At 69.9% G+C, this 57,671-nt stretch carries 28 protein-coding genes and 1 pseudogene (1 of these 29 only partly in view); 17 read left to right on the top strand and 12 right to left on the bottom strand.

Annotated elements, in window-relative coordinates; genetic code table 11:
• The 3 genes from HV824_RS00850 to HV824_RS00840 form a co-directional block, all read right to left on the bottom strand.
• On the bottom strand, positions 1-866 hold the beginning of the coding sequence (locus HV824_RS00850) for a hypothetical protein (protein WP_176422443.1). It extends 2,827 nt beyond the left edge of the window; 866 of the gene's 3,693 nt are visible here — the first part of the coding sequence; it begins with the start codon at positions 864-866; its stop codon lies off the left edge, out of view.
• Positions 867-1,001: 135 nt separating this feature from the next.
• Positions 1,002-2,516, bottom strand: a complete 1,515-nt coding sequence (locus tag HV824_RS00845; RefSeq protein WP_176415098.1) for an amino acid adenylation domain-containing protein — start codon at positions 2,514-2,516, stop codon at positions 1,002-1,004.
• The gene (locus HV824_RS00840) at positions 2,513-3,652 is read right to left on the bottom strand and encodes an acyl-CoA dehydrogenase family protein (RefSeq protein ID WP_176422442.1); all 1,140 of its coding nucleotides are present in this window, start codon (positions 3,650-3,652) and stop codon (positions 2,513-2,515) included. Before HV824_RS00840 ends, HV824_RS00845 begins: the two co-directional genes overlap by 4 nt.
• 566 nt (positions 3,653-4,218) lie before the next feature.
• Here HV824_RS00840 and HV824_RS00835 point away from each other — a divergent pair.
• The 12 genes from HV824_RS00835 (at position 4,219) to HV824_RS00780 (ending at position 47,338) form a co-directional block, all read left to right on the top strand.
• Positions 4,219-5,604 (top strand): alkaline phosphatase family protein, encoded by a 1,386-nt coding sequence (locus HV824_RS00835; protein WP_176415096.1) that lies wholly within the window; start codon positions 4,219-4,221, stop codon positions 5,602-5,604.
• A 52-nt stretch (positions 5,605-5,656) separates the two neighbouring features.
• Positions 5,657-8,200 (top strand): NAD(P)/FAD-dependent oxidoreductase, encoded by a 2,544-nt coding sequence (locus HV824_RS00830; RefSeq protein ID WP_176422441.1) that lies wholly within the window; start codon positions 5,657-5,659, stop codon positions 8,198-8,200.
• Between the two features lie 78 nt (positions 8,201-8,278).
• Entirely contained in the window at positions 8,279-10,489 is a 2,211-nt protein-coding gene (locus HV824_RS00825; RefSeq protein ID WP_176422440.1) for a beta-ketoacyl synthase N-terminal-like domain-containing protein, read from the top strand.
• Positions 10,489-14,709 (top strand): SDR family NAD(P)-dependent oxidoreductase, encoded by a 4,221-nt coding sequence (locus tag HV824_RS00820; RefSeq protein WP_176422439.1) that lies wholly within the window; start codon positions 10,489-10,491, stop codon positions 14,707-14,709. The genes HV824_RS00825 and HV824_RS00820 overlap by 1 nt, the downstream gene beginning before the upstream one ends.
• Complete coding sequence (locus HV824_RS00815) at positions 14,706-23,624, top strand: non-ribosomal peptide synthetase/type I polyketide synthase (RefSeq protein ID WP_176422438.1); 8,919 nt, start codon at positions 14,706-14,708, stop codon at positions 23,622-23,624. Before HV824_RS00820 ends, HV824_RS00815 begins: the two co-directional genes overlap by 4 nt.
• A gap of 10 nt (positions 23,625-23,634) precedes the next feature.
• A complete protein-coding gene (locus HV824_RS00810; RefSeq protein ID WP_176422437.1) occupies positions 23,635-29,196 on the top strand; it encodes a type I polyketide synthase in 5,562 nt (1,853 codons plus the stop codon).
• A 7-nt stretch (positions 29,197-29,203) separates the two neighbouring features.
• Positions 29,204-34,705, top strand: a complete 5,502-nt coding sequence (locus HV824_RS00805) for a type I polyketide synthase (protein WP_176422436.1) — start codon at positions 29,204-29,206, stop codon at positions 34,703-34,705.
• Complete coding sequence (locus HV824_RS00800; protein WP_176422435.1) at positions 34,702-39,009, top strand: non-ribosomal peptide synthetase; 4,308 nt, start codon at positions 34,702-34,704, stop codon at positions 39,007-39,009. Before HV824_RS00805 ends, HV824_RS00800 begins: the two co-directional genes overlap by 4 nt.
• Complete coding sequence (locus tag HV824_RS00795; RefSeq protein WP_176415089.1) at positions 39,009-40,088, top strand: patatin-like phospholipase family protein; 1,080 nt, start codon at positions 39,009-39,011, stop codon at positions 40,086-40,088. Before HV824_RS00800 ends, HV824_RS00795 begins: the two co-directional genes overlap by 1 nt.
• Positions 40,089-40,106: 18 nt before the next feature.
• Positions 40,107-41,270, top strand: coding sequence for an ArsA family ATPase (locus HV824_RS00790; RefSeq protein WP_176422434.1), 1,164 nt, complete (start codon positions 40,107-40,109; stop codon positions 41,268-41,270).
• Positions 41,270-41,734: a hypothetical protein gene (locus tag HV824_RS00785; RefSeq protein WP_255207640.1), complete on the top strand. Its 465-nt coding sequence runs from the start codon at positions 41,270-41,272 to the stop codon at positions 41,732-41,734. The genes HV824_RS00790 and HV824_RS00785 overlap by 1 nt, the downstream gene beginning before the upstream one ends.
• Before the next feature lie 75 nt (positions 41,735-41,809).
• A complete protein-coding gene (locus HV824_RS00780; protein ID WP_255207639.1) occupies positions 41,810-47,338 on the top strand; it encodes a type I polyketide synthase in 5,529 nt (1,842 codons plus the stop codon).
• A gap of 4 nt (positions 47,339-47,342) precedes the next feature.
• Here HV824_RS00780 and HV824_RS00775 read toward each other — a convergent pair whose 3' ends face one another.
• The 4 genes and pseudogenes from HV824_RS00775 to HV824_RS38025 all read right to left on the bottom strand — a co-directional run.
• On the bottom strand, positions 47,343-47,603 hold the full coding sequence (locus tag HV824_RS00775) for an acyl carrier protein (protein ID WP_176415085.1): 261 nt from the start codon (positions 47,601-47,603) through the stop codon (positions 47,343-47,345).
• Positions 47,600-48,388, bottom strand: coding sequence for a thioesterase II family protein (locus HV824_RS00770; protein ID WP_176415084.1), 789 nt, complete (start codon positions 48,386-48,388; stop codon positions 47,600-47,602). The genes HV824_RS00775 and HV824_RS00770 overlap by 4 nt, the downstream gene beginning before the upstream one ends.
• 30 nt (positions 48,389-48,418) lie before the next feature.
• A complete protein-coding gene (locus HV824_RS00765) occupies positions 48,419-49,819 on the bottom strand; it encodes a hypothetical protein (protein WP_255207638.1) in 1,401 nt (466 codons plus the stop codon).
• A gap of 114 nt (positions 49,820-49,933) precedes the next feature.
• Positions 49,934-50,068 (bottom strand): annotated as a pseudogene (locus HV824_RS38025) (cupin); the annotation flags it as partial.
• Between the two features lie 226 nt (positions 50,069-50,294).
• Between HV824_RS38025 and HV824_RS00760 the strand changes: the two are divergent.
• The 5 genes from HV824_RS00760 to HV824_RS00740 all read left to right on the top strand — a co-directional run bounded on the left by HV824_RS00760 (position 50,295) and on the right by HV824_RS00740 (position 52,469).
• The gene (locus HV824_RS00760) at positions 50,295-50,513 is read left to right on the top strand and encodes a hypothetical protein (RefSeq protein ID WP_176415083.1); all 219 of its coding nucleotides are present in this window, start codon (positions 50,295-50,297) and stop codon (positions 50,511-50,513) included.
• Between the two features lie 31 nt (positions 50,514-50,544).
• The gene (locus HV824_RS00755; RefSeq protein WP_176415082.1) at positions 50,545-50,865 is read left to right on the top strand and encodes a hypothetical protein; all 321 of its coding nucleotides are present in this window, start codon (positions 50,545-50,547) and stop codon (positions 50,863-50,865) included.
• 163 nt (positions 50,866-51,028) lie between these two features.
• Positions 51,029-51,535: a DUF3291 domain-containing protein gene (locus tag HV824_RS00750; protein ID WP_176415081.1), complete on the top strand. Its 507-nt coding sequence runs from the start codon at positions 51,029-51,031 to the stop codon at positions 51,533-51,535.
• A 33-nt stretch (positions 51,536-51,568) separates the two neighbouring features.
• Positions 51,569-51,991, top strand: a complete 423-nt coding sequence (locus HV824_RS00745; protein WP_176422431.1) for a DUF4440 domain-containing protein — start codon at positions 51,569-51,571, stop codon at positions 51,989-51,991.
• 34 nt (positions 51,992-52,025) lie between these two features.
• Positions 52,026-52,469, top strand: coding sequence for a hypothetical protein (locus tag HV824_RS00740; RefSeq protein WP_176415079.1), 444 nt, complete (start codon positions 52,026-52,028; stop codon positions 52,467-52,469).
• Between the two features lie 15 nt (positions 52,470-52,484).
• Here HV824_RS00740 and HV824_RS00735 read toward each other — a convergent pair whose 3' ends face one another.
• From HV824_RS00735 to HV824_RS00715, 5 genes are all read right to left on the bottom strand, one after another.
• Positions 52,485-54,023, bottom strand: a complete 1,539-nt coding sequence (locus HV824_RS00735) for an aminotransferase class V-fold PLP-dependent enzyme (protein WP_176422430.1) — start codon at positions 54,021-54,023, stop codon at positions 52,485-52,487.
• The gene (locus HV824_RS00730; RefSeq protein WP_176422429.1) at positions 54,016-54,906 is read right to left on the bottom strand and encodes an MBL fold metallo-hydrolase; all 891 of its coding nucleotides are present in this window, start codon (positions 54,904-54,906) and stop codon (positions 54,016-54,018) included. Before HV824_RS00730 ends, HV824_RS00735 begins: the two co-directional genes overlap by 8 nt.
• A gap of 4 nt (positions 54,907-54,910) precedes the next feature.
• Complete coding sequence (locus tag HV824_RS00725) at positions 54,911-55,987, bottom strand: fatty acid desaturase (RefSeq protein ID WP_176415076.1); 1,077 nt, start codon at positions 55,985-55,987, stop codon at positions 54,911-54,913.
• Positions 55,988-56,019: 32 nt separating this feature from the next.
• Positions 56,020-56,238 carry a 4-oxalocrotonate tautomerase family protein gene (locus tag HV824_RS00720; protein ID WP_140792773.1) on the bottom strand — a complete coding sequence of 73 codons (219 nt, stop codon included), beginning with the start codon at positions 56,236-56,238 and terminating at the stop codon, positions 56,020-56,022.
• Between the two features lie 99 nt (positions 56,239-56,337).
• Entirely contained in the window at positions 56,338-57,375 is a 1,038-nt protein-coding gene (locus tag HV824_RS00715; protein WP_176415075.1) for an iron-containing redox enzyme family protein, read from the bottom strand.
• Positions 57,376-57,671 lie beyond the last annotated feature (296 nt).

Raw genomic sequence — 57,671 nt, 5'->3', positions numbered from 1 at the left:
ACCGCGCCATGAAGCAGCGAGCGGAGCGAGAAGCGTGGGTCGAAGGTCTGCTGGGTGACATCGAGGTCCACCCGCGCGCGAGCGGCCGACGCGCCAGCCTCCATCGAAAGGGCGAACGCCAGCTCCGCGAAGGCCGGGGGTGTTGCGGAGCCTTCGTGGCGCAGCTCCAGCGGCAGCGGGGCACCCGCCTGCCCCAGGTTCGCGAAGACCTTCCATTCCCCGTCGTGTTGCTTCGCTTCGACCCGCGCCGCCAGCCCACGCAGGGACCACCGCTCGGCGACTTCGCCTCGCTGGACGCGGACGTAGCTCAGCGACACGCCCGACACGTCGACGTGTCCGACGGGAGGCGGCGCTCTCAGGAGGTCCGCGAGCTGCTGGGAGGCACCCACCGGCGGCGCTTCAACGGGCGGCGGCGCTGGGGCTTCAGGCTCCGTCAGCTTCGAGAGGGAGGTGGCGCCTGAATCGTCAGCGACCAGGGCGAGCGCCACGTCCCGCACCACCACCCGCTCAATCCGGATGGGGCCCGTCACCAGCGCACCGGGCGACCAGTGCGCCTCCAAGGTGCCGACGCGCAGCAGCTCGGGCGCGGCGCCGTGGAATGGAGCGGGTGTCCGTACTACCAGGCCTTCCAGCTTCAACCCCGAGAGCAGCTCGACCTGGGCGACCTGGTAGTCCACCTGGAGCCCGGTGGCCGCCTCCACCTCGGAGACAAGGGGCTGCTTCAGCCACGGGCTGTCGAGGTTGCGCGACACCACCACGGCAGCGACCAGCGCCAGCGCCGGGAGCACGACCAGGATCGTAAAAACCACGCCCGCGATGATGCGGGCCCACCGCCGGCGAGGCCGTTCAGCTGTGGTGGAATCCATGGGGCTCGGTTGACGCGAGCGGCCATCATGGTCGGGGGCCTGAACGAAGTCGAGGAGACGTTGCGGGCAGGCGCGGGGCGGTTGCTCGGAGGGTATGAGGACGGCCGCCAGGCTCCCTGGCGGCCGGTGACCAGCTCATGGCTCCTGCGTCAGCTCCCGCAGCGCGCGCCGGTTGAGCTTGCCGTTCGGAGTCCGGGGCAGCTCGGGCAGGACGCGGACCTCGTCCACAATCATGTAGCGAGGCAGCCGCTCCGCGCAGTGCTTCTTCACCTTGAGCAGGGAAGGGGGCTTGCTGGCGCCACTGACCACGAAGGCCACCAGCCGCGCTTCCAGGCCGGAGCCGGTGGCAATCACGCCTGCCTCGCGGATGTCCGGGTGTGTGAGCAGGGCCGCTTCGATTTCGCCCGCTTCGATGCGGCGCCCGCGCACCTTCAGCATGTTGTCGCGTCTGCCCAGGTATTCGAAAGTGCCGTCCGGCAGCTCGCGGCAGCGGTCCCCCGTGGCATACGGCCCGCTCCCGTGGCGAGGCTGGCCCCAGTAGCCCAGCATCACCGTGGGGCCTTCCACCATCAGCTCGCCCACGCCGTCGCCTTCCTCCCGTGCTTCCTCCGAGTCTGGCGGCGGCCGGGCCAGCCACACGCGGTTGCCACAGCTCGCGCGGCCGATGGGCACCGGCTCGGTGCGGTGAGGTGAGACCTCCGTCACCTCATGGAAGGTGCAGACGTTGGTCTCCGTGGGGCCATAGAGGTTGAAGAACCTCGCGTGCCCCAGGTGCTCCCGGAGCGGGCGCAGGTGCCGGATGGGGAAGGGCTCGCCCGCGAAGAGCACGGCGCGGAAGGGCAGCGGGCCATGCTTCAGCAGCCCCCCTTCCTGCATCATCAGCATCAGCGCCGAAGGCACCGAGTACCAGCAGGTGAACCGCTCGCGGAGGACCAGCTCCACCAGCTTCTCCGGCGCGAAGGCCAGCGCCTCCGGGATGAGCGTGACGGACGCGCCGCCCCTGAAGGCCGCGTACAGGTCCAGCACCGAGAGGTCGAAGAAGAACGGCGCGTGGTTGCTGAAGCGGTCCTCCGGCGTGGTGCCGAGCAGCTCGTGGCACCACTCGATGAAGGCCATCGCGTTCCGCTGGCTGATGCACACGCCCTTGGGCGCTCCCGTGGAGCCCGACGTGTAGAGGATGTACGCCAGGTCGTCGTCACCCGCGCCGTGCGGCGGCAGCGGCGCCGAGGAGAAGCCGCTCAGCCGGTTCCAGCAGATCTCCGGCCCCTTGTCGTCCACCAGCAGGTAGCGCATCCGGCTCACGCCCGCGTTGTGGAGCTCGGCCGCGCGCGTGGTGGTGGTCACCATCACGTCGATGCCGCAGTCGTCGAGGATGAGCCGCGTCCGCACCGCCGGGTTCAGCGGATCCATGGGGACGTAGGCGGCGCCCAGCCGGGCAATGCCCTGCATCGCGGCGACGGCGCGCACGGACTTCTCCGTCCACAGCCCCACGCGGTCTCCCCGCCTCACGCCCAGCTCCTGGAGCGCGCGGGCGACGCGGTTGGCGTGCGCGTCCAGCTGGCCGTAGGTGAGGGTCCCGTCGGGACCCTTGATGGCGATGGACTCGGGAGCCTTCGCCGCTGCACGGATGACGATTTGGTCGAGTGTCATAGGCCGAGCTGGTTGGCGATGATGTCGCGTTGAATTTCGGAGGTGCCGGAGAAGATGGCGCTGGGAATGGCGTCACGCAGCACGCGCTCGATGCCCGTTTCGGTCACGTAGCCCATGCCGCCGTGAACCTGGATGGCGTCCAGGCCGCTCTGGATGGCGGCCTCGCTGATGGCCAGCTTCGCCAGGGACACCTCCATGACGGCGTCCTGGCCCTGGTCCATCTTCCAGCAGGCCTGGTACAGCAGCAGGCGGGACGCCTCCAGCCGCTGCTTCATGTCCGCCAGCTTGTGGGAGATGGCCTGGTTCTTCCCCAGGGCCTTCTTGAACTGCTTGCGAGTCCGGGCGAAGTCCGCCGTCTGTTCGAGCACCCGCTCCATCACGCCCACGTAGGCGGCGAAGAGGCACGCGCGCTCCCACTGCATGGAGCGCTTGAACATCGCCGCGCCCTGTCCTTCCGCGCCCAGTCGCGCGGACTCCGGAACACGGCACCCCTCTAGATAGATGGGGGCGATGGGTGACGTGGACAGCCCCATCTTCTCGAACGCGCGCCCCACGGAGAGCCCCGGTGTGTCCTTCTCCACGAGGAACGCGCTCAGCCCCATGTACCCATGGGCCGGCTGGGTGGCGGCGTAGACGAGGAAGACGTCCGCGGAGGGGCCGTTGGTGACGTAGCTCTTGCCACCATCGAGCACGTAGCCGTCGCCGTCCCGCACCGCGCGCGTCTTCAGGGCGAACACGTCCGAGCCCGCCTCCGGTTCGGAGATGGCATTGGCGCCCACCCACTCCCCCGAGCACAGGCGGGGCAGGTACCGGGACTTCTGCGCGTCATCCCCGCTCTCCAGGATGGGCATCACGCAGGCGAAGAGGTGCGCACCCACGGAGAACACCAGCCCGGTGTCCACGCAGCCGCGCCCCAGCGCCTCCATCACCCGCGCCGTGGTCAGCGTGTCCAGCCCCAGTCCGCCATGGGCCGAGGGCACCGGGAGCCCCAGGAAACCGAACTCACCACAGCGCTGCCACAGCTCGCGCGGCAGCGCCTCCTTGCTGGGCTTCGCGGGCTCGGGCAACTGCGCTCGCGCGAAGGCGAGGGCACGGTCATAGAGCTCCACCTGCTCGTGAGTCCAACTGAAGTCCATGTTTTCCTGTCGTTCCAACGGGTGACAGCAACGCGGGAGCGCGCTTCGAAAGCCTCGCGCTCGTACTGCGTGGCTCTCGGATTGGGAGGGTGAGACGTATGAGGAGTCAGGTGAAGTCTCGCGTGTGTGGGAACGAGCCGTCAAGAACCTCCGGGATGGTTGTCAGCAAGTGAGTCTTTTGCGGCGATGCTGGATGGGATTGGAGCGCGAGGGGGGCCCAATTCCTATCTGGCGGGTCTGGTCCGGGGTGTACTCAGTGAGTTACAAATGGTCCGGGGGGCGGTGCTCCGCCGTCGCGGAAAATCGGGCCCCAGCGCCCATCCGCGCGCCCCTGATCCACCCCTCCAGACCCTGTATTCTGTTTCGCTTCACTACCCATTGCACTGGGTGCGGTGTCACTCATTCCCGCCGTGGGCGCTCGCGTCAGGGGGTTTCAGCCTATGGCCGCGGTAAAATTCTACAGGCGGCTGGCCTGGCCGAAGTGACTGAGCGCTCGACTCAGACCAGGGTATGGGACAACCTGGTCGGTGATTGACTGGTTTGCCCGTGGGCAGTTTGCTTCGGGCATGGAACGTTGCGTCGTTTTGGATTTGCCTGGATTGAGCGCGAGGTATGTCGGCCCCTCGACGCCAAACATGCAGGCCTTCGTGGAGCGGGGGCGCATGGTGCCGCTCCAGCCCGTCCTGCCGGCGCTGAACTGCACCATGCAGGCGACGTTCCTGACCGGAAGATACCCCAGCGAGCACGGAATCGTCGGGGATGGGTGGCTCCACCGGGAGCTGGGAGAGGTCCGCTTCTGGCCCCAGTCGGACGGGCTCGTGCAGGCGCCGCAGCTCTGGGATGCCGCGCGCGAGCTCGACCCCAGCTTCACCTGCGCCCGCGTGTGCTGGTTCATGAACATGTATTCGAAGGCGGACTACGCCATCACGCCGCAGCCGTCCTTCACCGCGGACGGGCGGGTGGTGCCAGACGTGTTCACGGAGCCGCTCCACCTGCGCGATCCGCTCGTCAAGGCGCTGGGGAACTTCCCCGCGTATGACTACTGGGGGCCCCGCTACAGCATCCGCTCCTCGGAGTGGATCGCCGACGTCGCCATGTGGCTGGAGCGGCGGCACAGCCCCACGCTCTCGCTCGTCTTCCTGCCGCACCTGGACTACACGCCGCACACGTTCGGGCCGGACGCGAAGGAGATCCACAAGAGCCTCCGGGAGATCGACGACGTCGTCGGGAAGCTGATCGGCTTCTACGAGTCGCGCGGCGTGCGCGTCATCATCCTCTCGGAGTTCGGCGCGGTCCCCGTGTCCCGGGCCGTCCACCTGAACCGCCTCTTCCGCCGCCGTGGGTGGCTGGCGATTCGGGAGGAGGGCGGCCGTGACGTCGTCTATCCCAGCGGCAGCGAGGCGTTCGCCGTCGCGGACATGCAGATCGCGCACGTCTACGTCCGAAACCCGGCGCTGCTGGATGAGGTCAAGGCCCTGGTCGAGGCGGAGCCTGGGGTGGCCCAGGTGCTGGATGCCGAGGGCAAGCGCGCCCACCACCTGGACCACCCCCGCTCAGGCGAGCTGGTGGCCCTGGCCGAACCGGATGCCTGGTTCACGTATTTCTACTGGCTGGACGATGCGCGCGCGCCGGACTACGCGCGCACCGTCGATATCTACCGCAAGCCGGGCTACGACCCGCTGGAGATGTTCGTGGACCCGAAGCTGGGTCTGCGAATGCTGGAGCTGGGGGGCAGTGTCGTGAAGGAGAAGCTGGGCATGCGAGCGCGACTGGAGGTCGTCTCGATGGATGGCTCCCTCCTCAAGGGGGCGCATGGCCTGCCCACCGGCCCGGAGAACGGGCCGGTGCTGATGACACGACAAGCAGAGCTGATCGAGGCAGAGACACTCCACGCCACGCAAGTCCACGACCTCATCCTGGCGCACCTGACCGGACAGCAGGCGGCGGCCTGAGGGCCTTCCGCGAGCAACCCGAGCGTTGACGCTGCAAGAGGCGGGACACGACATGAATAAACTTCCAGGGAGCGCCATTGTCATTGGCGCCAGCATGGGTGGGCTCAGCGCCGCGCGCGTGCTGGCGGACCACTTCGAGCGCGTCACCGTCATTGAACGGGACGTGCTCCAGGACGGCCCGCGGCAGGGGGCGCCCCAGGCCCATCACATCCACGTCCTGCTGCGAAAGGGCGTGGACCTGCTGGAGCAGTACTTCCCTGGCCTCGTCGAGCAGATGAAGGCGGACGGCATCGAGCCCTTCGACTTCACCCAGGACCTGCGGTGGCTGCAGTTCGGTGACTGGATGCCGCGCGACCGCAGCGGCATCGTCCTGTACCCGCAGACGCGCTTCTCCCTGGAGCGCTACCTGAGGGAGCGGCTTCGCGCCTATCCCAACGTGGAGATTTTGGAGTCGACCGCCGTGCGGGCGCTGCTGGCCACGCCGGATGGGCGGCGGATCCTCGGTGTCCAGACGCAGGACCGTCACGGGGACGGCGGCGCGGTGACGAACCGGCTCGCCAACATCGTCGTCGACGCGAGCGGGCGCGGTTCGCAGCTGGGCAAGTGGTTGTCGGAGTGGGGGTTCAGCCCGCCAGAGGAGAGCCGGCTGCCCATCAACCTCTGCTACGCGTCGCGCCTCTTCGAACAGCCGGAGACGGCCAGGGACTGGCGGGGGCTGTGGATCACCCCGCTGCCGCCCGACGCGCCGCGCGGTGGCGCGATGCAGGGTGTGGAAGGCAAGCGCTGGATTGTGTCCTTGTTCGGCTACGAAGGACACCACCCGCCCCGCGACGAGGACGGGTTCCTGGAGTTCGCCCGGGGCCTCCGCGAGCCGGACATCTACGAAGCCATCAAGGACGCGCAGCCCGTCTCGGACGTCCAGGTGTACCGGGTGCCGGACGTGAAGTGGCGCCACTTCGAGCGCGTCCGGGACTTCCCCGCGGGGCTGCTCGTCCTGGGGGACGCGTGGTGCTACTTCGACCCCGTCTTCGGCCAGGGCATGTCGGTGGCGATGCTGGAGGCGAACCTCCTCAACGAGGCGCTGCACCAGCTCGACAGCCTGGAGGCTGTGAGCCAGGCCTGGACGGCGTCCTACCTGCGCAAGGGCGCGCAGTGGCTCCAGGGGCTCTGGTTCTTCGTGACGGCGGAGGCCATGCGGCATCCCCACGTCCCCGGCGAGCGGACGCGGCTCATCAAGCTGGCCCAGTGGTACGTGGAGGAGCTCTACGCGCTGAACCACGAGCATCCGGAGATCTACAAGGAGTTCCTCAAGCTGATGCACGTCCAGGCGGGGCCGGAGTTCCTCCTGCGCCCGGACATCGCCATGCGGCTCGCGCAGCGCGCCTGGCGGAAGCAGTCCGCGGAGGGCCCGGGCAACGGGGCGCTGTGGCCCGCCAGCCGGGTGGCGCTGGGGGCGCGCTACGTAGGGCGGGTGATGGCCAACCTGGTGGCGCCTGGCATGGTGGGCCCGCGGGATCGCATCTGCCACTTCGACACGGAGAGGCTGGGGAAGCTGGACAAGACGTTGGGGTGGTTCGTCCGCGATGCCCTGCGTGCCCAGGGGTTGCTGAGCGAGGCCGCCGAGGCGCGGCGGTTCCTGGAGTACTGGCTCCCGGTGCAGGGCCTGGGCGTCGCGAAGAGGGCGTTGATTGAGTTCTCCTACAACGTGGACGAGCCCGGCCTGGGCTTCATGCTCTACAGCGACAACGGGACGGTCACGCGGGCCTTCCGGGAGTACATGCGTCAGCTCGGCATCTCCAACGAGGGCGTCGAGCGGTCCGTGGCCATCTGCGAGACGTTCCGCTCATCGGACCTGGGCCTGGTGCGCGCGGAGTTCAAGCCCGGAGGCCCCACCCGGTATTCCATTGCCGCCAGCTGGCACTTCGACCCCATGCGCGGGCACACCGGCTTCGATGAGGCGATGAGCCGCCTGCCGGAGCGCTTCCGGGCAGGGCCCTTCACGGAGCGAGTGAAGGGCCACGCCTCCTCGCTGCGGACCGAGTACTACCCGCTGTTCCTGGGACTGAGCTTCCTGGAGGACGGGACGCTCGAATCCAAGATGTACCTGGTGCGCTTCGACCACAAGCAGCCCCCGTTCCAGCCCGGCTCGGAGCTGTGGCGCTTCCTCCAGGACATGGGCGTGTCCGCCCCGGAGCTGGAGCGGGTCCGCCAGCTCAACGCGCTGCTCTGGGAGAACTCCGCGGACAAGATGACCCAGGTCGCCATCGAGACCTCCGAGTCCCAAGCCCAGCCCAAGCGCGTCAACCTCATCTACAGCGGGATCCAGACCTCCGCGGTCCTGGAAGCCATCTCCCGGTTCGGGTATCCAGAGTCCTCGAAGCAATCTGTCCGGGACTTCGAGCGGATGCTGCAGACCGACCGCGCGAAGTTCGTCGCGGTGCGGGTGGGCCCCGAAGGACTGAGCCCACGCCTCAAGCTGTACAAGCACGCCCTCTTTGATTTCGGCGATCTGTCCGTGGTGGAGGACGGAGGCCTGGGGCCGCGTGATGCCACGCCGGCCGCGGTAAAAGACGTTCCGGATGTATGTCTTTATTGATTCTTGTTGGTTGAGAATGAAGTTCAAACAGGTGATGAGTCTGAGCGGCTTTCAGGCCGCCAGCGGAGCCGTGCCCTGATGTGGTGTGAACCCATTGCTGTGATTGGACTGGGGCTGCGTCTCCCCATGTCGGACTGCCCACGTACGCTCTGGAAAATGCTATGTGATGGGATTGATGCAACGCGAGACATCCCGTCCGGGCGCTGGCCTTCGGCCTCGCTCTTCGACGCGGCACCTGATCGCCCCGGGACGATTCGCAACCGCAAGGCCGGGCTGATTGAAGGTGTGGAGCTGGCCGACCCCGCGGCGTTCCGGCTGTCGAAGCGGGAGTTGCGGCAGATGGACCCGCAGCACCGGCTCCTCTTCGAGTGTGCATGGCATGCGCTGGAGGACGCGGGCCTGCCCTTCGACGCCGTGCGAGGGAGCCGCACGGGCGTCTTCATGGGCGTCAACTTCAGCGACTTCCAGCGGATGCTGGCGCGGGACTGGGCCGCGCTGGATGGCTACTCCGTCCTGGGGACGACGGCGTCCTTCGCGGCCAACCGGCTCTCCTACGCGTTTGATTTCCGAGGGCCCAGCACCGTGTCGAGCGTGGGGTGCGCCTCCTCGACGGTGGCTCTTCACGAGGCCTGCCGCAGCTTGATGCTGGGCGAGGTGGAGATGGCCCTGGCCGGGGGCGTCGAGCTGATGCTGTCGCCGGACAGCAGCATCATGCTGTCCCAGGCCGGCGTGTTCTCCGAGCGGGGGCAGTGCCGGACCCTGGATGCCCAGGCGGACGGCTACGTGCGCGGGGAGGGCGCTGGCGTCGTCGTCCTCAAGCCCCTGTCCAAGGTCGACCCCAGTGACCGCGTGTACGCGGTGATTCGGGGCAGCGCCGTCAACCACAACGGCCGGAACGAGTGGATCATGGCGCCCAGCGCCTCGGCGCAGGCGGACGTCATCCGGCAGGCGTGTGCGCAGGGCGGGGTGGCTCCGGCGAGCATCGACTACATCGAGCTGCACGGCTCGGCGTTCCTCAAGGGTGACGCGGCCGAGGCGGAGGCCATCGGCGAGGCGCTCGGGCCGCGGCGACCGGCGCCTTGCAGGCTCGGCGCCATCAGCAACAACGTGGGTTACCTGGGCGCCGCGGCGGGCATCGCGCAGTTCATCAAGGTGTGTCTGTCACTGCACCACCGCACCTTGGCGCCGACGATTCACGTGGATGCGCCCAACCCGCTGGTGGCGTTCGACGCGCTCGGGCTGAGCATCCAGACGGAGCTGGAGCCCTGGGCCGCGCGGGAGCCTGGCGTGCCTCCGCGGGCGGGCATTGTGTCCACCTCCCTGGGTGGTGCCAACGGCTTCGTGGTCCTGGAGGCCGCTCCGGCGGCGGTGCTGGAGCGGACGCCCGCGCCGGTCCATTTCCTGGCGCTCTCGGCGCTGTCTCAGGATGCGCTCCGTCAGCGGGCGCTCCAGCTTCGGGGCTTCCTCGTCGCGACGCCGGACTCGGTGGCGACGCTGGAGGACATCTGCTTCACCGCCGCGCTCAAGCGTCAGCACCACCGTCACCGGGCCGCGGTCATCGCGGGAGACCGGGCTGGGCTCGTGGCGCTCCTGGATTCGCTGGCGGCGTCGAGCGGGACGACGCTGCTGGCGCAGGAGGGCATGCCGCTGGAGCAGGTGGAGGCCGGGCGCGTCTTCGTCGCGGACGGGGTCGTGCCGACCGAGGCGTTTTTGGTGCGTGCGGGCCGCTGCGTGAGCCTGCCGGTCTACCCCTTCCAGCGGCAGCGCCTGTGGCCCGAGTGGCTTTCGCCCGATGAAGTCTGCCGCTCACCCAAGGACGCGCGTCCGGAGGCCTCCTCGTTGCTTCAGGCCGCCGCCGTAGCCGCGGGAGATGCTTCCCGCGTGCCCGACGTGCGGGGAGAGGCCCAGATGCGGGCGTTCCTGCGTGGGCACCTCGCGGACGTGTTGGAGGTCGAGCCCGAGACGCTCGACGTGCAAGGGCGGACCTTCTTCGAGCTGGGCCTGAACTCCATTGGGGCCACGTTGCTGAAGGAGCGCATCTCGCGGGCGCTCGAGCTCCCGCTGGCGACGACGCTCTTCTTCGAGCTGCCTCGGTTGGAGCCACTGGCGAAGCGGCTGGTGTCCCTGCTGGAGGCGGGGCGTGGCCGCCTGCCGTCGGACTCGGGCGACGTGAGCACGCCCGAGCAGGAGGAGCAGGGATTGATGGAGCGCATCGCCGGGCTGTCCGAGGACGAAGCGCGCGAGCAGATCGCCCGGACGCTGGCGGAACTCAGCCTCGAGGTCGCGTGATGAACCGGAAGGACGGATTCATGGCGGAGCTTTCGCCGCTTCAGCAGGCGCTGCTGACCATCGAGAAGCTGCAGAAGAAGCTGGCCGCGGCCTCGAATGGTGATCGGGAGCCGATTGCCATCATCGGCATGGCCTGCCGCTTTCCGGGGGGCGCCACCAGCCCCGCGAGGTTCCGCGACCTGCTGTGGGGGGCAGGGGAGGCGCTGACGGAAATTCCCAGCGACCGGCGCGCGCTCCAGGGGAAGCTGTCCATGCGCCGCGCGGCCTTCGTCGACGAGGTGGACCGATTCGACGCGGACTTCTTCCACATCTCCCGGCGTGAAGCCGAGGGCATGGACCCGCAGCAGCGCTTCTTCCTGGAGGTGAGCTGGGAGGCCCTGGAGGACGCGGGCCTTCCTCCGCACCAGCTCCTGGGGACGCGGACCGGTGTCTTCGCGGGCGTCCACGCGAAGGACTATGCGTTCGTCACGGAGGGCGGGCTGGAGAAGGTGAGCGCCCACTACTCCACGGGTGTGGACGCCAGCTATGTGGCCGGCCGGCTGTCGTATCTCCTCGGGCTCGAAGGGCCGAGCATGGCGGTGGACACCGCGTGCTCGTCCTCGCTGTCCGCGGTTCACCTGGCGTGTCAGAGCCTGCGGACGGAGGAGTCGACGCTCGCCATCGCCGGAGGCGTGAAGCTCATCCTTGCGCCGCAGCTCAGCGTGTTCCTGTCCAAGGCGGGAGCCCTGTCCCCCGGCGGCCACTGCCGCACGTTCGACCGGGACGCGGACGGGATGGTGCAGGGGGAAGGCTGTGGCGTGGTCATCCTGAAGCGGCTGCGGGACGCCGTTCGGGATGGCGACCGCATCCTGGCGACCTTGCGCGGCACGGGCATGAACCACGACGGCGCGAGCGGTGGCCTCACGGTGCCGAACGTCGGAGCGCAGGAGGCGCTGTACCGGCGCGTGTTGCAGCGCGCGGGCATCGAGCCCGGGCAGGTGGACTACCTGGAGGCGCACGGGACGGGGACGCGGCTGGGAGACCCCATCGAACTGGACGGCGTGTCGCGCGTCTACGGCGCAGCGCGGCCCGCGGAGCGCCCGCTGTGGATTGGCTCCGTCAAGCCGAACATCGGGCACACGGAGGCCGCGGCCGGCATCGCGGGGCTCATCAAGGCCGTCCTGGTGCTCCAGACGGGCGAGGTGCCTCCCTCCATCAACTTCGAACATCCGACACCGGAGTTCACGTGGGAGGGCTCGGGGCTCGCGGTGCCTCGGGCGCGCACGCCCCTGGCGGCGAAGGACGGCCCGCATCGCGTCGCCGTGAGCTCGTTCGGGATGAGCGGTGTGAATGCGCATGCGCTCGTCGAGGCATACGCGGAGGCCCCCCATGCCGCCGTGGAGGCCGGGCCGTATGTGCTGCCCCTCTCCGCGCGCTCGGAGCCGGCGTTGCGCGCGCTGGCGGCGTCATGGCTCAAGTACGTGTCAGAGGCTGGAACTGGGACGCGCCTCCAGGATGCGTGCTTCACGGCGGGCGCCGGACGCTCGCACCATGCGCACCGTGCGGTGCTCGTGGCCAGGACGCCCGAGGCGCTTCGCGCGGGCCTTCACGCTGTCGCGGAGGGGCGCGATGCGCCGGGCGTCACCCACGGCTCCCGTGAGGGCGAGCACGTCTTCCTCTTCGGTGGCGCGGAGCCCGAGGCTGGCCGGCTGCTGCGTGACCTGCTGGGCCGGGACGTCTTCCGAGTCCACGCGGAGAGAGTGGATGCGGTCCTCAGGCAGGTCGCGGGCTGGTCCGTCATCGAGCAGCCGGGCGAAGGACACCAGGTGGCCGTGCTCCTCGTGCTCCAGCTCGCGTTGGCGGAGCTCTGGCGCTCGTGCGGGCTGACGCCCGCTGTTGTTTCGGGTTCCGGCGTGGGCGCGCTCTCCGCGGGGGTGGTCGCGGGAGCACTCACCGTGGAAGACGCCGTGCGGCTCGCCTTGCAGCTTGCTCCGGCGCAGCCCGTGCGTCCTCAACCCGTGAAGTCCCCGTTCTTCTCCACCGTCGATGGCACCTGGGTCGAAGCGGGCGCCACGGTGCCGGCCGCGTACTGGGAGAGACAGCGCACCGCCGTGAGCGACCTGACGTCGTCCGTGGCGGAGCTGTGCGCGCGGAACGCGTCGGCTCTCATCCTGGTCTCTTGTGACGCCTCCGTGGGAGTGGCGTTGGAGGCCGCTGCACGAAGCCGTGGAAGCAACGCCGTCATCCTGCGCGCGAGCATGCCCGGTGATGACGCCTGGACGGGTGTCCTGGGAGTCATCGCGGGTGGGTACTCCTCCGGAAGCCCGATTCGCTTCGAGGGGCTCTACACCGGGGCGCGCAAGACGGTGGTTCCGACGTACCCGTGGCAGCGTGAGCGCTACTGGTGGGACGGAGAGGTGGCTCCCGCGCCGAGCAGCGTGCGGACGGTCCGGGATGTCTCCCCTCGGGACCTCTACTGCGAGCTCGCGTGGCATGCGCGCGCGGTGGCGCAGGGGCCCGTGGACGCGGAGGGACGCTGGCTCATCGTGAGCGCGCAGACGGCTGCCGCGGAGTCGCTGCGGCAGGCCCTGTCCTCCGCCGGAGGCACGGTGCGCGTGGCCAGCGTGGGCTCCGAGCAGGCGCCGGTGCTGCGGGAGTGGCTGTCAGGGAGTCCGGCGCCTCGAGGCATCGTCTACCTGGCGGGCTCGGAGCACCCTGAGTCACTGGAAGGGCTGCACACCACGGTCCAGCGTGAGGTCCACGCGGCGGCGTCGCTCGTGCAGACCCTGGCGCGGCAGGCGGTGCCCGCGCTGCCTCGGCTGTTCCTGGTCACCCAGGGCGCGCAAGTCGCTGGCGAAGCGGCTGGACCCACGGCGATTGCTGGCGCGCCACTGTGGGGCCTGGGGCGCGTCGTCGCCTACGAGCACCCGGAGCTTGCCTGCAAGCGCATCGACGTCGAACCCGCGGCCTTCGGCGCGCTGGTGACGGAGCTGGCGCGCAAGGCGCCTGCTGCTGCTGACGATGACGAGGTCGTGCTGCGCGGCGAGCGGCGGCTGGTGCCCTCGCTCACGCAGGCGCAAACGATTCCGGAAGGCGTGGGCGCGTTTCGTCCCCGGGGAGACCGCACGTATCTGATTACGGGTGGGCTTGGTGGCATCGGGCTGCGGCTCGCCTCCTGGTTGGTGGAGCGCGGCGCGCGGCACCTTGCCCTGTGTGGACGAAAGGGCGAGACCGATGAAGCTCGGCAGGCCCTGGCGCCGCTGCGCGCCGTGGGCGCGAGGGTGGAGACCTTCCGCGTCGATGTGAGCCGCCCGGAGGCGGTGGCGGAGCTCTTGGCTGCCGTCCGCGGAGGCGGGGCGCCGCTGGGGGGCATCTTCCACAGCGCGGGCGTGCTGGCGGACAGCTCGTTGTTGCAGTGGGAGCCCCAGGACTTCGAGACGGTCATGGGCCCCAAGGTCGACGGTGCCTGGAACCTCCATGCGCTGGCCACCGACTCCACCCTCGAGCACTTCGTCCTGTTCTCCTCGACGGCGTCGCTGATCGGCTCGCCGGGGCAGGCCAGCTACGCCGCGGCCAACGCGTTCCTCGACGCGCTGGCGCACCTGCGTCGCGCACGGGGGCTGCCGGCCATCAGCCTGAACTGGGGAAGCTGGGGCGAGGTCGGCATGGCCGTCGCGGATGCGCGGCGTGGGGAGCGGCTGGCGGAGCGCGGCATGTCGCCCATGTCCGTGGAGGAGGCCCTGGCGGCCATGGCGTGCGTGCTCGCGGAGAACCGCGTCACCCGGGGCATCGCGCGCTTCGATGTGGCGCGCTGGACCGCCAGCCATCCTTCCATCGTGGCTTCGTCGTTGTTCCGGCCCGCGACTGTCTCCGATGACGTACCTGACGTCGCGGAGGCGCCTCGCAAGCTGCGCGAGGTGTTGCTCGCGCTGGAAGGCTCCGCGCGCCGTGGCGTCCTGGAGGCGCGGCTCAGGGAGATGGTCAGCGAGGTCGGGAAGATTCCGACGGCGAAGCTCTCGTCCACGGACTCGTTCGACGCGCTGGGGTTCGACTCCATCATGGCGCTCGAGCTGCGGGACATGGTGCTGGGCGAGCTCGACGTGAGCATGCCGCTCAAGAGTTTCGTCGATGAACATTCCATCGAGCAGGTGACGGCTGAGCTTCTTGAGAAGCTCGCCGTGGCCAGTGTGCTCGGCGCTGCCTCCTCGGAGCGCAATGACTCGAAGCGGGTCCTGCTATGACATTGAATGAGCTTCTTCAGGCCCTGGCTGGGCACGGCATCAAGCTGTCGGTGGAGGGGGACCGCCTGGCGGTGGACTCGCCCACGGGCGAGATTCCGGGAGCGCTGCGCGAGCAGCTCGTGGCGAACAAGGCGGCGCTGCTGACCCTGCTGTCAGAGCAGCGCGTTCCCCAGGCGGAGACCCTGCCGCAGATCACGCCCCGGCCCGAGGCGCGGCACGAGCCGTTCCCGATGACGGAGATTCAGCAGGCCTACAGCGTGGGCCGGCAGGCCGAGCTCGAGATGAACGCGGCGATGCACGCGTACAACGAGATTGACTGCCACGCGCTCGACCTGGCTCGCTTCGAGGACGCCTGGAACCTGCTCATCGCGCGCCACGAGATGCTCCGGGTGGTGGCGCTCCCGGGCTTCCAGCAGCGCATCCTCCCTGAGGTGCCGCGCTACGTCCTCCCCGTGGAGGACCTGCGCGGTCGCGAACAGGAGGAGACTGAGGCTCGCTTCCAGGCCATCCGCGCGCGGCTGTCGCAGCAGGTGCTGGCGCTCGACCAGTGGCCGTTGTTCGAGCTCCGCGTGTGCCAGCTCGACGGGGGGCGTTCGCGCCTCTTCATGAGCATCGATGGGACCTTCATCGACGGCTACAGCTTCCAGATTCTCTACCGGGAGCTCGTTCACCTCTACAAACACCTGGGTGGGGCGCCCGCGCTCCCCGCGCTGGACCTGTCCTTCCGGGACTACGCGCTGGCGGTGCAGCATGCGCGCGGTGCCCGCTACGCGCGCTCGCTCGAATACTGGCGCTCTCGCCTCCCGAGTCTCCCGCCCGCGCCGGACCTTCCGCTCGACAAGGACCCGGGTTCGCTCCGGCGTCCTCGCTTCGGGCGCGTGTTCGAGCGGCTGGGACCGGAGGTCTGGCAGCCGCTCAAGCAGCGAGCCCGCGCGCGCAAGCTGACGGAGCCGGAGCTGCTGCTGGCGGCGTACGCGGAGGTCATGGCGCGCTGGAGCCGCAGCCCACGCTTCACGCTCAACGTCCCGCACTTCAACCGGCTGCCCCTCCATCCCCAGGTCAACGAGATCGCTGGCACCTTCGCCAGCTTCACGTTGATTGAAGTGGACCACCGGCCGGAGCGGACCTTCACGGAGCGGGCCCTGGCCATCCGGGATCAGCTCTTCCTGGCGCTGGAGCACCGTGAGGTCAGCGGCGTGGAGCTGCTGCGCGAGCTGTTCCGGGCCCAGGGGCGCATCGCGGGCGCCATCATGCCCGTGGTGATGACGAGCTTCGCGTCTCACTCCAAGAGCAAGGACTCGCACTGGGTCGACTTCCTGGCGGAGGAGTTCGGCGAGCTCATCGAGGCGCTGACGCAGACGCCCCAGGTGTGGATTGACCTGCAGATTGTCTACCAGCGGGGCGGCGTCTTCCTGAACTGGGACGTGGCGGAGGAGCTGTTCCCGCCCGGCATGATTGAAGACATGTTCTCCAGCTTCTGCGCGCTGCTGCGGCGCCTGGCGGAGGACGACGCGGCGTGGGACCAGCAGGGGCTGGACACCCGTCCCGCCCGGCAGGTGGAGCTGCTGGCTCGCGTCAACGATACGGCGCGCCCGCGGAGCGGGGAGCTGCTCCACACCGGCTTCTATCGCCACGCCGCCGCGCGCCCGGATGCCCTGGCGCTGGCCTCGTCGAGCGTCAGCCTGAGTTATGGCGAGCTGGCTCGGCGCTCCAGCCGGCTCGGGCATGCGCTGCGCGAACATGGCGCCGCGCCTGGCCGCATCGTCGCGATCGTGATGGAGAAGGGGTGGGAGCAGGTCGTGGCCGCGCTGGGCGTCCTCAGCTCGGGCGCGGCGTACCTGCCCATCGACGCGGGGCTGCCGCACGAGCGGCGCGTCTTCATGATGCGCAACGGCGGGGCCGAGCTGGCGGTGACGCAGCCGAAGTTCACCCAGGAGCCCTGGCCTGAAGGGGTGCGGGTGCTCGCCGTCACGCCGGACGCCTTCAGCGAGTACAGCGAGGCGCCGCTGGCGCCCGTGCAGAAGCCCGAGGACCTGGCGCACATCCTCTACACCTCCGGCTCCACGGGGCAGCCCAACGGGGCCATGCTCACCCACGCGGGGATGGTCAACGGCGTGGAGTGGACGAACCGGAAGTTCGGCGTCGGGCCGGATGACCGCGTCATCGCGCTCAGCGCGCTCCACCACGACTTCTCCGTCTACGACGTCTTCGGCACCTTGAGCGCGGGCGCGGCCCTGGTCATGCCGGACGCCTCGTCGCGCAGGGACCCCTCCCACTGGGCCGAGCTGATGTCCCGTCATGGCGTCTCCATCTGGAGCACCGTGCCGGCGATGATGGAGATGCTGCTGACGTACCTTGAAGGCAGCAACGCCCGGCTGACCTGTCCGCTGCGCCTGGTGATGCTCGGCGGCGACTGGCTCCCGGTAACCATGCCCTCGCGGCTGCGGGCGAAGTTCGGTGACGTGAAGCTGATGAGCGTCGGCGGGCCGACGGAGACGTCCCTGTGGAACATCTCCCACCCGGTCGTCGAAGCCGACGAGCGGCGCCGCAGCATCCCGTATGGAAAGCCCATCTCGAACACGAAGTACTACGTGCTGGACGAGCACCTGGACGAGCGCCCCATCTGGGTGCCCGGCGAGCTGTGCTGCGCGGGCGTGGGCGTGGCGCTGGGCTACGTGGGCGCGGGGGCGGGCTCGAAGAAGTTCACCGTGCATCCGCGGACGGGCGAGCGCCTCTACCGCACCGGCGACCTCGGGCGGTACCTGCCGGATGGCACCATCGAGTTCCTCGGCCGCGTCGACTTCCAGCTCTCCATCCGTGGACAGCGCATCGAGCCAGGTGAGATCGAGGCGGCGCTGCTCCAGGAGCCGAGCGTCAGCGCGGCGGTGGTGGGGGCCGTCGGCGAGCACCACGAGAAGCGGCTGGTCGCCTACGTCGTCCCCTCGGACACGAAGCGGGGCGTGGACACCCGGCACGTCCGCGAGTTCCTGTCGCGCAAGCTGCCCGAGCACCTGGTCCCAGCGACCTACGTCGTGCTGGAGGCGCTGCCGCTGACCCGCAACGCCAAGGTGGACCGCAAGGCGCTGCCGCACCCGGACTCCGTCGCGCGGCCCACGCAGCCCGAGGCGAGCAAGGCCGCCGCGGTCCGTCCCAGTCGCGAGGCTCAGGCGCTGCAGCAGTCCATCGCGAAGGCCGTGGCGGAGGTGCTGGGGGTTCCAGAGGTCCACCCGGACCGGAACTTCTTCGAGCTGGGCGCCAACTCGGTGCACCTCATCAAGCTCCACCTCGAGCTCAAGGAGAAGCTGGGGCTCGAGGTTCCCGTCACCGAAATGTTCGGCAGGCCCACCGTCAAGGTGCTCGCGGCCCGGCTCGCGGCGGCGGGAGGCGAGGCGAAGCCCGAGGTGGCGCTCGCGCCGCGCGAAGCGCCGCCACGGACGCAGGATGCGCGGGACATCGCCATCATCGGCTTGAGCTGCCGCTTCCCCGGGGCGTCGACGCCCGAGCAGTTCTGGCAGAACCTGATGCAGGGCGTGGAGTCGGTGGGCACCTTCACCGATGACGAGCTGCTGGCCGCGGGCGTCAGCCCGGAGGCGTTCCGGAACCCCGGGTACGTCCGCGCGTCGGCGGTGATGGAGGGCTTCGACACCTTCGACGCGGAGTTCTTCTCGCTGACGCCTCGCGAGGCGCGCGCGTTGGATCCTCAGCAGCGGGTGTTCCTGGAGTGCGCCTGGGAGGCGCTGGAGCACGCGGGCTACCCGCCGTCGGAGCGCGACGGGCTCGTGGGCGTGTATGCCGGGAAGAGCGTCAGCCACTATCGCTATCCCTACCCGGACCTGACGCGGCCCATTGGCTTCTTCCAGGACTTGATGGCGCAGGACAAGGACTTCCTGGCCACGCAGGTGTCCTACAAGCTGGACCTGCGCGGGCCCAGCATCAACGTCCAGACGGCGTGCTCCACGTCCCTGGTCGCGGTGTCCGCGGCGTGCGCGGCGCTGAATGAGGGCAGCTGCGACCTGGCGCTCGCGGGCGGCGTGGCCATCAAGGTCCCCCACCGCGTGGGCTACCTGTACGAGGAAGGCAGCGTCTTCTCGCGCGACGGCCACTGTCGTCCCTTCGACGCCGGGGCCAACGGGACCATCCCGGGGAGCGGCGCCGGCATCGTGGTCCTCAAGCGCCTGAGCCAGGCGCTGGCGGATGGGGACCGGGTGCTCGCCGTCATCAAGGGCTCCGCCATCAACAACGACGGGCACCGCAAGGTCGGCTTCATGGCCCCCGGCGTGGAGGGCCAGACGGACGTGGTGCGCCGCGCGCATCAGCACGCGAAGGTGGACCCGCGGACCATCTCCTATGTCGAAGCCCATGGCACCGGGACGTCCATTGGCGACCCCATTGAAGTCTCCGCGCTGACGGAGGCGTTTGGGGGACAGGTCCAGGCGCAGTCGTGCGGCCTGGGCTCGGTGAAGGGCAACATCGGCCACCTCGACAGCGCGGCGGGCATCGCGGGGCTCATCAAGGTCGTGCTGGCGCTTCAGCACCGCACGTTGCCGCCCACGCTCCACTACCAGTCGCCCAACCCGCGGCTGGAGCTCCACAAGACGCCCTTCTACGTGGTGGACAAGGCCCGGCCGTGGACCGCGGCGCAGGGAGTCCTGCGCGCGGGACTCAGCTCCTTCGGCATCGGCGGCACCAACGCCCACCTGGTCCTCGAAGAGGCGCCACCGCAGGCGACGCCAGCGCAGGACGCGCAGCGGCTGGACCGCTCGCGGCACCTCCTGGCGCTGTCCGCGCGGAGCCCGGAGGCGCTGCGGGAGCTCGCGGGCCGCTACCGGGCGGTGCTCGAGGCGCCGGGCGCGTCGCTCGCGGACGTGTGCTTCTCCGCGAACACCGGCCGTGCCGCCTTCGACCACCGGCTCGCGGTAGTGGGGGCGGACGCCGCGCAGGTGGCCGCCATCCTGGGCGCGGCGGAGCGGAAGGAAGAGCACCCGGGGGTCGTGCAGGGCGAGGCCGACGCGAAGCAGGCGGTGAAGATCGCGTTCCTGTTCTCCGGTCAGGGCTCGCAGTACGTCGGCGCCGCGCGTGAGCTGTACCAGACGCACCCGGGCTTCCGCCGGCGCATCGACTCGTTCGACGAGCTGCTCCGCGAGTACTGGGACCGCTCCCTGCTCTCCGTCCTCTACGCGGAGCCGGGGACGCCATCGCCTATCGACGAGCTCGACTACGCCCAGCCCGTGGTCTTCGTGCTGGAGTACGCGCTGGCCGAGCTGTGGATGTCGTGGGGCATCCAGCCGGACGTGTTGCTGGGACACAGCACGGGCGAGCTGGCCGCGGCCTGCATCGCGGGCGTGTTCAGCGTCGAGGATGGCCTGAAGCTGGCCGTCCACCGCGGCCGGTTGATTCAGCAGCTTCCGGAGGGCAGCAACATCGCGGTCGCCGCCGCGGAGCCGGAGCTGCGCCAGTTCCTCGCGGAGGGCGGTTGGGCCAGCTCCATCGCCGCCGTCAACGGGCCGGACAACGTCGTCATCTCCGGCATCCCCGCGGAGATTGTGGAGATTGGCCGGGCGCTGGACGCGAAGGGCTACAAGGTCAAGCGGCTGAACATCCCACGCGCGGCGCACTCGGTGATGATGGAGGCCATCCTCCCGGAGTTCCGGGCCGTCGCCGCGACGCTGCGCTACTCGCCGCCGTCCATTCCCATGGTCTCCGGGATGACGGGCGAGCTCATCACCGACAATCTCTGCACACCGGACTACTGGTGCAGCCAGCTTCGCAACCCGGTGCAGTTCGGCCGGGGCGTGGAGGCGCTGTACCGCGACGGCATGCGCGTCTTCGTCGAGGTCGGCCCGAAGGCGACCCTGCTCGGCATGGCGGCGCGCTCGGTGCCCGAGGGCGCGGGGACCTGGCTGCCAAGCCTGCGCGCCGATGACGGGGGCTGTCGGCAGATGCTGGAGAGCCTGGCGGCGCTGTACGTGCGCGGCGCTCCGGTGGACTGGGCGGCGGTGGATGCCGGCTATCCACGGCGGAAGGTGGAAGTCCCGACGTATGCCTTCCAGCGTCAGCGCTACTGGGAGGAGGGCGCGGGCCTCCAGCGGCCCCATGGGCGCAGCGTGTCCCGCGCAGAGCACCCGCTGATTGGCGAGCGCGTGCCCCTGGCCGTCCTGGAGTCCGGTGAGCTGTTGTTCGAGGCCACGCTGGGGCCTGCCTCGCAGGCGTTCCTGGGCCAGCACCGCGTCTTCGGAACGCCCACGCTGCCCGCGACGGGCTACGTCGAGATGGCGCTGGCCGCCGGGGCCCGGTTGTTGGGCACGACCGCGCTGGAGCTGACGGACCTGGCCATCCTCAACGCGATGACCTTCCCGAAGGACGCCGAGCGGAAGGTGCAGTGCGCCGTGCGCCGCGACGGAGAAGGCAGGGCCGCTGTTCGCATCTTCAGCCGGACCGGTGAGGGCTCGGAGCGCGCGTGGAGCCTCCATGCGACGGGCACGCTCGCGGTGCTGGGGGATGGCGCACCGACCCCCGAGGCGCACGACCTCGACAGCGTGTTGAGGGACTTGCAGACCCCGCTTCCCGTCGAGGACTACTACCAGCGGGCACGGAGCGCGGGCGTCGACTTCGGGCCGGAGTTCCAGGGCATCACGGAGCTGCGCCGGGAAGGCGAGCAGGTCCTGGCGCGCATCGAGCGCCCCGCGGGCCTTGGGAGCGGCGGTGGCTACCTCGCGCATCCCGCGCTGATGGATGCCTGCCTCCAGGTGGTGGGCGGCGCCTATCCGGACATGGATGGCACCGAGCTGTACGTGCCGGTGCACATCGAGCGGCTTCAGGTCCTGGGCAGCATCGAGGACGGCGTGTGGAGCCATGCCGTGGTGCGGCCGGTGGATGAGGCGGGGAAGCGGCTGCGTGCGGACGTCCGCATCTTCGGAAGAGATGGCGCGCTGCGCGCCTGGGTGCGCGGCCTGGAGCTCCAGCGCACGAGCCAGGAGGCGCTGCGCGCCGCGCTCTCCACCTCGCTGGATGAGTGGCTCTACGAGCGGAAGTGGGAGCCCCTCGCCTTGGACGGGACTCGTCCGGAGACGTGGGTGCCCGCGAGTGGCGCGTGCCTGATTCTCTCGGAGCGCGACGGGGCGGGGCAGCAGCTCGCACAGACGCTGGCGCGCGATGGGCGCTCCTGCTTCGTCGCCATCCGTGGCACGGAGCCGCGCCGGATTGACGAGACCACCTTCGAGGTCCCTGATGCGCCCGACGCGCTCGTGGAGGCCTTGCGAGCGCTGCCGCTTCCGGCGTCCCTGTCGGACGTCATCCTGTTGTGGGGCGCCAACAGCGCGGAGGCGGAGTCGCTGGATGCGGCGGCGCTGGGGCAGGCCGCTCGCGTGACGGGGGGGGGCGCGCTGGGGCTGCTCCAGTTCCTGCTGGACCGCGGGTACTCCGGCACGGTGTGGCTGGTGTCCCATGGCGCGCAGCCCGTGAATCCGGGCGTCCCGTTGCCTGGGCTCGCGCAGTCGTTGCTGTGGGGCATGGCGCGGCCTCTGGCCATCGAGGCGTCGGAGTTGGATTGCCGGTGTGTCGACCTCGATGCCCACGGCGAACCGAGCGCACAGGTGGAGTTGCTCGCGCGGGAGCTCCGCCACCGCGCGGAGGTGGCGGAGGACCAGGTGGCCTACCGCGATGGCCGCTACGTCGCGCGACTCCGGAGGGTCGAGTCACGGAAGCTGGTCGAGGCGTCCGCGGAGCGCGTCGAGGCCTTCCGGGCGGACCGCAGCTATCTGGTGGCGGGCGGGCTCGGACGCCTGGGGCTGCTGACGGCGGAGCTGCTGGCGAGCCGGGGGGCACGCAACCTGGTGCTGACGGGCCGGAGCGCCCCGGGGCCACAAGTCACGGAGCGTCTGGAGCACCTGCGCCAGCAGGGTGTCCGTGTCGAGCACCGGCAGGTCGACATCGCGGAGGCGGAGCCGCTGGCCGCGCTGCTGGACGAGGTGGCGCGGGACATGGCCCCGCTGGGCGGCGTGTTCCACTCGGCTGGGGTGCTGGATGACGGCGTGCTGCGGCAGCAGCGGTGGGAGCGCTTCGAGACCGTGCTGCGACCGAAGCTGCGCGGTGCCTGGAACCTGCATCGCCTGACGGCGGGCCTGCCGTTGGACTTCTTCGTGCTGTTCTCCTCCGTCGCGTCGCTCGTCGGCTCGGCGGGACAGGCGAACCACTGCGCGGCGAACGCGTTCGAGGACGCGCTGGCGCACCACCGCCGTGCCCTGGGCTTGCCTGCCCTGAGCATCAACTGGGGCATCTGGGCCGGTGACGCGGGCGCCCAGGTGTCGGTGAGCGAGGAGGCCCGGACGCCTGGCCTCGGCGTCATTCCGAAGGCGCAGGGCCTGCGCGCGCTGGAGCTGCTCCTCACGTCGCGCGTCCCCCAGGTGGGCGTGGCCGCCATCGACTGGGCTGTCTTCGGAAGCGGCCGGTCCACGCCCTACGTCGCGGAGTTGCGCGAGCAGGCAGGGGGCGCGCGGCCGGTGGAGCGCGCGTCGTTCCTGGACACGCTCACGGCGGCGCCCATCGAGAAGCGCCGGCAGTTGTTGATGGACTACGTGCGCGAGCAAGTGGCGTGGATGCGAGGCGTGGGCTCCAGCGAGTCCATCGACCCGGCGCGGGGGTTCCACGAGCTGGGCATCGACTCGCTGGCGGCGCTCCAGCTCAAGAACCGGCTTCAGGGCGGGCTCGGCGTGTCGCTGCCGGCGACGCTCGTCTTCAACTACCCGACGGCGGAGAAGCTCGCGACGCAGCTCATGGACGCGTTCATCCCCCTGGAGTTCACGGAGGAAGCGCGCGTCACGTCGAAGTCAGACGCCCCGGTCGAGAGCCCACTGGAAGGGCTTGCTGAAGCGAACCTCGCGCACCTGCTCTCCGAGCAGCTGTCGAAGATGAACTAGGGACGGAACGATGTCAGCGCAAGGAAGCGACACGAGCTACGGCGAGCTGATGAAGCGCGCGCTCCTGAAGTTGCAGGAGACGCAGTCGAAGCTCGATGCCCATGAGCAGGAGAAGCACGGGGCCATCGCCATTGTCGGCATCGGCTGCCGGTTCCCGGGGGGCGTCACCAGCCCTTCCGAATACTGGCGCCTGCTCTCCGAAGGCGTGGACACCGTCACCGAGATTCCGACCGACCGGTGGAACGCGGACAGCTTCTTCCACGCGGACCCGGACCATCCCGGTGGCATCTACACGCGCCACGGGAGCTTCCTGCGGGACATCGACCAGTTCGAGCCGCGCTTCTTCGGCATCTCCCCGCGTGAGGCGGCGCGGATGGACCCGCAGCACCGGCTGTTGCTGGAGGTCGCGTGGGAGGCCGTGGAGCGCGCCGGCCGGAATCCAACGAGCCTGAGCGGGACGCGGACCGGCGTGTTCGTCGGGATGATGGGGCAGGACTACACGCAGATTGCCACCCAGTCCCCGGAGCTCATCGACGCCCACACCGGCGCGGGGAATGGCGCGAGCGTCGCCGCGGGACGCCTGTCGTATTCCTTCGGACTCGAAGGGCCCAGCCTCACCGTCGACACCGCGTGCTCCTCGTCGTTGGTCGCGGTGCACCTGGCCATCCGCAGCCTGCGTCAGCGGGAGAGCGACTTCGCGCTAGCGGGCGGGGTGAACCTGGTCCTCTCCCCCGTCGCGACGCTGATTGAGTCGCGCACGCACATGCTGTCGCCGGATGGCCGGTGCAAGACGTTTGATGTCTCGGCGAACGGCATCGGGCGAGGAGAGGGCTGTGGGCTCGTCTTCCTGCGGCGCTTGTCGGACGCGCTCGCGGACGGGGACCCCATCGTCGCGGTGCTTCGCGGCTCGGCGGTGAACCAGGATGGCCGCACCAGCGGGCTCACGGTGCCCAACGGGCTCGCCCAGCAGCGCGTCATCCGGGAGGCCCTGCGGGACGGACAGGTGGAGCCCGCGAAGGTGGGCTACGTCGAGGCCCATGGGACGGGGACGTCGCTGGGTGACCCCATCGAGCTGGAGGCGCTCGCGTCCGTCTACTGCGCCAGGACGGGGCGGCAGCAGCCGCTGATGGCCGGCTCGGTGAAGACGAACATGGGGCACCTGGAAGGTGCGTCCGGCATCGCGGGGTTGATCAAATCCGCGCTGTGCCTGGCGAACGAGGAGGTCCCGCCGCACCTCCACCTGCGCACGCCCACGCCGCATGTGGACTGGAAGCAGCTGTCCATCGAAGTGCCGACCGAGCGCCGCCAGTGGCAGGGGGCGGACTCGCGCTTCGCGGCGGTGAGCTCGTTTGGCTTCTCGGGGACGAACGCGCACGTCGTCCTGGAGTCCGCGCCTCGGCCGAAGGCTCAGGCCCGGGAGGTGGAGCGCCCGCGTCACGTCCTGGCGCTCTCCGCGCGCTCGCACGCCAGCCTTCGCAGGCTGGCCGGGTCCATCGCGGAGGAGCTGTCACTGCGTCCCGCGGAGGGGATGGCGGATGTCTGCCACACGGCGAACATTGGCCGCGGCGCCATGGAAGAGCGCGCGGCCTTCACGGCCTCGACCGCCGAGGAGCTGACGGAGTCGCTGCGAGCGTTCAGCCGCGGAGCGCCCACCGCCCCCGGAGCCTGCGTGGAGGGCCGCCGCGACGGCGAGGCACCGCGCGTCGCGTTCCTCTTCACGGGCCAGGGCTCCCAGTACGCGGGCATGGGGCGGGAGCTGTTCGACACGCAGCCCGAGTTCCGCCGGGAGCTCCTGCGCTTCGAGGGCATCCTGAAGCCGCACCTGGAGCGGCCGCTCACCGAGGTGCTCTTCCAGGACACGGAAGGAGCGCTGGACGAGACGCGCTACACCCAGCCCGCGTTGGTGGCGCTGGAGCTGGCGTTGGCGCACCTGCTGCGCGCGTGGGGCCTGCGCGCCGACGCGGTCCTGGGCCACAGCGTGGGCGAGTACGCGGCGGCCATGTTCGCGGGCGTCCTGGAGCCCGAGGTCGGCTTGCCCCTGGTGGCCGAGCGCGCGCGGCTGATGCAGGCGCTGCCCGAGCGCGGCGCGATGCTGGCCGTGTTCGCCGAGCCAGCGCGCGTGCTGCCGCTCATCGCCGGGCACCCCCGGGTGACGGTGGCGGCCATCAATGGGCCGCGGAACACCGTCATCTCAGGGGACAGCACGGCCATCGGCGCCGTGGTCCAGGCGCTCGGAGAGGCGGGCATCGAGAGCCGGCGACTGAAGGTGTCACACGCGTTCCACTCTCCGCTGATGCAGCCGATGCTGGCGGAGTTCGAGCGGGCCGCGAGCCGCGCCTCCTTCCAGAAGCCGCGCCTCCCCCTCATCTCGAACCTGGACGGACGCGAGGCAGGCGAGGCCATCACCCAGCCGGCCTACTGGTCCCGGCATGTCCTCCAGCCCGTGCGCTTCGAGGAGGGCATCCGGACGCTCCTCCAGCGCGGGGTGCGGGTGTTCCTGGAGGTGGGGCCCAAGCCTTCGCTGTCCAACCTCGCGCGAGACGTGGTGGCGGGTGAAGAGGCGCTGTGGCTGGAGACGCTTCACCCACGCCGCTCCGACTGGGTCGGCCTGCTCCGGGCGCTGTCGGAGCTGTATGTGCGCGGCGCCAGGCCGGACTGGGAGCGCTTCGATGCGGGCTATGGGCGGACCCGCCGGGCGTTGCCGACCTATCCCTTCGAGCGTCAGCGCTACTGGCTGGATGTGCCCGCGCCGTGGACGCGCACGTCGCGCCGCGCGGCGACTCACCCGCTGCTGGGAGCGCGTCTGGAGTCCGCCGCCTTGAAGGAGGGGACGACCGTCTTCTCCAATGAGCTGTCGGCGGGAACCGTGCCTTTCGTGGCGGACCATCGGGTGTACGGCAAGGCGGTGGTGCCCGCCGCGGCCTACGTGGAGATGGTGGCCTCGGCGGCGGCGCAGGTGCTCGGAACGGAGTCGTTGAGGCTGGAGGACATCTCCCTGCTTCAACCGCTGGTGCTCCCCGAACAGCAGGCGCGGGTGGTCCAGACGTTGCTGGAGGACCAGGGCGAGGCGGGCCTTGCGTGCAAGGTGGTGAGCCGGGGGGACGAGCGCTCGGAGGAGGGCGGCGGCGGCGCGCGCGCGGCCTGGGTCACCCACGTGACGTGCCGGGTGTCGGCGCTGCGCGCCGTGGCCCCATCGGTGGAGCGGGAGGCGTGGGGCCGCGACTGCTCGACGCCTGTCTCCATCGATGAGCTCTCCGCCGTCTTCACGCACCACGGGCTCGACTATGGGCCGTCCCTGCGCGTGCTGACGTCGCTGCATCGGGGGACTGGGGCCGCGCTGTCGTTGGGCCAGGTGGAGGACCGGAGCGGGCACTACCGCGTCCACCCGGCGCTGTTCGACGGCTGCTTGCGCACGGCGGCGGCGGTGTCGCGGCTCACGGCGGAAGACGCGCTGCACCTCCCGGTGGCCTTGCAGACGCTCGACCTGTACCGGTCACTTCCGGAGCGGGTCTGGACGTACGCGACGCAGCCTCCCCGGGAGGGCCAGGAGGGCTTCTCCGCGACGGACCTGACCCTGTGTGACGACGATGGCGCGGTGGTGGCGGTCGTATCGGGGTTCTCGGTGCGCAAGGCCGAGCGCGACGTGTTGCTGCGCGGGCTCGACAACGACTTCCAGGACTGGCTGTACCGCCTCGACTGGGTGCCGCGTGACGTCACGGAGGAAGGCCGCTCCGCGAATCAACATTGGGCCGTCTTCACCAGCGAGGACGACTTCGCCTCGGAGCTGGTGCAGGTGCTTTCGCAGCGGGGCGAGCGCTGCACGCTGGTTCGCAAGGGGGCGTCGTTCAGCAGCACGCCAGAGGGCTTCCGCATCAACCCCGCCGACCCGGAGGACCACGCACGGCTGGTCCAGGCGTGGGCGGCTCAACCTCCCACGGGGCTGCTGTATCTGTGGGGGCTCGACGCGGGGACCCAGGCGGGTGACGCAGGCGCCTGGCTCGACGCGGCTCAGGCGTCGGGGTGCCTGGGCGCGCTGCGGCTGACGCAGGCCCTGGCGCATGCTCAGGGAGCGCCGCCCCGGCTGGTGCTGGTGACGCGGGGCACGCAAGGCCTGCCCACCGACACGCACGGGTCGCGCGTCGCGCAGGCGCCGCTGTGGGGCTTCGGACAGGCCGTGGCCACGGAGTTGCCCGAGCTGCGGTGCCTCCGCATCGACCTGCCCCCGGAGCCCCGGTCCGAAGACCTGGGCACGTTCGTGCGGGCGCTCGCGCTGCCCGATGAGGAGTCCGGCGCGGCCATTCGTGGCGGCGGTCTCTACATCCCCCGGCTCGAGCGGGCCCGCTCGCGGACGGTCGCGGCGAAGAAGGTGTCCATCCTCGCGGAGGCCACCTACCTCGTCGCGGGAGGCCTGGGTGGACTCGGCCTGCGTGCCGCCACCTGGCTGGCGGCGCAGGGCGCGCGGCACCTGGTCCTGATGGGGCGCAGCGCGCCGTCTCCTGAGTCCGGCGCCCAGCTCGATGCGCTCGAGGCCCAGGGCGTGAAGGTGCGGGTCGCGCGGGTGGACATCGCGTCTCACGACGCCATGGCGGGCCTCTTCGCGAGCCTGCGCGGAGCTCCGCCGGTGCGCGGCATCATCCATTCGGCGGGCGTCCTCCGCGACGGAACGCTCGCGAATCAGACGTCCGAGCAGTTCCGGGAGGTGCTGGCCCCCAAGCTTCAGGGGGCGTGGAACCTCCATGCGCTCAGCCAGGGCATGGCGCTGGACTTCTTCGTCTGCTTCTCGTCGGCCGCCTCGCTCATCGGCTCACCGGGGCAGTCGAACTACGTCGCCGCGAATGCCTTCCTCGATGCGCTGGTCCATCTGCGCCGCGCGGAGGGGCTGCCCGCGCTGACGCTCAACTGGGGCTCGTGGGCGGAGACGGGCATGGCGGCGCGGCTGGAGCGGGCGGCCTCCACGCGGCCGGGGGCGCAGGGCTTCGGCGCCATTCCCGTCCAGCAGGGCTTCAGCGTGCTGGAGCGGCTCATGGGGACCACACAGGTTCAATGGGGCGTCTTCCCCGTGGACTGGACGCGGCTGGCGGAGCAGTTGCCAGGGCTCGCGCGGCAGGCGCTCGTCCAGGGCTTGCTGGGGAGCGAGCCACAGCGGGTGCAAGCGCCGGCCTTCCGCGCGCAGCTGGACGCGGCGCCGACGAATCGCAAGCTGGAGCTGCTGCGTCAGCACGTCGCGGGGCAGGTGTCCGCGACGCTGGGCATGCCGGCGTCGGAGCGGCTGTCTGGCAACGAGCGCCTGTTCGAGCTGGGCGTCGACTCGCTGCTGGCCATCGAAATCAAGAACCGGCTCGCGAGCAGCCTCGGGCGAGGCCTGCGTTCGACGCTGATTTTCGACTTCCCCACCGTGAACGGGCTCGTCGCGCATCTGACCGAGGAGCTGGGGCTGGGGACCGAAGTTCAGAAGAAGCAGGAAGCATCGCGGGAGGCGCAGGGCGCGCTCTCCGCGGAGATTCAAGGGCTGTCGGAGCAGGAGCTGACGTCCCTCATCGACCAGGAGCTGGAGAGCGCGCTCACCAGATGAGACCCTGATGGCGAAACTATCCTCACGCATTTCTGAATTGCCTGTCGTCAAGCTCGCGTACCTCGCGAGCCAGCTGCGCTCGAAGAAGGAGCTGCTGGCGGCCGAGCCCATCGCGGTGGTGGGCATGTCCTGTCGCTTCCCCGGCGGAGGTGACCTGCCAGAGACGTTCTGGGAGCTGCTCGCCGCGGGCCGCGACGCGACCCGGGACGTGCCGGCCTCGCGCTGGGACGTCGACGCGTTCTACGACCCCACGCCCGGTGTCCCGGGGAAGATGTACACGCGCCGAGGCGCCTTCATCGACGGCGTCGACCTGTTCGACCCTGGCTTCTTCGGCATCACGCCGCGTGACGCCAAGGGCATGGACCCGCAGCAGCGCATGCTGCTGGAGGAGTGCTGGCGAGCCCTGGAGCGCGCCGGCATTCCGCCCGCTGGCCTCACCGGGAGCCGCACCGGCGTCTTCCTGGGGCTGATGCACAACGACTACAACCTGCTGGGCATCGCCGAAGATCTGGAGTTCCACTCGGCGTCGCTCAACTACCCGTCCGTCGCCGCGGGACGCATCTCTCACACGCTGGGCCTCCAGGGGCCCGCGGTCTCCGTGGACACGGCGTGCTCGTCGTCCGCCGTCGCCATCCACCTGGCCTGTCAGAGCCTCCGCAACGACGAGAGCGACCTCGCGCTCGCCGCGGGCGCGAACCTGAACCTCTCCCCCGTCACGGTGATGGTGGAGTGCCAGAACCGCATGCTGGCGGCGGACGGCCGCTGCAAGACGTTCGACGCCTCCGCGGACGGCTTCGGGCGCGGCGAGGGCTGCGGCGTCGTCGTGCTCAAGCGCCTGTCGGACGCGCTGGCCCAGGGGGATGCCATCCTCGGCGTCATCCGGGGCTCGGCGGTCACCCATGACGGCCGCAGCAGCGGGCTGATGGTGCCGAACGGGCGCTCGCAGGAGCGCGTCATCCGGGCGGCGCTGGACAGCTGTGGCGTGGAGCCGGAGCAGGTGGGCTACATCGAGGCCCACGGCACGGGGACGCTGCTCGGAGACCCCATCGAGATGGAGGCGCTGCGGTCCGTCTTCGGGCGCAAGGGCGATCGCGGTGAGCCGCTGTACGTCGGCTCGGTGAAGACGAACATCGGGCACCTGGAGGCCGCCGCCGGTATCGCGGGGCTCATCAAGGTCCTGCTCGCGCTGCAGAACGAGGCCATCCCCGCGCACCTGAACTTCGAGCGGCCCAATCCCAACATCCGCTGGGACGACCTGCCCGTCACCATCCCCACGGCCACCCAGCCCTGGCTGCGCGGTGACAAGCGCCGCATCGCCGGGGTCAGCAGCTTCGGCTTCAGCGGCACCAACGTGCACATGGTGGTGGAGGAGGCCCCCGTGCTGGCGCGCCCCCGCGTGGAGGCGGAGCGCCCGGCCCATGTCCTGACGCTGTCGGCGAAGAGTGAAGCCGCGCTCGAAGCGCTCATGGCAGCGCAGGAGCGCGCCTTGCCGGAGGACCCGGCGGTGCTGGGAGACTGGTGCTACACGGCGAACACGGGCCGCTCTCAGTTCGAGCACCGCGCCGCCGTCTCGGGCGCCACCGCCGCGGAGCTGCGCGCGAACCTGACGCGGCTGCGCGAAGAGAAGCTGCGCCCGGAACGCGAACCCCTCCGCGGAACGGAGAGCCCCCGGCCCGTCTTCCTCTTCACGGGGCAGGGCGCGCTTCGTCCTGGAGTGGGTCGGGAGCTCTTCGAGACACAGCCGGTGTTCCGCGCCGCGGTGGAGCGGTGCTCGAAGGCGCTGGAGGGCCTGCTCGATTGCAGCCTCGAAGCGCTCCTCTTCGGTGAGTCTTCCGCGACGTTCCTGGAGGACACGCGCCATGCGCAGCCCGCGCTGGTGGCCTTGGAGTATGCGCTGGCGGAGCTGTGGGGGGCCTGGGGCGTCACGCCCGCGGCGCTCATCGGGCACAGCCTGGGAGAATATGCCGCGGCTGCCGTCGCGGGGGTGTTCAGCATCGAGGAGGCGCTGCGCCTGGTCGTGACGCGCGCGCGGCTCATTGGCGAGCAGCTGGGCGCCGGGGCGATGCTGGCGGTCTCCGCTTCACTCGATACGGTGAACCGGGCCATTGCGCCGCACGCCGACACGGTTTCCCTGGCGGCGGTCAACGGCCCCGATGACGTGGTCATCTCCGGGATACCCGACGCCATCACCGAGGTGGAGCGGGCCCTGACGAGCCAGGGCGTCCAGACGAAGCGCCTGCGGATGTCCTACGCGTTCCACTCCACGCAGATGGAGCCCGTGCTGAAGCCGTTCGCGGAGGCCTTCCGAGGGCTCACGCTTTCGGCACCGCGCATCCCGCTGGTGTCCACGCTGGAGGGCCGGCGTGTCGGCGACGAAATCACCCGGCCAGACTACTGGTGCCGTCAAATCCGAGAGCCCGTCGCCTTCGCCAAGGCGCTGGAGGCGTCGCGCGCGGAGGGGCACCGGACCTATCTGGAGCTGGGGCCCGCGCCCATCCTGGCTGGCATTGGCCGCAGGACCTTCCAGTCGGAGGCGCTGTGCTGGCTTCCCAGCCTGCGTCCGTCCACTGGAGAGACGGCGCAGCTGCTCTCCAGCGTGGCGGAGCTGTACATGCGCGGCTTCGACGTGGATTGGGCCGCGTTCGATGCGCCTTTCGAGCGGCGCCCGCGCTGCTTGCCGACGCAGCCCTTCCAGCGTGAGCGCTACTGGCTGGATTCGCGAAGCCCCGAGCATCGCCGCGGCGATGCGGCGCGTGACGACGCCGCGCGAGGCGAGGCGCACGCCCTGCCGGGGACACCGCTGTCGCTCGCGGGCGCCAGGGAGTCACGGTTCGAGGCCCGGCTGAGCAGGCACGAGCCCGCCTTCATCGAGGAGCATCGTGTGCTGGGCAACCCGGTGCTGCCGGCCGCCTGCTACGTCGAGATGGCGCTCGGCGCCGCGCACCACGCGACCTCGGGCGGGAAGCCCCTGGAGCTCACGGCCATCGAGCTGGAGCGGGCGTTGGTCTTCGCGGAGGGGCAGGCACAAAACGTCCAGACGGTCCTGACGCCCGAGGAGCAGGGCTCCCGCTTCGAAATCTACGGGCAGGGGACGGGGACGGCGGACCGGAGCTGGGCCCGGCTGGCGCAAGGTCGCATCACCGAAGGCCGCGCGCACCCGGAGAACGTGGCCCTGGAGTCGGGCCTGTTGCCGGCGTTCTCGCAACAGGGCTCCGTCAGCGCGCACTACGACATGATGGCGCGCGGCGGGCTGGAGTATGGCCCCTCGTTCCGAGGCATTGATGCGCTGCGGTTCGGTGGGGAGGGGTGCCTCGCTCACGTGCGTCTGCCCGATGCGCTCGTCCTCGGCCTGGGGGACTACTGGCTGCATCCGTTGCTGCTCGACGCGTGCTTCCAGACGGCGGCGGCGGCGTTCACGGACGGCGGCGCGCAGGTGGCGGGCGACGGGCAGGGGCGCATTCCGGTCGCCATCGAGCGGCTGCGCTGGTTCAAGCGACCCGGGAGCAGCATCTGGGTGCATGCCCGAACCGGGGCGCGCACCTCGCTCGCGGATGGACTGGTGAGCGCCGACCTCCGCATCCTGGACGAAGACGGCGCCGTCGTCGCCGAGGTGGAGGGCCTGCTGCTGAAGCAGGTCGACCGCCGCGCGTTCCAGGCCGCCTTCTCGGGCGCGATGCAGGAGCTCCTCTTCGAGCTGGCGTGGCGGGAGCAGTCCATGCCCACCGCGCGTGACCAGGTGGCTTCACAAGCCGGGGCCTGGCTGTTGCTGGTGGACTCGGACCGCGTCGCGGACGAAGTCAGGGCGTTGGCGCGGCAACGTGGCTGGACCTGCGTGGTGGCCACGCCCGGTGCGTCCTACGAGCGCATCGACGCGACCCACCATCAGCTCAACCCGCATGACGCGGCCGGCTTTGACCGGCTGCTCCAGGACGTCTCCGCCACGGGCTCGGCTCCGGCGGCGGTGGCCTACCTGTGGGGGCTCGGTGATGGTTCTCCCGAAGCCCTCTCCGGCGCGGTGACGTCGAGCACCGTGGGCGCGCTTCACCTCGTGAAAGCGATGGCGCGTGCCAACTGGGCGCAGCCGCCCGCTCTGTGGATGGTGACGGAGCGCGCGGTGGCCGCCACGCCCACGGACGCGGTGGAGGGCTTTGCGCAGGCCTCGCTCTGGGGCTTTGGCCGCGCGGTGGCCATCGAGCACACGGAGCTCGCGTGCCGCATGGTGGACCTGGAGCCGGGCTCCGAGTCGCTGGAGCGGCTGTTCCACCTCATGGCGCAGCCGCCGCAGGAGAACGTCATGGCTCTGCGCGGCGGCCGGCTCCTGGGCGCGCGCCTCGTGCGCCCTGGCAAGCCACCTGAGCGCGCTGCGCCCGTGCGAATCCGCCCGGATGGCGTCTACCTCGTCACGGGAGGCCTGGGGGCGCTGGGGCTCGCGACGGCGGAGTGGCTGGTGGGCGCGGGGGCGCGGCATCTGCTGCTGGTGGGACGGAGCGAGCCCTCGGACGCGGCGAACGCTCGGCTCGCGGCGCTGACCGCGCGGGGCGTCAACGTCACCGTCGCGCGCGCCGATGTCTCACGTCAGGAGGACGTGTTGCGACTGGTGGCGGGCGCGTCCGAGCGGGGCCAACCCCTGCGAGGCATCATCCACACGGCGGGCGTGCTGGAGGACGGCGTCATCCTGCACCAGGAGGCGGAGCGCTTCTCGCGCGTGTTCGCGCCCAAGGTGCAGGGCGCGTTGAACCTGCACCGCGCCACGGCCGGGATGCCGCTGGACCTCTTCGTCATGTACTCGTCCGCGGCCTCGCTGGTGGGCGTGGCGGGACAGTCCAACTACGTGGCGGCGAACAGTGTCCTCGATGCACTGGCGCACCACCGCTGCCGCCAGGGACTGCCAGCCCTCAGCGTCAACTGGGGAAGGTGGGCGGGCGCGGGCATGGCCGCCAGGAGCGCGGACCGGCCGGAGACGTCGGATGCCACCAGCCTCTCTCCCGAATTGGCGCTGCAGGTCTTCGAACAGCTCCTGGAGCAGGGGGCCGTGCAGGTGGGCGTGGTGCCCTTCAGCGTCTCCTCGCTGGAGGCGGGGCCTTCGCCCGGCCATGGCCCCTTGTTCTCCGAGCTGATGCTCCGTGAGCAGGCCCGGTCCGCCGGGGCATCGCGGATGCATGAGCTGATGGAAGAGCTGAAGCGGGCGGACGCAGAGCGCCGGCGCGCGTTGCTGACGCGTTACGTGCAGAGCCGACTGGGGCCCTTGCTGGGCTTCGCTCCGGACCACGAGGTCCTCCAGAAGAAGATCTCCTTGAACGAGATGGGGCTCGATTCGCTGCGCGCGGTCGAGCTGAAGAACCGCATCGGCCGCGAGCTGGGGGTGGACCTGCTCATGGCGCGGTTCATCGACGGCACGACGCTCGACGGGATTGTGGATGCGCTGAGCACCCAGCTCGAGCTCAAGGAGCTGCTCGCGCGTGCGCCCGCGGCGGAAGCCACGGCCGACATCGAGGAGTTGACGGTATGAACCTGGGGGAACTGCTCGCGGAGCTGAATCGGCGGGGCCTGGAAGTCCGGGTGGAAGGCGACGCGCTGAGGCTTCGTGGCCCGAAGGGCGCCGCCAGCCCGGAGCTTCGTCAGGCACTGGCGGAGCACAAGCCCGAGCTGCTCGAGCTCCTGCGTGCCCATGACGAGGGCCAGGAGGAGGCGCCCATCGTCCCGGTTCAACGCACCGGGCCCGCGCCGCTCTCCTATGGGCAGACGCGGCTGTGGTTCCTCGACCGCCTGGAGCCCGGGAGCACCGCCTACAACCTGATGTTGGCGCTGCAGGTCGACGGTCACCTCGACGTGGCCATCGTGAAGCGCTGCTTCACCGAGGTCATCCGTCGCCACGAGGTGCTGCGCACGCGTTATGCCGAGCACGCGGGCGTCCCGGTCCAGATTGTCGACCCGGAGCCCCGGTTCGACTTCCGCGTGCTCGACGAGCGCGAGGTGCTGGCCTCCGAGCCCGCGGGCGTGGAGGCCTTCCTCCAGCGTGAGGGCAAGCGGCCCTTCGACCTGGCCACGGGCCCCGTGATGCGAGTGCTCGTGATTGAGCGGGGCGTCCAGGGGCAGTACCTCCAGCTCTGCCTGCACCACATCGCGGCGGACGTGTGGGCGCAGGCCATCCTCGTCCGCGACATCGTGACGTTGTACGGCGCCTTCGCCAGCGGCCAGCCCTCACCGTTGCCGCCCCTGACGCTCCAGTACTCCGACTTCGCCGTCTGGCAGCGGGAGTACCTCCAGGGCGAGGTTCGCCAGAAGCTGGTGGACTACTGGCGCAAGAAGCTGGAGGGGGCGCCGCCGCTGCTCGAGCTGCCCACGGACCATCCGCGCCCCAAGGTGCAGTCGAACCGGGGCGGCGAGGTCCGCTTTGAAGTGGGGCCCTCGCTCACCGCCGCCCTGAAGGCGCGGAGCCACGTGGCCCGCACCACGCCCTTCGTGGGGATGCTGAGCGCGTTCTTCGTGCTCCTGCACCGCCTCACGGGGCGCGAGGACCTCGTCCTCGGCGCGAACTCCATCAACCGGACGCGCACGGAGCTGGAGCCGCTGGTGGGCTTCTTCGTGGACAACCTGGTGATGCGGGTGGACCTCGGCGGCGGCCCGGGGTTCGCCACGGTGCTGGAGCGCGTGCGTGAGACGGTGCTCGGGGCCTTCGCGCACCAGGACCTGCCCTTTGACCTGCTCGTGGAGGAGCTGAGGCCCGCGCGCAGCCTGGGCTTCAACCCGCTGTTCCAGGTGGTGTTCGCCTGGGTCCGCGCTTCCGGTGAGGCCCAGGACGAGACGGGCATCCGGATGCGGCCGCTCGAGTTCGAGGCGGAGGCGTCGCGCTTCGACCTCAACCTCTTCGTGGATGACCACGGCGACCGGCTGTCGGCGCGGATGGTGTTCAACCGCGACCTCTTCGAGCAGGGCACCGTCCAGCACTACGTGGACTGCTTCCAGGTGCTGCTCGAAGGGCTCGTGGCCGAGCCGCAGCGGCCGGTGGGCGAGCTGCCCGTGCTCCCCGCGGACGTCCGCGAGCGCGTGCTCCGGCAGTGGAACGACACAGGGACGCCGGAGGCGGAGGGCGCGTGCCTCCACGCGCTCATCGAAGCCCAGGCGCTGCGCGCGCCGGACGCGGTGGCCGTCGTCGTGGACGACTGGGAGCTGACCTACGGCGAGCTCGACCAGCTCAGCGACCGGGTCGCCGCGGCGCTCCAGGATTTGGACGTGGGGCCGGAGGTGGTGGTCGGCGTCCACCTGGACCGCTCGCCGGAGCTCATCGTGAGCCTGCTGGGGGTGATGAAGTCAGGGGGCGCGTTCCTCGCGCTCGACGCGGACGAGCCCGCGGACCGGCTCCGTCACATCGTCGCGGATGCCCGGCCCCGGGTGGTGATTTCCTCCGCGAAGCTGTCCGAGCGCCTGTGGGGCATGGGGGGCTTCGTCACGCTCCACGTGGACGAAGACTACCGGGACATGCCCGCCGCGCCGGGTCAGCAGCTCCGCCGCGACGTGCTCCCCGACCAGCTCGCCTACATCCTCTACACGTCGGGTTCGACGGGCCGGCCCAAGGGCACGGAGGTGACGCACCGGAGCATCGTCAACTACCTGCGCTGGAGCGTGGACGCCTACCGGCTCCGCGAAGGGACGGGGAGCCCGGTGATTGGCTCCGTCAGCTTCGACGGCACGCTGACGAGCCTCTTCGCGCCGCTGCTCGCGGGCCGCGCGCTGTTCCTCGTGCCGCGCGGTCACGAAATCGACCTGCTGACGTCCCGGGACTACCCCGAGCAGGGCTTCAGCTTCATCAAGATGACGCCGTCGCACCTGCGGGCCTTCAACGGCCTGGGGCGCACGCGCGAGGTGCTCGGCCGCACCCAGGCGGTGGTGCTGGGCGGGGAAGGGCTGCACGGCGTGGACCTGGCCGCGTGGCGCGAGCAGGGCCTCCCCACGCGCGTCATCAACGAGTACGGCCCCACCGAGGCCGCGGTGGCGTGCTGCTTCGAGACGCTGCTGCCGGAGGGCGCGCCGCCGCCGGAGCGGGTGCCCATTGGCCGGCCCATTCCGCACATGCGGTTGTACATCCTGGACCGGTACCTCCAGCCGGTGCCCGTCGGCGTCCCCGGCGAGCTGTACATCGGCGGCGTCGGACTGGCCCGAGGCTACCTGCGCCGGCCGGACCTGACGGCGGAGCGCTTCGTCCCCAACCCCTTCGACAGCGGCGCCGGGGGCTCGCGGCTCTATCGCACGGGGGACCACGCCCGGTACCTCTCCGACGGACGCATCGAATACCTGGGCCGCCAGGACGACCAGCTCAAGATTCGAGGTCACCGCGTCGAGTCGGGAGAGGTGGAGGCCGCGCTGGGTCGTCATCCCGACGTCGTCCAGGCCGCGGTGCTCCTGCAGCGTCCGCCAGGCGGGGCGCCGCGCCTGGTGGCCTATGTGCAGCCCCAGTCGATGGAGAACGAGGACTTGCGGGCCGAGCTGCGCAAGTCCCTGCGTGAGGTGCTGCCCGAATACATGATGCCGGAGGTCATCGCCGTCCTCCCCGAGCTGCCGCTGACGCCCAGCGGGAAGATTGACCGCAAGGCGCTGCCGCCCGTGGTGTCGGAGGCCCCCGTGGCCAGCGCGCTGGCCCGCACGGAGGCGCGGACCGAGACGGAACGGCAGCTCCAGGCGCTGTTCGGCGAGCTGCTGGGGCTGCGCACCGTGGCGCCCACCGACAGCTTCTTCGAGCTGGGAGGCCACTCGCTCCTCGCCGTCACGCTCATCTCGCGCATCTCCGCGAAGCTGGGCATCGAGGTGCCCCTCAACGAGGTGTTCGACCGGCCCACCGTGGAGGCCCTGGCGCACTGGGTGGACGAACACGCCAGCAAGGTCACCGCGCTGATTCGCCAGCTGCCCGCCTGTGTGATGGCGCTGAAGCCCCTGGGGCACAAGCCGCCGTTGTTCCTCGCCCCGCCGTCCGCTGGCAGCCCGGCCGTCTACGTCACCCTGGCTCGCCACCTGGACGCGGAGCAGCCCGTGTTCGGCTTCCAGATGCCTGGCGTCATGGACGACCAGCTGCCACCGGAGACCATCGAGGACACGGCCGCGCTGTATGTGGCGGCCCTGCGGCAGGTCCAACCGCGTGGGCCGTACCGCATCGCGGGCTGGTCCTACGGGGGGCTCGTCGTCTGTGAGATGGCGCGGCAGCTCGAAGCGTTTGGGGAACAGGTGGCGCTGCTCGGCTTGATTGACGGCGCGGCGCTGGACCGGCTGGCCGCGCACGACGGTACCCCGCATGAGCTCCCCGCGGGCTCCCAGCTCATCAAGGTGCTGGGGGAGGCCCAGATGCCGCGGGACTACGCCAGCCTGAGATTGATAGGCGAATGGATGGGCATCAGCCTCCCCGAGGCCTGGGCAGACCTGCTTCGTCGGGATACAGATGGGCAGTATTCATACCTGTGGCGTTTCTTGCGAGACAGCACGCTGACGGCCCGGAATTTCCTGGCAACACGCCGCTCCGAGCAACTCTATACGTTCTCTTCGTACGGTGGCTCCGCCACACTCTTCAGGACGGGTCCGGTGACCATTGGCGGCGACCCGCTCGTCGACAGTGTGCGCAGGTTCGCGCTTGCGGGGACGGAAGTGATACCGGTTCCAGGCAATCACATGACGCTCATCATGGATGAGCGGAACGTGGTCGTGCTTGCAAATGAAATACAGAAATGTCTGGATAGGGTTTTGACGCTCCCGCCAATCGCAGAAGTGTCTCGGGCGGAGATGCCAGCAACGGGGCTGGCTGCGCAGCTCCCCATGGAGGTCATGTGATGCCGCACCGAGTCCTTGCAATGGATGGTACGTCTATTTCCGGTGGTGAGGGGTATGTCACCGCGGGCTTGCTCAAGTCGTTGAAGGAGACGCTGACCAGCCGCGGAGGCGGGCAGAGCCTGCTGAACGACGTGGAGCTGTTCTCCGGCACGTCCGCGGGGTCCTTCAACGCCGCGTTCTTCGCCACCTACGAGAACCCCGATGACGCCTTCCCCAAGATCCTCGATTTCTGGGGTGAGGTCGTCCAGATGAACCGCAAGGCGGTGTCGCTGGGGCGGACCGCCATGGCGCTGACGGGCAACGCCGCGCTGCTCGACTCCAGCTACATGCGCGACTTCTTCTGCAGCTACTTCGGCGCCACGCTGCGCCTGGGAGACCTGAAGCGGAAGGTGGCGCTGCCGTCCTTCCAGCTCGACGGCCACCGCAAGTCGCTGCGGACGTGGAAGGCCAAGGTCTTCCACAACACCGGTCCGGACAACGACACCGACCACAACGAGCTGGTGGTGGACGTGCTGATGCGCAGCGGTTCGCCTCCGCTCTCCTATCCCGTCTACCAGGGCATCCGGGAGCAGGGCAGCGGCTACGTTGACGGCGGCATCTTCGCCAACAACCCGTCGCTGGTGGCGCTGGCGCAGATCATCAACAACATCACCCGCAAGAGCCGCGCGGAGAAGGTGGAGACGCTGGAGACGGAGCCGCCCGACCTGACGAACATCCTGCTGATGTCGGTGGGCAACGGCTGCATGTCCTCGTACCTCACGCCGCACTTCTGTCAGGGCGTGGCCAACTGGGGCTTCTCCAAGTGGCTGCTGGACTTCCACGACCCCATGGTGCTCGTGAAGATGATGCTGGAGGCCGGCTCGGACGCGGCGGACTACCAGTGCCGCATGATTCTGCGGAAGAAGTACTTCCGGCTGAATCCGGTGGTGGACCAGACGCTCTCCGCGGCGAACCTCAAGCAGGTGGAGTCCACCGTCCAGAGCCTGCTGAGCACCCAGTCCACCGTCTCGCAGCTCAACCGTGCGCAGACGTGGATCGGGAAGTCGGGCTGGGTGTCGGACGCGGCGAAGGCGGCCTAGCGCGAGAGGTGGATTGAGATGGCCAGGATCATTCTTGTCTCCGGTACCGGCGGCTCCGGGAAGACCACGGTGGCGGCGGCGACGGCGCTCGCGGCTTCCCGCCGGGGGCTCCGGACCCTCGTGCTTTCGTTCGACCAGTCCTGCGGCCTCAGCGCCGCCATGGGCGTCGAGCGTCCGCTCTTCTCAGGGCCCCGGGGCGTGCCCGTGGGCGTCAACGACCACCTGTCCTTCCACGAGGTGGACGTTGGAGAAGAGCTCCGCCGGGGATGGAACGAGGGCCAGGGCGGACTGGCCGCGCTCGTGGATGGCGGGCTGGAGCGCGTGAACGCGGGGGAGGTGGCGATGACGGCCGAGGCGGCCCACGTCGTCATGCTCCTCCGGCTGGGCGAGTCCCTCCGCGAGCAGCAGCACGACCTCGTCATCGTGGATTGCCCGTCCACCAGCGCGGCCCTCCAGTTGCTCAACACCGTGCCGGCGATGAGCTGGTACGCGCGCAAGCAGCAGGCGCCCGCGCAGCCGGGGCGCAGGGCACGCCTGCTGGCGGCGAGCCTCCACGGCGCGGACGCGAGCCTGGAGGTTCGCGACCGGCTGAACGCCGTGGACGCGCTGCTGCACGACCCGGAGGTGACGACCCTCCGGCTGGTGACCACCGCGGACACGGTGTCCGGGCAACAGACGCAGCGGGCGTACACGTACTTCAGCCTGCTCGGCCTGGCGGTGGACTGCGTCGTCATCAACCGGCTCGCACCGGAAGCCGCCGACGCCGGCTCCGACCGGGTGAAGGCGCAGCAGGCACAACTGGAGAAGCTCCAGGGCGCCTTTTCGTCGCTGCTGATGCTGAAGGTCCCGCACCAGGCCACGGAGGTGGTGGGGGAGAAGCCGCTGGAGGTCTTCGCGGAGCAGCTCTACCAGGGAGAGGACCCCGTCCGTCTCACGGCCCCGACGCCTGCCCTGGGCATCCGCAAGGACGCGGTGGATGCGTATTCGTTGGAGGTGCGGCTCCCCTTCGTGGCGAAGAGCGATGTCGAGCTCTCCCGCCGCGGCGCGGAGTTCGTCATCCAGGTCGGGGCCGTCCGGCGCAACGTCGTGTTGCCTCGGATGAGTGCACTCCTCCCGACGTCGGGCGCCCGCATGGAGGGTGACCGGCTCATCGTGAGTTTCCAAAAAGAAAGAGGTGTTTGATGTCCACGCAAGACGATCGTTATCCGCAGGGTTCCTTTGGCGCTTCGCCGGAGTACGGCGCTCGGTTCGCCGAGCTCACCAACGCCCTGATTCCGGGCGGGCGAGGCCTGGTGCAGCAGCTCTTCCGCGCGAAGCAGGAGGCGCTCAAGGGCGTCGCGCACATCCTCGAAGCGCAGATTCATGAGCTGCAGCACATCGACGCCGCCATCGAGGACCGGGCGAAGCAGGCGCACACGGCTCCGGCGGCGGGCCAGCCGCACCGGTCCGGGGTGTCGTTTGGCGACGTGCTCCAGAAGGCGGGGGACCTGATCCTCGCGAAGCGGCCGAAGGGGGCGCCGGCTTCCGAGGCGTGCGCGCGGCCCAGTGACCGCCGTGCACCTCCGGCGAGCGTCACGAGCGAGGCTGCGACGGGCACCGCGTCCAGCCCCGCGCCGGAACCGCTGGAGAAGATTTCCATCAGCTAGTCGCAGCGAAAGGGGTGGGCAGTGTCGGATGAATCCATTCGAGTGAGGATGTCCAACGAGGAGAATGCTCTCTCGATGGAGTCGATGACGCCCTTGCAACGGGCGGCATTGGCCATCAAGACCCTCCGGGCGCGCGTGGATGGATTGGAGCGCGCGCGCTCGGAGCCCATCGCCGTCATCGGCATGGGGTGCAGGTTCCCCGGTGGCGCGAACGACCCGCGCGCCTACTGGGAGCTGCTGCGCGGCGGCGTCGACGCAGTGAGCACCGTCCCGCCGGACCGCTGGGACGTGGACGCGTACTACGCGGCGGACCCGGATGCGGGCTGGAAGATGGTGGTCCGCGAGGGAGGGTTCCTCAACCAGCCCATCGCCGGCTTCGACAGCGAGTTCTTCGGCCTGTCGCCGCGCGAGGCGAACTACGTCGACCCGCAGCAGCGCTTGATGCTGGAGGTGTCGTGGGAGGCCCTGGAGGACGCCGGCATCGCCCCGGGCTCGCTGGTGGGCAGCGACACGGGCGTCTATGTCGGCTTCCTGAGCAGTGACTACGGGCGCGTTCCCTTCAACGCGGTGCAGACGCGGGACCTGCCGTACATGGGGACCGGGAACGAGCTGAGCTTCTCCGCGGGTCGTGTGTCCTACGTGCTGGGCCTCCAGGGCCCGTCCATGGTGATCGCGACCGCGTGCTCGTCGGCGCTCGTCTCCGCCCACCTGGCCTGCCAGGCGCTGCGGCAGGGGGAGTGCTCGCTGGCGCTCGCGGGCGGAGTGAATGTGATTCTCCGGCCGGACAACAACATCGTCCTGTCGAAGATGCGGGCGCTGGCGCCGGATGGGCGCTCGAAGACGTTTGATGCGTCCGCCAATGGCTACGGACGCGGCGAGGGCTGCGGCGTCCTGGTGCTCAAGCGGCTCTCGGATGCGCAGCGGGACAAGGACCGCATCCTCGCCGTCATCCGTGGCTCCGCGGTGAATCATGACGGGCTCAGCGGCGGCCTGACGGTCCCCAACGGGCCCGCGCAGGAGAAGCTGCTGCGCAAGGCGCTGGAGTCCGCGAGCCTGGCCCCAGCGGACGTGAACTACATCGAGGCCCATGGCACGGGGACGCCGCTGGGTGACCCGATTGAGCTGCGGGCGCTGGACGCGGTGCTCCGGCACGGGCGCGGCGCGGACGCACCGTTGCTCGTCGGCTCCGCGAAGACGAACCTCGGGCACCTGGAGTCCGCCGCCGGCGCCGCGGGGATGATCAAGGTCGTGCTGTCGCTGGGGCAGGACGAGATTCCCCCGCACCTGCACTTCCGCACGCCCAACCCGGCCGTGGACTGGCAGCAGTTGCAGATCGCCATCCCCACGCAGGTGACGCCGTGGCCCAAGGGCGACAAGCCCCGCGTGGCCGGGGTCAGCGGCTTCGGGCTCAGCGGCGTCAACGCGCATGTCCTCATCGAAGAAGCTCCGCAAGCGCCCGCGCGGACGCCGGAGGCGACGCCGCGGCCGATGCACGTCCTGACGCTGTCCGCGCGCAACCCCCAGGCGCTGAACGAGCTGGCGCGGCGCCATGCGCAGGCGCTCGGCGGCCCGGGGCTCGCGTCACAGTCACTGGAGGACATCTGCTTCACCGCGAACACGGGGCGGGACGCGTTCCGGCACCGGCTCGCGGTGCTGGGGAGCTCACAGGAGGCCATGCAGGCGCAGTTGACGTCCTTCCTGGCCGGGCAGGCGTCATCGTCGGTGCTGCGCGGGAAGGCGGATGGGGAGCCTCGGCTGGCCTTCCTGTTCACCGGGCAGGGCGCGCAGTGGCTGGGCATGGGAGAGGAGCTCTTCCGCACCGAGCCCACCTTCCGCGAGGCGCTCCTGCGCTGTGACACCGTGCTGAAGCCGTTGATGGGGCAGTCGCTCATCGACCTGCTGCATCCCTCCGAGCGCGACGCGCAGGCGCGAGCCCGGCTGGACGAGACGGGCTTCACCCAGCCCGCGCTGTTCGCGCTGGAGTACGCCCTGGCGCAGGTGTGGATGCAGTGGGGCCTTCGCCCGGACTTCGTGATGGGGCACTCCGTGGGTGAGTTCGTGGCGGCCTGCGTGGCCGGCGTCTTCACCCTGGAAGAAGGACTGGAACTCATCGCCACGCGCGCCCGGCTGATGCAGTCCCTGCCCGCGGGCGGGGCGATGGCCGCCGTGTCCGCGGAGGCCGCGGAGGTGGAGGCGCTGCTCTCCCGGTATGACGGGCAGGTGTCCATCGCGGCGCTCAACGGTCCTCGCAACGTGGTGATTTCGGGGCGCGAGGCCGCCGTCAACGACTGCGTGGCCGAGCTGACGCGGAAGGGCAAGCGCGGCACGATGCTGCGCGTCTCGCACGCGTTCCACTCCGCGTTGATGGACCCCATCCTCGACGCGTTCTCCGTGGCGGTGGCGAAGGTGAAGCTCCAGCCTCCCGTCATCCCGCTGATTTCGAACCTGAGCGGGCGCGAGGCGGGGAAGGAACTCCTGACGCCCCGGTACTGGGTGCGGCATCTTCGTGAGCCGGTGATGTTCGCCCGGGGCATGCAGACGCTGGAGCAGGCTGGCGTGAAGGCCTTCCTGGAGGTCGGCCCGAAGCCCACCCTGGTGACCATGGGCCAGTCCTGCATCACGAAGGAGGACACGCTCTGGGTGGGCAGCCTGCGGCCGGAGCGCTCGGACTGGCAGCAGATGTTGGAGGGGCTCGCGGCCCTTTACGTCGCGGGCGTGCCGGTGGACTGGCGGGGGGTGGACCAGGGCCGCGAGCGCCACAAGGTCGCGCTGCCCGTCTATCCCTTCCAGCGGCGCAATCACTGGATGGACCTCAACGGGTCCACCTGGGACATCGCGGGCGGGAGCGCCGCGCCGGAGGCGGGGGCCACTCCAGGGCATCCTCTCCTGGGCCATCCGCATGCGTCGCCTTCACAGGTGCGGCAGTTCGAGTCGTCCGTGGGGGCCGCGAAGCCCGCCTTCCTCAAGGACCATGGCGTCTACGGACAGATTCTGATGCCGGGCGCGGCCTACGTGGAGATGGGGCTCGCCGCGGGAGCTTCGCTCTTCGGTTCGGCGGGCGGGACGGTGGATGAAATCACCTTCTCGCAGGCCCTCTTCCTTCCGGAGGAAGGGGCGCGCCGCGTGCACCTGCTCTACTCGCCGGAAGGCGAGCGCGCCGGGCGCTTCGAAATCCACAGCCAGGAGGAGCGCACGGGAGAGGGTGAGCCCGCGTGGATCCTCCATGCGCACGGAAGGCTCTCCGCGACGACGGCCGCCCAAGTGGAGCGCGTGGACGTGGAGCGTCTACGTGCCTCACTGACTCGCGAGGTGCCGGTGGAGGGCTACTACGCGAAGCTGGGGCAGGCGGGGCTCGCGTATGGCCCCAGCTTCCGAGGCATCCAGGCGCTCTGGCGGGGTGACAACGCGGTGCTGGGGCGCCTGGCCCTGTCAGGCAGCGCGGCGGCGGACGCGGGGCAGTACCAGCTTCAGCCCGCGCTCCTGGATGCGTGCTTTCAGATGGTGGGCGCGGTGCTCGACGAGGAGGGGGATGCCGCCTACCTCCCCGTGGGTGTCGGCAAGGTGCAGGTGCAGCGCGGCGGGCTGGGCGAGGTGTGGGCCCATGCGACGCTGGCGCGGAGCGATGACCCGAAGGGCCCTGGCTACGTGTGCGACCTCCAGTTGCTCACGGCGGATGGGGAGCGCGTGGCCACGGTGGAGAAGCTGCTGCTCCGGCGCATCACCCGGGAGGGGCTCCTGGGCGCGAAGAGCAAGCGCTACCAGAGCTGGCTGTACGAGCTGGAGTGGCAGCCTCGCCCGCTGGAGGCTCCAGCGGCGGAGGCGGCGCACGCTGCTGGGACACAGTGCCTCATCCTCGCTGACGCGGCGGGGCTGGGCGCGCGCCTGGCCGAGCGTCTGACGAAGCAGGGCTGGCAAGTGGTGACGGTGGCTGCCGGAGCGCGAGCCACGGTCGATGGTCGCGATTCGGCGCTCGCGCTCCTGGGCCCGTTGCGCCCGGAGGCGCTGCAAGGGCCGCTGCATGTGCTCGACTTGTGGAGCCTCGACGGTGGTGGAGACGACGTCCCCGCGCAGGCCCTTGGACACGGTGCGCGTGTGCTCGCGCTCGCCCAGGCGCTCGTCGAGGCCAAGGGAAAGAGCACCTCGCTCTGGCTGGTGACCCGCGGTGCGCAGGCGACCTCCGAGAAGGAGCGCATCACTGACCTTGCGAGTTCGGTCCTCTGGGGCCTGGGCAAGTCCATCACCCGCGAGCATCCGGACCTCCATTGCCGGCGCGTGGACCTGGACGCCAGCGCGTCCGAACACGAAGTCGCCCAGCTTCAGGCCGAGCTGCTCGGTGCGAGCGCAGAGGACGAGCTCGCGTTTCGCGGAGCGACGCGCCGAGTGCCTCGGCTGGTGCGCAGCCGGAAGCTCCGTGGGGCGAACGGCGACGCCGCGCTGAAGCCGGACGCGAGCTATCTCGTCACGGGCGGCCTTGGCGGGCTGGGGCTCATCGTCGCGGAGCGGCTGGCGGAGCGTGGCGCCCGTCACCTGGTCCTGATGGGCCGGCGTGAGCCGGGGCCCGAGGCGCGAACTCGACTGGCGGCGCTGGAGCAACGCGGCGTCACCATCCACTGCGTGCAGGGCGACGTGGCCGTGGCCGCCGACGTGGAGCGCGTCCTCACCGGGCTCTCAGGGAGTGTGCCGCCCCTGCGTGGTGTCATCCACTCCGCGGGTGTCATCGATGATGGCCTCTTCGTGCAGATGACGCCGGCGCGGCTGGCCAAGGCCTTCGCGCCCAAGGTCTCCGGTGGGTGGAACCTCCACCGCGCGTTGCGAGGCACGGCGTTGGACTTCTTCGTCGTGTTCTCCTCGGCGGCGTCGCTCATCGGCTCGGCGGGACAGGCCAACTACGTGGCCGCGAATGCGTTCCTGGATGCGCTGGCCCGCTCCCGCCAGGCCGAGGGGCTGCCCGCCCTGAGCCTCAACTGGGGCGCGTGGGCCGAGGTGGGCGCGGCGGCGGAGGAGCAGATTCGCCGCCGCATGGAGCAGCTCGGCTTCGGCGTGATTCCTCCGGAAGACGGGCTCCAGGTGTTCGAGCAGTCCCTGGGGCTGAGCGGTCAGCTCGGTGTCCTGCCCGTGGACTGGGCGGTGCTCGGGCGGCGCGGACGTGCGCCGCTGTTCGAGGCCTTCATCGAGAAGGCCAGCCCCGCGGCGACCGAGGGGATTCGCCAGCGCCTGGAGCGGCTCGAGCTCAAGGAGCGGCGCGGCGCCTTGCGTGCGCACGTGGGTGAGCTGGTCAACGGCGTGCTGGGGCGTCCCACGACGGAGCCGCTGGACCCGAACCAGGGCTTCTTCGAGTTCGGCATGGACTCGCTGATGTCCGTGGAGCTGCGCAACGTCCTGCAGCGGAGCCTGGGCACCTCGCTGCCCGCGACGGTGGCCTTCGACAACCCCACCGTCAACGGGCTGGTGGACTACCTGGCGGCCGAGGTCCTGGGCCTGAAGGAAGAAGCGGCCGCGCCCGTGGAGGAGGCCCCCGAGGACGCGGAGCTGGAGGCCCTCCTGGCGGACGTGGACAGCCTGGACGATGACGCCGTCCAGGCCATGCTGCGTCGGGGCCGCTGAGCGGCTACGGCTGCCGGGGCCTCGCGTCGTAGACGAGGTCGGCGATGGCGGAGATCGTCTGGAGGTTTTCGACCTTCAGCGACTCCGAGGGAATGGTGATGCCGTACTTCTTCTGGACGAAGCCCATCATCCGGGCGGTCTCCAGCGAGTTCAGCACGCCGAGCTCCAGCAGGGGCGTGGAGGAGTCGAGGTCCTCCGCGTCCCCGTCCAGGAGTTCCTCCGCGACATAGCGGGTCAGGTCATCGAGCAGGTCGTCTCTGTTCATGGCGCTGGGGTTGCTCCGACTGCGAGTTCGGCATGGACGGCCTGAACCACCTGGGCCGTCAGCTCGTTGAGAAAGAAGTGGCCGCCTGGAAACATCTTCATCGAGAAGGCCTTCTGGGTCTGCAGTCGCCACGCGTCGAGCGCGGCTTCCGAGACGCGAGGGTCGCGCGTGCCACCGAAGGCACACAGCCGCACCGGAAGCGGAGGCTCCTCCTGGTAGGAGTAGCCCTCTGAAATCTTCAGGTCGGCGCGCAGGATGGGGAGGATGAGGTCCAGAACCTCCGGCTGCGCCAGGACCTGCCGCGGAATGCCGTCGTAGCGGGCGGACAGCTCGCGGATGAAGTCGTCTCGCCGCAGCCCGCTCAGTGGCGGAAGTCCGCTGCGTCGGGAGGGTGCCTCCGAGCCGGAGACGAGCAGCGTGCCAGGCAGCGGCAGTCCGCGGCGGCGGAGCTCGCGCGTCAGCTCGAAGGCGATGAGCGCGCCCAGGCTGTGGCCGAAGAAGGCAAAGGGGCTGTCGAAGAGCGGCGACAGCTCCCGCACGAGCGCGTCCAGGAGCCGCGGGAGCTCTTCGATGGACGGCTCATGCAGTCGGCTCTCCCGGCCGGGCGGCTGCACGGCGCACACCTCGAGGTCCGCCTCCGGGAGCAGGTCCGACCAACGGAAGTAGGGGAGACTGCCCGCGCCCGCATAGGGGAAGCAGAACAGCCGGAGACGAGGCGAGGTCTGGGGCTTGCGGCGGACGAGCCAGGGAGACTCGGCCACCGCGATGCTGGATTCAGGATTCATTGACGATGGAGGGGGCAACGGACAGAGGACCTATTTCCGGCAGCTGGCGCGGACTCCGCGGGCCGTCGCCGCGAGGGTCTCGATTCCCAGCGCGAGCCAGTCCGCGCCGTCGCGTGAGAACCGCTCGGCCAGCTCGGCGTCCACGACGGGGCCCCGTCGTGAGCCTGGGCGAAGCTGCTGGAGGAAGTTCTCCCGGGCGGTGACGGAGTTCCGCGCGGTGCGCTCCGCGAGCTTGCGCCCGCTGGCGAACACCTCCGACAGGTTGGGGTCGCGCAGGTTGGACGGCGAGCCCTCGGTCGACTCGCGGCAGCGCCGCGCGAAGTCCGCCGCCGTGTGCTTGGAGGGCGAGGCCAGCAGCACGCGCTCCAGCACAGAGGCCTCCGGCCCGGGCGCGTCGAAGTTCGCCGTATCCCCCTCCGCCTCGCAGGCACCCATGACCTCCAGGGCCACTTCGGGCGCCAGCGCTTGTGGGCAGCCCCCGAGCTGTCGCAGCTCCCGCCGGCAGGCCTCCACGTCCACGGGCGGAAGCGGCAGGGCGGCGATGAGGGAGAACAGCGAGTGCAGCACGGGGAGCTTCGCCGTCTCCGAGCCCGGCAGCGCCTTCAGGACGCGCTGCACGGAGTCCCAGGGCCGGGGGCTCCCGGGCGGGTAGAGCTTGAGGGAGCCCTGCTGGAGGAAGCTCAGCCAGCCCTCCGCGAAGGACTGGGCGCGCTTGCGGCTCTCCGGCGAGGCGATGCGAGAGGCCTCGTCATACACCGCGAGGAAGTACTCGAGGCAGATGGCCTTGCGCAGCCGGATGATGCGCTCTCCCGCTGCGGTGGCAAGCGACGCGGGCGGCGTCGAGGACAACCCCAGCAGCTCGAGCTCCTCCGCGCTCAACCACAGGCGCCCCCGGTCGAGGTCCGCCTGGAGGTCCACCCCATCGTCGAACATCTGGAGTCCCACGGCGGAGAGCTTCGCGATGCGCCGCACCGTGGCCTCGTCCACGTCCGCGAGCTGGAGGCGCTGCGCCATGTAGGCGCCCGGCACGGCCTTCAGGTACCAGAGGGAGAACAGCTCGCGCGAGGTGAGCGGGCGGCCCTGCGCCAGCGCGTCCCGCTCCGCGGCGAAGGCGCGAAGCTGCTCCACGAGCCTCCGCTGGCCGTCCATGAGAGGGGGCGCGGCGGCCATGAACTCGCACAGCGCCACGATGGCGTCCAGGTCCTCGGTGAGGACGGTGGCGTCGTCGAGGACCGCGTACCCGCTGGCGCGGACGGCCTCCTCGATGCGGCGGACGCCGAACCCGTAGTACGTCCAGAGGCGGGCTTCGGACTCCGTGGCGGCAATCTGTGGCAGGTAGCCCAGCACATCCGCTTCGAGGAGCCAGCGCCGCATCGCGGCGAGCGAGAGGTCGCTCAGTGGGTTGCCCTGCAGGTCGACAGCGCTTTTCATGTCACGGCTCCTCGGGAGATTCCGGAGGGTGCCAGGATAGTGGGAGGGGCTGCGTGCTCCAGAATGCCTTACATCGGTTCCGCGAGGCACACTGCGCAGGTTGGAAAGCGGGTCACCGCGCAACGCGAACAGAAACGTGGTGAAGCGGTCCAGGTGGACGCCCACGGGGCTGTGCTCGTAGGTCCCATGGAACAGCGTGGTGATGCCGCCCGTCACGGGCATGCCCACGCGCTGCCACAGGCTCGAGAAGATGGTCCGGCGGTGGCACGGGCTCGAGCGCGCAGGCGCTGCCCCTCCGGGCCCAGATGACGCGCAGGACCTGCTGTGCGCCCTTGCGTGGCCGGCGCCAGCGTCACCAGCGAATGGATTAGCAGCCGGTCGCGACCGCGCGGTCGTCATGAGAGGGGCTACAAGAAGGATTTGGAGAGCAGCGTCTCAGCGGCCTGTTCACACGGCAAGAGACCGGAGCAACCCGATGGTAAGCGCCCCAGCCTACGACCACCGCCTGCTGCTCAGCCGTGGCCGCACCTTCCATTTCGCCGCGGCGCCTCCGCCCGACCTGCGCCTGCGGGTCGCCGAGCGAGATCCGCGCGTCGCCGTGAATGCCGTCCTGGCCAATGCGATGGAAGGCGATTTCGGTCACTTCGCTCGGCTCGTGCAAGAGTGGCGCCCTCTGGTGCGTACTGCCGCGTGATCATGACGACGACGCCTTCGAAGCGCTGGTCATGCAGCGCTACCTGGACCTCTGTGAAAAGGTCGCCGAGCCGGGGCGCGCCAGCGTCTGGGAAGGCGAGCCGCTGTCGCTCACCAGAATCGCCGAGAAGGCCCGCGCCCGCATCGAAGGCGGTGAGGACACCGAGGAGGTCGCGATCGCCCGTGCCTGGCTCGAAGCCGCCACCGGCGAGGCTCTGTCCCACTGGTATCGAGAGCACCTGTTGACCAACCTGAGCGCTGGCGCGTCGCTGGATACCCTGATCGCCTCCGGTGCGTTGCAGCGCTTCGAGCCCGCCAGCCGTTACTTCTTCGGCCACAAGATTCCTGATTGAAGATGGCTGCGTCCTTGTTTGTGTCGAGGCGGCCGGGATGGCCAGACGATTCGCGAGGCGCGGTAGTCCATGGGCGGGGTGGGCGCAAGAGTTCAGAATGCTTGGTGCCAGACGGGCCAATGGCTATACTCGCGGTTCCCATCAACACGCCAAGCAAGCACCCATGACGACCCAGAAATTCCATGTTGCGCAGCTGGCGATTTCGCTGGCACGCGAACCCCTTGACCACCCCCTGATGCAAGACTTTGTCGCGCAGCTCCGGCCGGTGAATGAGCTGGCGGACCGCTCACCTGGATTTGTCTGGAGGCTGCAGACGGGCGACGGCGATGCCACGGGAGTCCGTGGGTTCGACAACCCGCTGATCCTGCTGAACATGTCGACGTGGGAGTCGGTCGAGTCGCTCTTCGACTTCGTCTACAAGAGCGAGCATGTGGTGCCCTTCCGCAGCCGCCGGAAGTGGTTCCTTCCCGTCGAGGGACCGCCGTATGTGCTCTGGTGGGTGCCCGTCGGCCATATTCCCACGGTCGCGGAGGCCAAGGAGCGGCTCGAACTGCTCGCGAGCGAGGGCCCTTCGTCCCGTGCGTTCGACTTCAGGCGCCGCTTTCCGCCCCCGGGTGAAGCGCATGCGCCGGTGGAGCCCCAAGGCAAGCGCGCGTCAGGTCAGGTCTGACGCCAGGCCACCCTCCAGCGGAGCCCATGAACCATGACTGGCATCGTCGAACTCAGTCGAACGGAAGTCATTGAATTCCACCGTGTCCTCGAAGCGTGGCTTCGGGGGACGGGCCCCGCCGCCGCGTCTGGAACGGACCGGATGGCGAACGCCTTCGCGCCGGACTGCACGCTGTATGCTCCAAGCGGCATGGCCGAAAAGAAGCCGGTGTTGCTGGAGCGACTCTCCAAGGCCCTCGGCGCGCAGCCGGACATGAAGATCACCATTGATGATTTCGCTCCGGTGTGGGCCCGGGATGAGGTCGCCCTGGTGCGGTACGTGGAGTGGCGCGAGGCGGGCGGGCAGAAGACGGGCAGGTACGCCACGGTGCTGTTCCAGGCGGACCCGGCCGCGCCCGGTGGTGTGGTGTGGCTGCACATCCATGAAACCTGGATGGCGAACCACGGCCCCAGGTAGCGAGCGCGGCACGCCCCCCTGAGAGGAATCACACGTGAGACTGAGCACGCTCGCCGACTTCGACCTGCACTACACCTGGATGGAGTACCTGGACTTCGGCAGTGGAGGCCAGTACCTCGCCATCGTCGACGGGGCCCTCACCGGCGAGCGGCTCGCGGGCCCGGTGCGCTTCTTGAACACGCCGGTGAAGCGGCCTGACAACGTGAACCTGCCCGCGCTGCGAGGCGTGCTCACCACCCCGTCGGGGGGCAAAGTCTACCTGGAGCTGAATGGCGTCTCGCTGCTCCGAGCCCGCGACCAGGCTCGCGTCTGCACCGCGTCCGTGATGTTCCGCAGCAACAGCGCGGAGCATGCCTGGCTGAACGACGCCTTCGGCCTCCTGGAGGGTGTCCTGGATGCCTCCAACCGGGCGCGCGGACGGATCCACCTGTGTGAGAACACCATCGGCCTGGATGAGCCCGGGGGGCCGGCCCGCTGACGGGCGCGCCGAGGCTCACGCCGTCCGGTGCTGGCGTCCCGGCCGGAGCTCCGCGTCGAGCTCGGTGCCCAGCCGCCGCACCAGGCTCGGGAGGCGCTCGATGTCGGCCACCGTGGTGTTGTTGTTAACGATGCAGACGCGCAGCGCGGCCTGGCCCTCCACGTCCGTATGTGAGGGATAGGCTGCCCCGCCGCGCTGCAGCCGCTTGAGCAGCGCCTTGTTCAGGGTGTTGAGGTAGTCGCGGTGCGCCTCCGCCTGGGGCTCGAGGTCCGCCGGGATGAAGCGGAACGTGGTGATGCTCAAGCCGTGGGTCAGCGGCTCCAGCTCGGGCTCGGCCTCGACACAGGCGTAGAGCCGGCGCGCGAGCCGGATGTCGTCGCCAATCATCCGCGCGTAGCCCGCCCGTCCCTCGTGTTGCAGGCACAAGCGCACCTTGAGGGCGCGCAGGCTGCGGGTGGTCTGCGGCCCCAGGTCCCGGAGCTGGAGCGTCTCCGGGCCTCCCAGCAGGAGCTGCTCGTCGCTGTCCGCGTAGTAGGAGGCGCCCTGGTGGAAGGTGTCATACAGCACGCGCCGGTCTCGCGTGAGCAGGCACCCGACATCCGCGGGCAGGTACATCCACTTGTGCGGGTCGACGACCAGCGAGTCCGCGAGCCGGAGGGCCTGCAGCTCCAGGGGCGCGTCGGGTGACAGCACGGCCAGCGCTCCGTACGCGCCGTCCACGTGGAACCACAGCCCCGCCTCCTGGCAGAGGGCGGCGATGTCGGGCAGCGGATCCACCGCGCCCGTGCCCGTGGTCCCCGCGGTCGCGGCGACCATGAAGGGCCGCAGCCCCGCCTTCCTGTCAGCGGCGAGCCGCTGCGCCAGGCTGCTGAAGCGCATCCGACCGCTTCGGTCGGTGTCGACCTTGCGCACCGCGTTCGACCCGAGGCCGCAGAGGTTGGCGGCGGACACGATGCTCGTGTGGGACTCGGCGCTGGCATAGAGGCACAGGGGCGCGCCCGCGGGCCCCCGCACGCCTTCCGCGCGAACGTCCCAGCCAGCCTTGACGTGCAACGCCGCGCGCATGGCGACCAGGTTGGCCAGGGAGCCGCCGCCGAGGAACAGCCCGCCACAGTCCGTGGGGAAGCCGACGAGCCGCGCGAGCCAACGCACCGTCTGCGCCTCCAGCGACACGGTGATGGCGCACGTCGGGTAGCTGGTGACGGGCGGGTTGATGACGGACGCGAGCAGGTCCGCCAGGGCGCCCAGCGGGCTCGGTGAGCCCATGATGTAGGCCCAGAAGCGAGGATGCGCCGTGGAGACGGCGTGCTCACGCAGCAGCGTGAAGGCCCGCTCCAGCGCCTCGCCGGGCGCCATTCCCTGCTCCGGGAAGGCGTCCGCGTCCAGGAGCGCGCGGATGCGAGGCGCCGAGTCCTCGGCCCGGACGGGCTGGTCCGGCAGCGCGGTCAGGAAATCACCCAACTGGTCCACCAGCCGGTGTCCCAGCTCCCGGAACTCGGCCGCGGACATTCCCGCGGCTTGGGAGCGCCCCTTGGCATTGGCGCCCTCAGTCATCGGCGCGTTCCGTCTCTTCCCGGGCCAGCTCCGCGGCGACGGCGTTGGCCCCCGCGGTGATGAACGTCTCCAGGTCGGACGTCGGCAGGTGCTGCTTCATCACCTGGACGAGCCGCGCCTTGGCCTTGTCGTCCAGCGTGCTCTTCCCCTGGGCGAGCTCACGGACCGTCTTCCGGTAGAGGCGCAGGTAGCGGCGCTGGGCCTCCAGGCTGGCCTTGGAGGTGCTGGGCGCGCCGTGCCCTGTGAATAGCAGCGCGTCCTTGGAGAGCTTCGCCTCCAGCCGGTCCAGGTTCTTCAGCCACAGGGCGGAGTGGCCGTCATTCATGAAGGAGTGGACGCCGCCGAAGACGATGTCCCCCACGAACGCCACGGACGCGGCGCGGCCGACGACCCAGTAGCTGTCCCAGTGGGACTCGCCTTCCCCCAGCTCCCCGACGGTGAACGGGATGCCGTCGAAGTGCAGCGTCTGCCCCTCCTTGACGAGCTGGTTGGGGAAGCGCCGCGTGGCGGGCCAGTCCTCGCCGAAGACGGGCTTCCACTGCTTCTCCTTGGCGTCGTCGATGCGGCGGATGACCGCGTCCACGCCCTGGGTCGCAATCATGGGCACGTCCAGGCCCCGGGTGATTTCGGCCGCGCCGTTGTAGTGGTCCGGGTGCCCGTGGGTGACGATGAGGCCCACCAGCGGCTTGCCCGTCGCCTCGACGCGCGCCCGCACGCCCTTGGCGTCGGAGACGCGCATCATCGCGTCGATGACGACCACGGACCTGGCGGTCTCCACGATGAAGGCGTTGGTGAACAGCCCCTCGCTCCCCGAGTTGTGGACGTGGACCTTGAACTCATCCGCGGAGTGGGGGACGGGACGCTCGCGCTGCTTTGGTTTCACGGATTCACCGAGGAGAAGAAGGCTGGGAGTCCGCGAGCTCCCGCATGAGCGCGGAGAGCCCCGGGGCGGGCTCGGGGGAGACACGGGCCTGGCACAGCAGCGCGCTCAGCCGGGGCAGGTCCCTGGCCACGACGCCGGGGAAGACGTGGTGCTCCCGGTGCAGCGTGCGCGGCAGCCCGCTGATGAGGAGCGCTGGCAGCAGCCCCAGCCGGGTGGAGCGCGCGTTCACATTGAGGTCGCCCTCCTCGCGGGTCCACCGGTGCTCCGTGAGGTCCATGAGCGTGAGGATCATGGGGTACACGGTGTACATGGGCAGCAGCCACAGGAGCAGGAAGGGGCGCCAGAGGCCGAAGTACGCCACCGCGCCCAGCGCGACGGCGAAGAAGAGCAGCTTGATGCGCCGCTCGCGCTCCATCTCCGCGTCGTCCCGGAACGGGAGGAGCAGCGCCCGCAGGTGGTTGTCCCGCCACTTGACGGTGTGGTTCCCCTGGGGCGGCACGTAGTCCTGACGGCCCTTGAAGAACTCGAGGACGCTCAGGAGCCCCGCCTTCACGCACGTCCAGAGCAGGCGCCCCGGCGAATAGGGGCGCTGGGTGTCCCCCCGCAGGTGCCTGCCCAGCCAGTTGGGGTCCTCCGGGGTGAACAGGTGCCGGTGGTGCAGCATGTGCACCCGCCGCCACTGGACGAAGGACCAGGCCTCCGGGTGGTGGAACATCACCAGGTTCGAGAACACCGTGCCGACAATGGCATTGGCCTTGTGGGAGCGAAAGAGGCCGTAGTGGCTCGCGTCGTGGTTCAGGATGTAGAGCGAGTGCTGCCGCCCCGCGATGACGACGATGGCGAGCAGCGTGACGAGGGGATGTTGGAACCAGGCCTCGGCGGCGAAGGCCAGGGCAATCCCAGCATAGACTTCCAGATAAAGCAGTACGCTGCGCCAGGGCCGGGCCTTGTGCAGCGCTCGGACCTGCTGCCAGACGTCCTTGGGGAGCAGATGACTGGCCTGCGCCCCCAGCTCGGGCCAGCCCGGACGCGCCACGGGCGCGGGAGCGGGCTCCCCGGAGATGGGATTCGGTTGACTCATTCCGTCAATTCCTTGGCACGGCGCCCCCGCGCCTAGAGCTTCTCACCCCGAGCGCGGGCCTCGCGGCGCAAGGCCACGCTCGTACCATGAACGCCCCAGTTCTCCGGATCGATTTCCTGGATGACAATGAACGTGGTCGCGGGGTCCTTGCCGAGCACATCCACGAAGACCTTCGTGATGCGCTGGATGAGCTCCAGCTTCTGCTCCGCGGCAAGCCTATCTCCAGTGAGCTGGACATTGACGTATGGCAATTTTGAGCCCTCGGCGTGGCCGCCCTGCTGGGACACGGGGCGGCCAGGAATGACAGTCGGTACGCGTCGATTCGAGCGTGAGCGCCACGGCGCCCGGCATCAAGGGACGACGTGCGAGCCGCGGTACGGCCCGACGGTGGACTCCTTGAGGCCCTTGAGGTGGGGGTAGAGCCTGTCAATCACGGCCCCCGCGGTGTCCAGGCGGAGCAGGATGCCCAGCACGATGTCGGGCATGACGGCCGGGTTGCGCTCCAGGAGCGGCAGGATGATCTCCCCCATCCAGGCGTTGGCGTGCTCCACGTCGACCGTGGTGTGCTCCAGCAGGTACTCCAGCGGCTTGTCGCCCACGCCCAGCCGCCGCCAGCCTTCAATCTGCCATTCGAAGCGCCCGGGAATCATCGTCTCCGTCGCGAGCAGCGCGCCCAGGATCTCCGTCAGACGCGAGCGGTTCGTGGCCATGCTCATGTACATGTTGACGAGCGCCAGCTCCTCCCGCACCAGCAGGTCGAACTGGTGGGTGTAGACATCCTTCGGGAGGTCCAGGAACTCCATCAACCGGAAGCGCATGTTCCGGTGGACGCGCTCGTCCTGTGCGTGGCCGACCTCATCCCAGAAATTCTTGGCCAGCTCGAGCTTGATGCCGCCATAGACGCCCGGCATCATCAACGCGATGATGTCACCGAAGAGCGATTCGAGCGGCGTCTCCTGGAGGATGAACTCCCGCATCTGCTCGAAGGTGGCCTGGTCACGCAGGAACGCGAAGATGGGGTGCGTGACGTTGGATGGATGAGATTGGACGCGCTGCGTAACCCAGTCGCGAAACTGTGACGCGGGAGGCAACGCGGCAAGGATGGGGGCGTATTTCTTCCGCGAGGCCTGGTGCCAACACTTCTCCAGGATGCTCTTCATCTGGCCAAATAGCGGATCGCCCACGTTCAGGCGCTCGACGGACCACGGGGCGGTGAGCAGCGCCATGTTGATGGCGTAGAGCACCCGGTGCGCCTCGGTCAGCGCCGCGTCGTCTCCCTCCTGGAAGGCGCCGCGCGCCAGGAGCTCCACCTGCTCTCGCAGCTGGTTCCGGGCCCCCACGGCCATGCTGTCCATGTCATGGGAATAGAGCCACGTCTTGACTTCCAAATGGAGATTCTGAAGATTGGTTTGACCCGACATTTGGCATTCCTCGAGCTGATGAGGTCCAGGGATGATGAAGCGCCCGCTGCCAGCCCCCATCCGGCAGTAATCAGCGAGGCCGCGGCCGGGTGTATCAAACTAGACATACTCAGGATAGTGACAATTTTGACTCCCAGAGAACTGGAACATTTCCAAGACACGGCTTCTCGAAGCGTCTTCATGGGCCACTGCGTCATGGACCACTGCGTCATGGACCGGTGTGGTCTCCGATGGCGCGCGGCCATACTCCCCGGGTGGTAGGT

Origin of the sequence: Myxococcus sp. AM009, assembly GCF_013372605.1 — a bacterium.
GTDB lineage: Bacteria > Myxococcota > Myxococcia > Myxococcales > Myxococcaceae > Myxococcus > Myxococcus vastator.
Note: the sequence above shows the minus strand (reverse complement) of the source record. Positions and strands in the feature narration are given on the sequence as shown.

Coding starts and splice junctions, on each gene's coding strand:
- HV824_RS00805 (WP_176422436.1), top strand. CDS start 29,204: ATGGCGAAACTATCCTCACGCATTTCTGAATTGCCTGTCGTCAAGCTC.
- HV824_RS00790 (WP_176422434.1), top strand. CDS start 40,107: ATGGCCAGGATCATTCTTGTCTCCGGTACCGGCGGCTCCGGGAAGACC.
- HV824_RS00825 (WP_176422440.1), top strand. CDS start 8,279: ATGTGGTGTGAACCCATTGCTGTGATTGGACTGGGGCTGCGTCTCCCC.
- HV824_RS00770 (WP_176415084.1), bottom strand. CDS start 48,388: ATGAATCCTGAATCCAGCATCGCGGTGGCCGAGTCTCCCTGGCTCGTC.
- HV824_RS00795 (WP_176415089.1), top strand. CDS start 39,009: ATGCCGCACCGAGTCCTTGCAATGGATGGTACGTCTATTTCCGGTGGT.
- HV824_RS00820 (WP_176422439.1), top strand. CDS start 10,489: ATGAACCGGAAGGACGGATTCATGGCGGAGCTTTCGCCGCTTCAGCAG.
- HV824_RS00775 (WP_176415085.1), bottom strand. CDS start 47,603: ATGAACAGAGACGACCTGCTCGATGACCTGACCCGCTATGTCGCGGAG.
- HV824_RS00840 (WP_176422442.1), bottom strand. CDS start 3,652: ATGGACTTCAGTTGGACTCACGAGCAGGTGGAGCTCTATGACCGTGCC.
- HV824_RS00810 (WP_176422437.1), top strand. CDS start 23,635: ATGTCAGCGCAAGGAAGCGACACGAGCTACGGCGAGCTGATGAAGCGC.
- HV824_RS00760 (WP_176415083.1), top strand. CDS start 50,295: ATGGTAAGCGCCCCAGCCTACGACCACCGCCTGCTGCTCAGCCGTGGC.
- HV824_RS00745 (WP_176422431.1), top strand. CDS start 51,569: ATGACTGGCATCGTCGAACTCAGTCGAACGGAAGTCATTGAATTCCAC.
- HV824_RS00800 (WP_176422435.1), top strand. CDS start 34,702: ATGAACCTGGGGGAACTGCTCGCGGAGCTGAATCGGCGGGGCCTGGAA.
- HV824_RS00785 (WP_255207640.1), top strand. CDS start 41,270: ATGTCCACGCAAGACGATCGTTATCCGCAGGGTTCCTTTGGCGCTTCG.
- HV824_RS00750 (WP_176415081.1), top strand. CDS start 51,029: ATGACGACCCAGAAATTCCATGTTGCGCAGCTGGCGATTTCGCTGGCA.
- HV824_RS00735 (WP_176422430.1), bottom strand. CDS start 54,023: ATGACTGAGGGCGCCAATGCCAAGGGGCGCTCCCAAGCCGCGGGAATG.
- HV824_RS00755 (WP_176415082.1), top strand. CDS start 50,545: ATGCAGCGCTACCTGGACCTCTGTGAAAAGGTCGCCGAGCCGGGGCGC.
- HV824_RS00835 (WP_176415096.1), top strand. CDS start 4,219: ATGGAACGTTGCGTCGTTTTGGATTTGCCTGGATTGAGCGCGAGGTAT.
- HV824_RS00780 (WP_255207639.1), top strand. CDS start 41,810: ATGGAGTCGATGACGCCCTTGCAACGGGCGGCATTGGCCATCAAGACC.
- HV824_RS00725 (WP_176415076.1), bottom strand. CDS start 55,987: ATGAGTCAACCGAATCCCATCTCCGGGGAGCCCGCTCCCGCGCCCGTG.
- HV824_RS00815 (WP_176422438.1), top strand. CDS start 14,706: ATGACATTGAATGAGCTTCTTCAGGCCCTGGCTGGGCACGGCATCAAG.
- HV824_RS00845 (WP_176415098.1), bottom strand. CDS start 2,516: ATGACACTCGACCAAATCGTCATCCGTGCAGCGGCGAAGGCTCCCGAG.
- HV824_RS00830 (WP_176422441.1), top strand. CDS start 5,657: ATGAATAAACTTCCAGGGAGCGCCATTGTCATTGGCGCCAGCATGGGT.
- HV824_RS00765 (WP_255207638.1), bottom strand. CDS start 49,819: ATGAAAAGCGCTGTCGACCTGCAGGGCAACCCACTGAGCGACCTCTCG.